Genomic DNA, 55,918 nt, shown 5'->3' with positions numbered 1-55,918 from the left:
CGCTATGCAGGCCGCAGGCCTGCCTTTCGGGCTACGGAACTACCGCCTCGCCGCCACTGGCCTACACCGGCGAAACACTGGCTGTAAGCCTCATTCCGCTCCGATGCTGGCCATTTCCTGATTTTCCCTCACCCCTCCAGAGCCCGAGAGCGCACCGGTAGGTTATCCGTCTCTCGATGCTCCGGAGCTCAACATGAAGGACCATTCCCCACTCCTGCGCGGCCTTGCCGTGCTCGTTCTCGCCATTCCCGGCTCTGCCTTCGGTGGGCAATGCAGCCCCGATAACGGCACGCACTCGTTCAACTTTGCGTTCAACCAAACCTTTTATTCGCCAGAAGAGAACAGGCCACAGATGCTGATGCCCAACGCCCATACCTGGGACCTGGGCCAGTATTACAAAGGAAGCTGTAAATGCAGCAAACCGAATAGCACCATCCCCGAGATCTTCTACACCGCCAAGAGCGACCTTGCCAAAGGCTATACAGCAGCGGTCAATGGGGTGGATATGCAGTTCTACAAGGTCAATCGCAATATCCAGGTGGCGGGCGAGGTGTTGATCGACGGCAAGGTGACCAAATACGTCCCTATCCCCTTCTCATCGGTCAGCAATGAGGGGACCTCATCGGGCACAGGATTTTCCTGTTCTTCGAGCGGGGTGATGAACGTCACCTTCGATACCGGAAAGAAAGGCCGCCTGCACCTGATGATCGACAAGCCCTTCATCGGCGAATCGGTCATTCCCAAGACCAAGCTGCTGGAGCTTCGGGGTACCGTCGAAGGTACGAGCCCCAGCGGTGCCACGCCGCTGGCCGACGTCTGGATGAGCGGCACCGTCGCCGTCCCCCAAAGCTGCGAACTCGCTCCCGGGCAGGTCACCACCATCGACTTCGGCAACCTCAACCCCTGGGAGCTGGCCGAGCCGGGCGAAACGCCGCAACGCACGGTCTCCCGGACCTTCAATATCCAGTGCAAGAACATCTCCGAGATGGTCGCCATCAACCTGGTCCTGGAAGGCAACCCCCACGGCGTGCAGACCAATGCCCTGGCGGTGAACGACCGCAGCGACCTGGCCATCATCCTGAAGAACAGCGGCCGCATCGTCCCGCCCCTGCGCGAATTCGCCAACCCGAAACCAGAGAACCTCATCCCCCTCGACTTCAACCAGGTGGAGCAGAAGACCCAGTTCGAACTGGAGGCCTATCCCATCAAGGCGGAAAAATACGTGGACCCCGGCGAGTTCAAGAGCCAGGTGACGCTGAAGTTCGAATTCGAGTGAGCCCGACCCGAGCCCGTTGAGATGCCACGACGTTGGGGTAGCCATTATCCACGGATGCACGGCCAATTATTCCCTTGACGGAATAGTTCTCTAAAGGAATATTTAGCATGAAGTGGCGCATCGAGTTCTGTGATGATTTTGCCTCTGAATTCGAGGCCATGACGGAAGCAGTTCAGGATGAGCTGCTGGCACAGCTCAAGGTGTTGGAGCGCTTCGGCCCGGAGTTGGGTCGCCCTCATGTGGACACGCTCAATGGCTCGAAACATTTCAATATGAAAGAGCTGCGCTTCAAAGCTGATGATGGAGTTTGGCGCGTAGCCTTCGCGTTTGACCCGGACAGGAAGGCGATTCTGCTGATAGGTGGCGATAAGTCCGGCACTAGCGAAAAGCGGTTTTATAAGGTTTTGATCAAGAGCGCAGATGCTCGTTTTGACCGGCATCTGGCCTCTTTGAAGCAGGGGGAAGGCAATGGCTAAGTCACTCGACCAGGTTATGGAAGCTCTCCCGACTGCGCGCCGAAAAAAAATCGAGCAGCGCGGTCAGGAGCTTATTGAGGAACACATGACCCTCCAAGCACTGCGCAAGGAGCTGAACCTCACTCAAGAGGCAATGGCTGATCTTCTGGACATGAAGCAGGCCAATGTTTCCAAGGTGGAAAAGCGTTCTGACATGCTTATTTCTACGCTGCGCAATTACGTTGAGGCCATGGGCGGAACGCTGGAACTGGTGGCAAGGCTCCCCGGTCGTCCCCCCGTGAAACTGGAAGGTCTCCGCGACTTGAATGCGGATTGAGAGTACCTGCGCAATTGCTTGGATCAGGGGCCCAACCTACGGGCCATCGCGCATACGCAACCGTAGGGTGGATGACGCTCTTTTCATCCACCTTCAGCGCCAAGGGAAATACCGTCTGGTGGACAGAAGAGCGCTGTCCACCCTACAGGGAGCGCCGTCGCGTCGGGCTACGAGTTGCTGATCGGGGCGGCATTCACTTGTAGGGGCGAATTCATTCGCCAAGCAGGCCGCAGGTCTGCCTTGCGGGCTTGAGGGGGGCAGCTGCGCTGCCCTTGGCGAATGAATTCGCCCCTACAGGAAAAGAACGTCCCCACTGCTCAGACGTGCAACGGACTTTGCTTGCGCTCCCCGCGCGGGGAGTGGCCGAAGAAGCGGCTGTAGCACTTGGAGAAGTGCGCCGGGGAGGCGAAGCCGCAGGCCAGGGCGATGTCGCGGACCTGGGATTCGCTGCGCAGCAGCAGGTCGCGGGCGCGGTTCAGGCGCAGTTCCAGGTAGTACTGGCTGGGCGTGCGCTCCAGGTACTTGTGGAACAGCCGCTCCAGCTGGCGCACCGACACTTCGTTGAGCTGCGCCAGTTCTTCCAGTTCCAGGGGTTCTTCCAGGTTGGCTTCCATGATCGCGACGATCTGGCTCAGCTTCGGCTGGGCGTGGCCGAGCTTCTGCCGCAAGGGCACGCGCTGCTGTTCGCGGGCGCCGCGCATGCGGTCGCAGAGCAGCAGCTCGGCGGCGCGGGTGGCGATTTCCACGCCGCCCGGTTCGCGGGCGATCAGCTGCAGGGTCATGTCCATGGACGCCGTGCCGCCGGAGCAGGTGTAACGGTCGCGGTCCAGCTCGAACAGCTGGTTGGAGATGACGATGCCGGGGAACTTGTCCTTCACCTGCTCGATGTCTTCCCAGTGCACGGTGCAGCGATAACCCTTGAGCAGCTCGGCGCTGGCCAGCAGGTGGCTGCCGGTGCAGATGCCGCCCAGCGCCACGTCGTGTTGGGCGAGCTTGCGCACCCAGTGCAGCAGGCGTCGGTCATAGCGCGCCGGAATGGGGTTGGAGCCGACCACGAACAGGGCATCCAGCGCCGGCGCGTCGTCGAGGGAATGGTCGGGCACCACGCGCATGCCGTTGCTGGCCTGTACCGGCTCATGGTCGGCGGCGATCAGCAGGGTGCGGAAGAGGGTGCGCTTGGCGGCCAGGTTGGCCATGCGCAGGGTCTCGATGGCCGAGGCGAAGCCGATGGTGGTGAAGTTGGGGATCAGCAGGAAGCCGAAGGTCTTGACCCCGGCGGGCCGGGATTGGCCCTGGATTTCGTCTACGGGCGGCGCCGCAAGGTTCGCAACAGCCATTGGGTTCTTCCTCCACTGCATCGACTGTCGTTTTTGGGTATAGGCCGGTGAGGCAGAAGTCGAAGTGCAGCTCTGTCTTCTTATTGTTTTCAGCGCGGCCAGGGGCCGGCGCCGGGGTTCAGCTTACACCCATTCGGCATGCCGATCAGCGCCATCGGCGGCGGCCAATCCGCATTCCCTGGCCGTTTTGGGCGGTATCCGGCCACCGCTGGAGGGAGTGCTGTCGGCCATTGGGAAGAATTAGCCATCCGCCCAGGTCAGTTTGGGCATTTACACGTCGCAAACAGGCAAACGGGGTGTCGGGCTATTTCGCACAATCGGCCGCAACAGGCTGGAACCGACCGGACTCGACCGGCCGGCAAAGGGCCCCCAAAACAACAGAGACGACAGCGGGTTGTCGCAGGAGATCATCGATGTTCAGCAAGCAAGATCAGATCCAGGGTTACGACGACGAACTGTTCAGCGCTATTCAGGAAGAAGAGCGTCGCCAGGAAGACCACATCGAGCTGATCGCCTCGGAAAACTACACCAGCCAGCGCGTCATGGAAGCCCAGGGCAGCGGCCTGACCAACAAGTACGCCGAAGGCTATCCGGGCAAGCGCTACTACGGCGGCTGCGAGCATGTGGACAAGGTCGAGCAGCTGGCCATCGATCGCGCCAAGCAGCTGTTCGGTGCCGACTACGCCAACGTCCAGCCGCACTCCGGCTCCCAGGCCAACAGCGCCGTCTACCTGGCCCTGCTGAACGCTGGTGACACCATCCTCGGCATGAGCCTGGCCCACGGTGGCCACCTGACCCACGGCGCCAAGGTGTCGTCCTCCGGCAAGCTGTACAACGCCGTGCAGTACGGCCTGGACACTGCCACCGGCCTGATCGACTACGACGAAGTCGAGCGCCTGGCCGTCGAGCACAAGCCGAAGATGATCGTCGCCGGCTTCTCCGCCTACTCCAAGACCCTGGACTTCCCGCGCTTCCGCGCCATCGCCGACAAGGTCGGTGCGTTGCTGTTCGTCGACATGGCTCACGTTGCTGGCCTGGTAGCCGCCGGCCTGTACCCGAACCCGCTGCCCTACGCCGACGTGGTCACCACCACCACCCACAAGACCCTGCGCGGTCCCCGTGGCGGCCTGATCCTGGCCAAGGCCAACGAAGAGATCGAGAAGAAGCTGAACTCCGCCGTATTCCCCGGCGCCCAGGGCGGCCCGCTGATGCACGTGATCGCCGCCAAGGCGGTGTGCTTCAAGGAAGCGCTGGAGCCCGGCTTCAAGGACTACCAGGCCCAGGTGATCAAGAACGCCCAGGGCATGGCCAAGGTCTTCATCGACCGCGGCTACGACGTGGTCTCCGGCGGCACCGACAACCACCTGTTCCTGGTCAGCCTGATCAAGCAGGGCAAGACCGGCAAAGAGGCGGATGCCGCCCTCGGCCGCGCCGGCATCACCGTGAACAAGAACGCCGTACCGAACGACCCGCAGTCGCCCTTCGTGACCTCCGGTGTGCGCATCGGCACCCCGGCCATCACCAGCCGCGGCTTCAAGGAAGAGCAGAGCATCGAACTGGCCGGCTGGATCTGCGACATCCTCGACCACCTCGGCGATGCCGACGTCGAGGCGCAGGTGGCCAAGCAGGTCGCCGGCCTCTGCGCCGACTTCCCCGTCTACCGCTAATCCAGGAGTCTGAGCATGCAACGTTATTCCGGCTTCGGTCTGTTCAAGCACTCCCTGAGCCACCACGAAAACTGGCAACGCATGTGGCGCAACCCGACGCCGAAGCCGGTTTATGACGTGATCATCGTCGGTGGTGGCGGCCACGGCCTGGCCACCGCCTACTACCTGGCCAAGGAATTCGGCGTGAAGAACGTCGCGGTGGTGGAGAAGGGCTGGCTGGGCGGCGGCAACACCGCGCGCAACACCACCATCGTCCGCTCCAACTACCTCTGGGACGAGGCGGCGCAGCTGTACGAGCACGCGATGAAACTGTGGGAAGGCCTGTCCCAGGACCTGAACTACAACGTGATGTTCTCCCAGCGTGGCGTCTACAACCTCTGCCACACCCTGCAGGACATGCGTGACTCGGCCCGCCGGGTCAACGCCAACCGCCTGAACGGCGTGGACGGCGAACTGCTGGACGCCAAGCAGGTGGCCGAGGAGATTCCCTTCCTCGACTGCAGCAAGAACACTCGCTATCCGATCATGGGTTCCACCGTACAGCGCCGTGGCGGCGTGGCCCGTCACGATGCCGTGGCCTGGGGCTACGCCCGTGCCGCCGATGCCCTGGGTGTGGACCTGTTGCAGAACACCGAAGTGCTCGGCTTCCGCAAGCAGGACGGCGCGGTGATAGGCGTCGAAACCAACCGCGGCTTCATCGGCGCCAAGCGCGTCGGCGTGGTCACCGCCGGTAACTCCGGGCACATGGCCAAGCAGGCCGGCTTCCGCCTGCCGCTGGAATCCCACCCGCTGCAGGCTCTGGTGTCCGAGCCGATCAAGCCGATCATCCACAGCGTGATCATGTCCAACGCCGTGCATGGCTACATCAGCCAGTCCGACAAGGGCGACCTGGTCATCGGCGCCGGCATCGACGGCTACAACGGCTACGGCCAGCGCGGCTCCTACGGGACCATCGAACACACCCTGCAGGCCATCGTGGAGATGTTCCCGATCCTCTCCCGTGTGCGCATGAACCGTCAGTGGGGCGGCATCGTGGATACCACCCCGGACGCCTGCCCGATCATCTCCAAGACCCCGGTGAAGAACCTCTTCTTCAACTGCGGCTGGGGCACCGGCGGCTTCAAGGCCACCCCGGGTTCGGGCCACGTCTTCGCGGCGAGCCTGGCGCGTGGCGAGATGCACCCGCTGGCCAAGCCCTTCTCCATCGACCGTTTCCATACCGGCGCACTGATCGACGAGCACGGGGCTGCTGCGGTAGCGCACTGATCAAGCTCCCTCTCCTTGGGGAGAGGGCTGGGGTGAGGGGACCGGCCACCGCGCCAAGGCCGACATCCCTCACCCCCGGCCCCTCTCCCAGAGGGAGAGGGGAGATAAAGAGATTCACCGGAGACCACCACCATGCTGCACATTTTCTGCCCCTACTGCGGGGAGCTGCGCTCCGAAGAGGAATTCCACGCCAAGGGCCAGGCGCACATCCCGCGCCCGCTGGACCCCAACGCCTGCACCGACGAGGAGTGGGGCGACTACATCTTCTTCCGCGACAACCCGCGCGGCATCCACCACGAGCTGTGGGTGCACTCCGCCGGCTGCCGCAAGTACTTCAACGCCACGCGCCATACCGTGAGCTACGAGATCCTCGAAACCTACAAGATCGGTGAGAAGCCCACTGTCACCGAGGCCAACGTCGGCGAGAAGAAAGCCGCGACCGCAGGAGTAACGGCATGAGCCAGGTCAACCGTCTTCCCAAGGGCGGCCGCGTCGATCGCAGCCAGCCGCTGACCTTCACCTTCAATGGCGAGAACTACCAGGGCTTCGCCGGCGACAGCCTGGCCGCCGCCCTGCTGGCCAACGGCGTCGATATCGTCGGCCGCAGCTTCAAGTACTCCCGCCCGCGCGGCATCGTCGCTGCCGGTGCTGAAGAGCCCAACGCCGTGCTGCAACTCGGTTCCACCGAGAACGCCCAGGTGCCCAACGTGCGCGCCACCCAGCAGGCCCTGTATGCAGGCTTGGTGGCCAACAGCACCAACGGCTGGCCGAGCGTGAACAACGATGTCATGGGTATCCTCGGCAAGGTCGGCGGCAAGATGATGCCGCCCGGGTTCTACTACAAGACCTTCATGTACCCGCAGAACCTCTGGCTGACCTACGAGAAGTACATCCGCAAGGCTGCCGGCCTCGGTCGCTCGCCCCTGGAAGTCGACCCGGACATCTACGATCACCTGAACCAGCACTGCGACGTGCTGGTGGTCGGTGCCGGCCCGGCCGGCCTCGCCGCCGCCCTGGCCGCCGGCCGCAGCGGTGCCCGCGTGATCCTCGCCGATGAACAGGAAGAGTTCGGCGGCAGCCTGCTCGATACCCGCGAGACCCTGGATGGCAAGCCTGCCGCCGAGTGGGTGGCCAAGGCCATCGCCGAGCTGGAGAAAATGCCGGAAGTGACCCTGCTGCCGCGCGCCACGGTGAACGGCTATCACGACCACAACTTCCTCACCATCCACCAGCGCCTGACCGACCACCTCGGTGAGGTCGCCCCCCGTGGCCAGGCCCGTCACCGCGTGCACCGCGTCCGCGCCAAGCGCGTGGTGCTGGCGGCCGGCGCCCACGAGCGTCCGCTGGTGTACTCGAACAACGACGTGCCGGGCAACATGCTCGCCGGCGCCGTCTCCACCTACGTGCGCCGCTATGGCGTGGCCCCGGGCCGCCAGCTGGTGCTGTCCACCAACAACGACTACGCCTACCGCGTGGTGCTGGACTGGCTGGATGCCGGTCAGCAGGTGGTGGCCGTGGCCGATGCCCGCAGCAACCCGCGCGGCGCCTGGGTGGAAGAAGCCCGCGCCCGTGGTGTGCGCATCCTCACCGGCAGCGCCGTGGTCGAGGCCCGTGGCAGCAAGCGCGTCAGCGGTGCACGCATCTGTGCCATCGACCTGAAGAGCCACAAGGTCACCAGCCCGGGCGAAGTGGTCGATTGCGACCTGATCGTCAGCTCCGGCGGCTACAGCCCGGTGGTGCACCTGGCTTCCCACCTGGGCGGCAAGCCGATCTGGCGCGAGGACATCCTCGCCTTCGTGCCCGGCGAGGGCTTCCAGAAGCGCCATTGCGCCGGTGCCGTGAATGGCGTGTTCGGCCTCGGCGATGCCCTGGCCGACGGTTACGAGGCCGGCGCCAAGTCCGCCTCCGAAGCCGGCTTCAAGGCCGTCGAAGGCACCCTGCCGAAGGCCGAGAAGCGCAAGGAAGAAGCGACCGTGGCGCTGTTCCAGGTGCCCCACGACAAATCCACCTCCCGCGCACCCAAGCAGTTCGTCGACCTGCAGAACGACGTCACCTCTGCCGGTATCGAACTGGCCACCCGCGAGGGCTTCGAATCGGTCGAGCACGTCAAGCGCTATACCGCGCTGGGCTTCGGCACCGACCAGGGCAAGCTGGGCAACATCAACGGCCTGGCCATCGCCGCCCGTTCGATGGGCATCAGCGTCGCCGAAATGGGCACCACCATGTTCCGCCCGAACTACACCCCGGTGACCTTCGGCGCCGTGGCGGGCCGTCACTGCGGCAACCTGTTCGAGCCCAAGCGCTACACCGCCATGCACCGCTGGCACCTGGAGCAGGGCGCGGAGTTCGAGGACGTCGGCCAGTGGAAGCGCCCCTGGTACTTCCCCAAGCGCGGCGAAGACCTGCATGCCGCCGTGGCCCGCGAATGCAAGGCCGTGCGTGACAGCGTAGGCATCCTCGATGCCTCCACCCTGGGCAAGATCGATATCCAGGGTCCGGACGCCCGCGAGTTCCTCAACCGCGTCTACACCAACGCCTGGACCAAGCTGGATGTGGGCAAGGCCCGCTACGGCCTGATGTGCAAGGAAGACGGCATGGTCTTCGACGACGGCGTGACCGCCTGCATCGGCGAGAACCATTTCGTCATGACCACCACCACCGGCGGCGCCGCCCGCGTGATGGAGTGGCTGGAGATCTACCACCAGACCGAATGGCCGGAGCTGAAGGTGTATTTCACCTCGGTCACCGACCACTGGGCCACCATGACCCTGTCCGGCCCCAACAGCCGCAAGCTGCTGGCCGAGGTCACCGATATCGACCTGGACAAGGACGCGTTCCCCTTCATGAGCTGGAAGGAAGGCCAGGTGGGCGGCGTGCCGGCGCGGGTGTTCCGCATCTCCTTCACCGGTGAGCTGTCGTACGAAGTGAACGTGCAGGCCGACTACGCCCTGGGCGTGTGGGAGAAGATCGTCGAGGCCGGCAAGAAGTACAACCTGACCCCCTACGGCACCGAGACCATGCACGTACTGCGGGCCGAGAAGGGCTTCATCATCGTCGGTCAGGACACCGACGGCTCGGTGACCCCGGACGACCTGAACATGGGCTGGTGCGTCGGCCGCAGCAAGGCCTTCTCCTGGATCGGCTGGCGCGGCATGAACCGCGAGGACTGCCAACGCGAAGACCGCAAGCAGCTGGTGGGCCTCAAGCCCATCGACCCGAACCAGGTGCTGCCGGAAGGTGCCCAGCTGGTGTTCGATCCGAAACAGTCCATCCCGATGAAGATGGTCGGCCACGTCACCTCCAGCTACATGAGCGCGAGCCTGGGCTATTCCTTCGCCATGGCCGTGGTCAAGGGCGGCCTCAAGCGCATGGGCGAGCGCGTCTTCGCGCCGCTCGCCGATGGCAGCGTGATCGAAGCCGAAATCTGCAGCTCTGTGTTCTATGACCCGAAAGGGGACCGCCAGAATGTCTAACGTGAACGTCTACAAGCAGCGCCCCGACTCCGCCCACGCCGAATCGCCGCTGTTCCACGCCGGCCTCGACGAGCTGGCGCGCAAGGGCAAGAGCAGCGCAGGGGTCACCCTGCGCGAGAAGAAGCTCCTCGGCCACCTGGTGATCCGTGGCGACGCCAAGAACCCGGCTTTCGCCGGCGGCGTGCACAGCGCCCTCGGCCTGGAGCTGCCAGTGGCCCTGACCCTGGTGGCCAATGGCGACACTTCGCTGCAGTGGCTGGGTCCGGACGAGTGGCTGCTGATCGTGCCGAGCGGCCAGGAGTTCGAGATCGAGCAGCGCCTGCGCAAGGCGCTGGACGGGCAGTTCATCTCCGTGGTCAACGTCAGTGGCGGCCAGACCCTTGTCGAACTGACCGGGCCGAAGGTCCGCGAGGTGCTGATGAAGTCCACGTCCTATGACGTGCACCCGAGCAACTTCCCGGTCGGCAAGGCGGTGGGCACCAACTTCGCCAAGTCCCAGCTGGTGATCCGCCACACCGGCGAAGACACCTTCGAACTGCTGGTGCGCCGCAGCTTCGCCGATTACATCTGGCTCTGGCTGCAGGATGCCAGCGCGGAGTACGGGTTGGCGGTCAAAGCCTGATCGGATGCACGGAAAGCCCCCTCTCCCTCTGGGGCAAGCAGGCACGCTGTTGGAAGCACCGCTTCCTGTGCCTGCGAGCGACCAAACGCGAAGCGTTTGGGCCGGGACGCGGAGCGGGGTTGGGGTGAGGGAAGCCCCGCAGCACTCGGACCTGCCCTCACCCCTAGCCCCTCTCCCGGAGGGAGAGGGGAACTAAACATCGGAGTCCGCATATGAGCCGCACCCCCGATACCTGGATTCTCGCCGCCCAATGCCCGAGCGTGCTCGGCACCGTGGATGCGGTGACGCGCTTTCTCTTCGAGCAGCGCTGCTACGTCACCGAGCACCATTCGTTCGATGACCGGCTCTCTTCGCGCTTCTTCATCCGTGTCGAGTTCCGCCAGCCGGACGATTTCGACGAGCAGGCCTTTCGCGCCGGCCTCGACGAGCGCCTGGCGCCCTTCGACATGCAGGTCGAGCTGACCCCGCCCGGCTACCGCGCCAAGGTGGTGCTGATGGTGTCCAAGGCCGACCACTGCCTGAACGACCTGCTCTACCGCCAGCGTATCGGCCAGCTGGAAATGGACGTGGTGGCGGTGGTCTCCAACCACCCGGACCTGGAACCCCTGGCCCGCTGGCACGGGATTCCCTATCACCACTTCCCCCTCGATCCCAACGACAAGCCGGCGCAGGAGCGCAAGGTGCTCAAGGTGATCGAGGAGTCCGGCGCCGAACTGGTGGTGCTCGCCCGCTACATGCAGGTGCTCTCGCCCGAGTTGTGCAAGAAGCTCGACGGCTGGGCGATCAACATCCACCACTCCCTGCTGCCCGGCTTCAAGGGCGCCAAGCCCTACCACCAGGCCTACCAGAAGGGGGTCAAGCTGGTGGGCGCCACGGCTCACTACATCAACAACGACCTGGACGAGGGCCCGATCATCGCCCAGGGCGTGGAGTCGGTGGACCACGCCCACTACCCCGAAGACCTGATCGCCAAGGGCCGCGACATCGAGTGCCTGACCCTGGCCAAGGCCGTCGGCTACCACATCGAACGGCGCGTGTTCCTCAACGCCAACCGTACCGTCGTGCTCAACGCATAAGGCTTTTTCCCCCTCTCCCTTCAGGGAGAGGGCCGGGGAGAGGGTGCCCCTTCTTCCGGTAGCAGTTCGTAGGGTGCGCCGTGCGCACCTTGGGAACCCATTGGTGCGCACGGCGCACCCTACTTTCACGGAACCCGTCCTGCCAGGTAATACCGGCGGTTTCCGATAACAGATGCAAGCTCCAGTACAAGGCCGCGCGGCCGTGGGTCGCGCCTTTGTGTTCACAACAACAACGGAGAATTACGCATGTCTGGTAATCGTGGTGTCGTTTATCTCGGATCGGGCAAGGTCGAAGTGCAGAAGATCGACTACCCGAAGATGCAGGACCCCCGCGGCAAGAAGATCGAACACGGGGTCATCCTGAAAGTCGTCTCCACCAACATCTGCGGTTCGGACCAGCACATGGTGCGCGGCCGTACCACCGCCCAGGTCGGCCTGGTGCTCGGTCACGAGATCACCGGCGAGGTGATCGAGAAGGGCAGTGACGTGGAGAACCTGAAGATCGGCGACCTGGTTTCCGTACCCTTCAACGTGGCCTGCGGCCGTTGCCGCTCCTGCAAGGAGCAGCACACCGGCGTGTGCCTGACCGTCAACCCGGCCCGTGCCGGCGGCGCCTACGGCTACGTCGACATGGGCGACTGGACCGGTGGCCAGGCCGAGTACGTGCTGGTGCCCTATGCCGACTTCAACCTGCTCAAGCTGCCGGACCGCGACAAGGCCATGGAGAAGATCCGTGACCTGACCTGCCTCTCCGACATCCTGCCCACCGGCTACCACGGCGCGGTCACCGCTGGCGTCGGCCCGGGCAGCACCGTCTATGTTGCTGGCGCCGGCCCCGTAGGCCTCGCTGCAGCGGCTTCTGCCCGCCTGCTGGGCGCCGCGGTGGTGATCGTCGGTGACGTCAACCCGGTGCGCCTGGCCCATGCCAAGGCGGTGGGCTTCGAGATCGCCGACCTGTCCAAGGACACCCCGCTGCACGAGCAGATTGCCGACCTGCTGGGTGAACCGGAAGTGGATTGCGCCGTCGACGCCGTAGGCTTCGAGGCGCGTGGCCATGGCCATTCCGGTGCCCAGCACGAGGCCCCGGCCACCGTGCTCAACTCGCTGATGCAGGTCACCCGCGTGGCCGGCAAGATCGGTATCCCCGGCCTCTACGTCACCGAAGACCCGGGCGCGGTGGATGCCGCCGCCAAGATTGGCAGCCTGAGCATCCGCTTCGGCCTCGGCTGGGCGAAATCCCACAGCTTCCACACCGGCCAGACCCCGGTGATGAAGTACAACCGCGCGCTGATGCAGGCGATCATGTGGGACCGTATCAACATCGCCGAAGTGGTGGGCGTGCAGGTCATCAGCCTGGACGACGCGCCGCGCGGTTACGGTGAGTTCGATGCCGGCGTGCCGAAGAAATTCGTCATCGACCCGCACAAGACCTTCAGCGCCGCCTGACCCAACCCCGACGCCGTGGGTGTGCCAGCCGCGGCGTCTGTCCCTCAAGGGGCCCTTCGGGGCCCCTTTTTTTATTCGAGGGTAGAAATGGAATCCTTGTAGGGGCGAATTCATTCGCCAAGGACAGCGCAGCAGTCCCATCACTTCCCCAAAGGGCAGACCTTCGGCCTGCTTGGCGAATGAATTCGCCCCTACAGGTGATTTCGCTCCCGGCGGTCATTCCTCCTCCAGCTCCACGAACCGCTCGAGGCTCACCACCTCCAGTTTGATCTTGCCGACGAAGGCGGAGAACGCCAGGGCTGCGGCCAGGCGGCGCAGGTCGGAGGCCCAGGGCGGGATATAGCGGGGTTGCTCCAGCCAGCCGGACTCGAACAGCGGCGCCAGGCGCACCACATCGCCCGCGCTCATGCGCCCGGCGAAAAGCTGGCGCAGCAGTTCCGGCCGGTTGTCGCGCACCGCCACCCGCAACAGGGTGTGCACGCCGAGCATGCCGATCACGTAGCAGGCGTCCTTGGTGAAGGCGCCGCCGCCGCGCACGTCGGTGCCGCGGAACACCCGCTGGGTCGAGCGGAAGGATTCCTCCTCCGACTGTCCGGCCTCCAGGAACCCCTTGAACACCTCGATGAAGTCGGCGCCATCCAGTGCCTGCTGCACGGCCACCACCCGCAGGGCTACGCGGCGCAGGCGCTGGATATCGATGCTGCCGGTGAGCAGCTCGGCGAGCATGGCGATGCCTTCCTGGGTCAGGGTGGTGCGCGGCGCGCCCAGGGCCAGGCTGGTCAGGCGCGGCTGGGCGCGGCCGTTGAGGGCGGTGCCGACGTGGACGAAGGCTTCGTGCTGCAGCAGCTGGGCCTTGTCCAGCTCGGAGAAGCGCGCCGAGGCCCGCAGGCGGATGCGCGTGGCGCCGGCGATGGCCTTGGAGGCGAGGTCCGGGTCCAGCACCACGCTCACCTGGCCGGGGCCGAAGAAGGCGTCCACTTCGGTACGCATCCAGGCGGCGAAGTCCTCGGCGGGGATGTCCGCTTCGGTGGCGGGGATCTGCCGGCTGTCGAGCAGGGCGTCGGTGGTCTCGAGGAAGAAGCGCGCCGCGTCCAGGGGCGTCATCTTCTGCCGTTCGTAGTAGTGGTCCGGGCGCTGGTAGAGGCGTGCGGAATAGTCGGTGAAGGCCGGCGTGCCGATGGCGCCGAGCATGCGCCCGGCACAGGCATAGCTGCGCGCAGTGGCGGCGAGGAAGGCACCGGCGGGGTGGCCGCTGTCGCACTGGTTGGCCAGGGTTTCCAGGGCTTCGATCTCTGTATCGTGGTCACGGGGTTTCAGCGACACATCCGGCAGTTTCGGATGACCGGCGTGCCAGTCGGCGAGGAAGCGTTCCTCGATGCCGTCGGGCCAGGCAATGGCATCGAGCACACGGATCTTGCGCGCCAGGTGGGGGAGGGCGGCGTCGAGTTCGGCAAGGTGGTTTTCGGTCATGGTGCGGGACCAGGAGGGTGGTCTTTTCAGGCTAGTTGATGGCACGCGCCTGCAGGTCCGGTATGTCATATCGTGACCAGCCGACAGGATGTCGGGAACACGGCCACCCTCCGCGTAGTCATATTGCCGAGCCTCCGCTCACCTGCCGGTACGCAGTGTCCCGGCACGGATCTTTCCTCGAGGTCGACCTATGCACACTCCCCGAAGCCTGACCCTGGCCGTCCTGCTCAGCCTGGCCGCCAGCCCGGTGTTCGCCGTCACCCTGGGCGATGTCGTCGCCGCCGCTGCCGCGAGCGGTGCGGGCAGCCAGGAGGAAAAGGCGCCGGGTATCGCGCCGGCGGAGTCGGCTGCGATGCTTGAGCAGTTGGGCGGCCAGTTGCAGATCACCCCGGAGCAGGCCCTGGGCGGCGCCGCGGCGCTCTTCGGCCTGGCGCGCAACAACCTGCCGGCTGACCAGTTCGCCCAACTGGACCAGGCGGTGCCGGGCGTCGGCATGCTTACCGACCCCAATACCCAGAGCCTCTTGAGCAGCATCGGCGGCCTGCTCGGCCAGCAGCCGGGCAATGGTCTGGGCGGTGGTCTGGGCAGTGGCCTGGGCAATCAGGCCGGCATATTGGCGGGGCAGCAGATGAACAGCATGGCGGATGTCAGCCAGGCTTTCGGCACCATGGGCATGGATAGCGGCCTGATCGGCCGGTTCGCCCCGCTGATCCTGTCCTTCCTCGGCCAGCAGGGCCTGGCCAATTCGCTGCTGCAAAGCCTGAGCAGCCTTTGGCAGTGGACCGTGCCGCCGGTGACCCCGGGGTTGCAGCAGTCGCCGATACAGCAGTCGCCCGTGCAGAAGGTTCCGCTGCAACAGGCACCGGTGAGCGGCCTTTCGACCTGAGCCGCGGCGGGGTGGGCCTTGGGCCTACCCCGCCTGTTCCGCGCTCAGCGCGCTGATGCGCGCATCTTTCTCGTGCCAGAGCCGGCTGACCCAGGCCTGGACGTACTGGCGGAATTCCGGGTCGTTCTCGTAATCGCCCTGCCAGAGCGCCGGGTCCAGCTCGAGGGTCCGGATGTCCATGATGACCTGCGACACCTGGCCGCTCAGCAGCGCCCAGAAGCCGGGCACGCCATTGCCCGGGTAGACCAGGGTGACGTCCAGCACGGCATCCAGTTGTTCGCCCAGGGTCGCCAGCACGAAGGCCACGCCGCCGGACTTGGGCTTGAGCAGGTGCCGGTAGGGTGATTTCTGATTGGCGTGCTTGGCGGGGGTGAAGCGGGTGCCTTCGAGGTAGTTCACCACGGTCACCGGCATGCGCTTGAACTTCTCGCAGGCGGCGCGGGTGATCTCCAGGTCCTTGCCTTTCATCTCCGGATGCTCTTCCAGGAAGGCCTTGCTGTAGCGCTTCATGAAGGGATAGTCGAGGGCCCAGAAGGCCAGTCCGAGCAAGGGTACCCAGATCAGCTCCTTCTTCAGGAAGAACTTGAAGTAGGGCGCCTTGCGATTGAAGGCCTGGACCAGCGCCGGAATGTCGACCCAGGACTGGTGGTTGCTGATCACCAGGTAGGACGTGTCCGTGCGCAGGCCTTCGCCGCCGCGGATGTCCCACTGGGTGGGGGTGAAGGCGGCGAAGACGCGCTTGCAGTTCTCTGCCCAGGCTTCGGCAATCCACATCACGCCTCGGGAGCAGGCATCCTTCAGGTGCTGGCCAGGCAGGATGAACTTGAGCAGGGCGATGGCCAGCATGGGACCGATCAGGATCAGGGTGTTCAGCAAGAGCAGCAGAGTGGTGGCGATTCCGGTCAACAGTGCCCGCATGGCTCCTTGGCTCCTCGTCCGCCTGGATGTGCGCCATGATACGCAGTCGTCGATGACGCGACGAGCGGTTCTCCCGCCGCCGGGCCTTGCCCGTTCCCGGGGGGCGGGTATGCTTCTGGGCTCCCGCTGCCTCGCCGATGGCGAACCTTTTACCCATCCGCTCAGTCCCAGAACCGTATCCCCCAACCAGGAGCCACTGCGTTGAAATCCCTGATCGCTCTGCTTGCCCTGGTGGCGCTGCCCGCCCTCGCCGCCCAGGAACCCACTCTCTATGGCCGCTACGAATACGTGCGCCTGCCGGAGATCGGCCAGACCTTCAAGGCCAAGATGGATACCGGCGCCCTCACCGCCTCGCTCTCGGCCAAGGACATCGAGCGCTTCAAGCGCGATGGCGAGGACTGGGTGCGCTTCCGCCTGGCCACCAAGAATGCCGACGACACGGTGTTCGAGCACCGCCTGTCGCGCATCAGCAAGATCAAGAACCGCGCCGACGAACTGGGCGAGGAAGACGAAGCGCCCTCCGCCGAACTTTCCAAGCGCCCGGTGGTGGATATGGAAATGTGCCTGGGTGGCGTCAAGCGCACCGTGGAGGTCAACCTCACTGACCGTTCGAGCTTCAACTACCCACTGCTGATCGGCGCCAAGGCCCTGCGCGAGTTCAAGGCCGCCGTCTACCCCGGCCGCAAGTTCACCGCCGGCCAGCCCCAGTGCTGATTGACTGGCTGAAAACCTTGCGGCACCTTGCCCGTCACTTCCATGCGCCGGGACGCCCATGCCGCACATCCTCATCGTCGAAGATGAAGCCGCCATCGCCGACACCCTGATCTACGCCTTGCAGGCCGACGGCAACGCCACCACCTGGCTGAGCCTCGGCGGCCCGGCGCTGGAGCTGTTGCGCCAGCAGCCGGTGGACCTGGTGATCCTCGACGTCGGCCTGCCGGACACCAGCGGCTTCGAGCTGTGCAAGGCGCTGCGGCGCTTTTCCGAGGTGCCGGTGCTCTTTCTCACTGCGCGCAACGCCGAGATCGACCGGGTCGTCGGCCTGGAAATCGGCGCCGACGACTATGTGGTGAAGCCCTTCAGCCCACGCGAAGTGGCCGCGCGGGTGCGCGCCATCCTCAAACGCACCGCGCCCCGCGAGCCGGCCTCCGCACCCGCCGCCAACGGGCCCTTCCAGGTGGACGGCGAGCGGGTGCGCATCCACTACCACGGCCAGCCGTTGGGCCTGACCCGCCATGAGTTCCGCCTGCTCCAGGCGCTGCTGGCGCAGCCCGAGCGGGTATTCAGCCGCGAGCAGTTGCTGGACGCCCTGGGCGTGGCCAGCGAGGCGGGCTACGAGCGCAATATCGACAGCCACATCAAGAGCCTGCGCGCCAAGCTGCGCCAGGTGGCGCCGGCCGCCGAACCCATCCAGACCCATCGCGGCCTGGGCTACAGCTATTCGCCGGACCACGCCTGATGCCGCTGGGCATTCGCCTCTTCCTGGTCTACTTCCTCTTCGTCGGCCTCGCCGGCTGGTTCGTGCTCAGCACGGTGATGGACGAGATCCGTCCCGGCGTGCGCCAGTCCACCGAGGAGACCCTGGTGGACACCGCCAACCTGCTGGCGGAAATCCTCCGTGACGAGGTGCGCGCCGGCACCCTCGACCAGGGTCGCCTGCCCGAACTGCTGCGCGCCTACGGCCAGCGCCAGCCGGAAGCGGATATCTGGGGCGTGCGCAAGAACCGGGTCAACCACCGCATCTACGTCACCGACGACAAGGGCATCGTGCTGCTGGACTCCAGCGGCGCAGCGGTGGGCCAGGACTATTCGCGCTGGAACGATGTCTACCTCACCCTGCGTGGCCAGTACGGCGCGCGCTCCAGCCGGGAAGACCCGAGCGACCCGGATTCCTCGGTCATGTACGTGGCCGCGCCCATCCGCGACGGCGGACGGATCATCGGCGTCGTATCGGTGGCCAAGCCCAACGCCTCGCTGCAGCCCTACATCGAGCGTTCGCAGACGCGTCTGACCTGGCTCGGCGCCGGGCTGATCGGCCTCGGCCTGCTGGTGGGCGGGCTGCTGTCCTGGTGGCTCAGCCGCTCCCTGCGCCGCCTGCGCGACTACGCCCAGGCGGTGAGTGAAGGCCAGCGCGCCGAATTGCCGGGCATGAGCGGCGGCGAGCTGAGCCACCTGGCTGCCGCTGTGGAGCGCATGCGTACCCAGTTGGAAGGCAAGGCTTACGTCGAACGCTATGTGCACACACTCACCCACGAACTGAAGAGCCCGCTGGCGGCCATCCGTGGCGCCGCCGAGTTGCTGGAGGGGGAAATGCCGGCCGAGCAGCGGCAACGCTTTGTGGCCAATATCGGCAACGAAGGCGCGCGCCTGCAGCAGCTGATCGAGCGGTTGCTCAACCTGGCCCGGGTGGAGCAGCGCCAGGGCCTGGAGGAGCGGGTCCCTGTGGGCCTGCATGATCTCGCCGAGGAACTGCTGCAGGCCCAGGCGGCGCGCATCCAGGCGGCCGGACTCAGGGTGGAGAACCTCGTTGCACCAGGATTGTGCGCCTTGGGCGAGCGCTTCCTGCTCAGCCAGGCCCTGGCCAACCTGTTGGACAACGCCCTGGACTTCACCCCGACCGGCGGCCTGCTGCGGTTGGAGGCCGAACGGCGCGGCTCCTGGCTTGAATTGCGCCTGTTCAACCAGGGCGAGCCCATCCCCGAGTTCGCCCTGCCGCGCCTCACCGAACGCTTCTATTCCCTGCCGCGCCCCACAACGGGGCGCAAGAGCACGGGCCTTGGTCTCAATTTCGTGCAGGAAGTGGCGGGGCTCCATGGCGGCGAACTCGAGGTTCGCAACCGCGACGACGGCGTTCAGGCCTGTCTGCGACTGCCTGCCGTCGCGGATTGATATGCGGCCGCCGCCCGGCGACGCCGGCCGCTTCCACCATCGGCTATAAATTGACCAAGGCGATCCCCTTACTTTTGGCGGGCATCGCCATTGTGTATTCAGGTTTTGGCTTGATTCTTGATGCGGCCCTGATGCAGAGCGCCGAGCTTCGACTACAAGAAACACAGGCCCTTCAGGAGCTGCCGGATGAAAACAGTCGCCGAGATTCTCAAAGCCAAGTCCCATACCCGGATCTTCAGTGTCGACCCCACGACCACTGTGCTGGAAGCCGCCCTGCTGATGGCCGACAAGGACATCGGCGCGCTGGTGGTGATACAGGGTGGCGAACTGGTGGGCATAGTCACCGAGCGCGACTTCGTGCGCCGGGTCGCCGCCCTGGAGCGTTCGGCCTATGCCACCACCATCGAAGAGGTGATGACCTCCAACCTCTTCGTGGTGACCCTGCGCGACAGCAACCAGTACTGCATGCAGCTGATGACCGAGAAGAACCTGCGCCACCTGCCGGTGCTGGACGACGGCAAGCTGGTGGGCCTGCTGTCCATCCGCGACCTGGTGCGGGACATCACCGCCGAGCAGGAAAGCCTGATCAATCACCTGGAGCAGTACATTCGTGGGGCGTAGGCCGCGGCAGAGCCGCTTCTCTCTGTGGGGGCGAATTCATTCGCTAAGCAGGACGTAGTCCTGCCATCGGCCTTGCAGGGGCAACTGCGTTGCCCTTAGCGAATGAATTCGCCCCCACAGTAAGCGTCGCGAAGCGCACCTATGACTCCACCCAATCCCCACACAAACTCCACGATTCCCCCATAACCCCACCTCACCCGCTCCCCAGACTCTCCCCATCCCAACACAAGGAGAGTCGCCATGACCCGCACCCTGGGTTTCAAGCTGGGCATCATCGCCCTGCTGATGCTGTTGTTGATGATTCCGTTGATGCTGATCGAGGGCCTGATCGGCGAGCGCCAGCTGGCGCGCGATGGCGTGCTGGCCAACATCGCCCAGAGCTCCAGCTACAGCCAGCGGATAACCGGGCCGATCCTGGTGGTGCCCTACAAGCGCACGGTGCGCGAATGGAAGACCTATGAGCAGACCGGCCAGCGCCACCTCGAAGAGCGCGAGGTGAGCAGCCGGCTGTACTTCCTGCCCGAGCGTTTCAGCCTGGTCGGCAGCGTGGACACCGAGCTGCGCGCCCGGGGTATCTACAAGGCGCGGCTGTACAAGAGCGACAGCCAGATCAGCGGGCTGATCCTGGTGCCGGCCAATTACGGGATCAGCGAGGACCTTGCGGATTACCGCTTCGAACAGCCCTTCCTGGCGGTGGGCATCAGCGATATCCGCGGTATCGGCAATGCCTTGAAGCTGCGCCTGAACGGCCAGTCCCTGGACTTCCAGCCCGGCAGCGGCGACCGCCTGCTGAACGGCGGGGTGCACGTGCCCCTGGCACCCTTGCAGGCCGCGGTGCCGCAGAGCCTGGACTTCGCCTTCGACCTCAAGCTGCAAGGCACCTCCAGCCTCAGCATCACCCCGGTGGGCCGTGATTCGCGGGTGGAGCTGAGTTCTCCCTGGCCGCATCCGAGCTTCATCGGCGAGTTCCTGCCCAGCGAACGCAGCATCAGCGCCCAGGGCTTCAACGCGATCTGGCAGACCAGCTTCTTCGCCACCAACCTGCAGGAGGCGCTGGCCGACTGCGTGCGGCTGGGCCAGTGCAATGCCTTCAACTCGCGGGATTTCGGGGTGAGCTTCGTCGACCCGGTGGACCAGTACCTGAAGGCTGACCGCGCGATCAAATACGCCCTGCTGTTCATCGCCCTGACCTTCGCCGGCTTCTTCCTGGTGGAAGTGCTCAAGCGCCTGGCGGTGCACCCGGTGCAGTACGGCCTGGTGGGCCTGGCCCTGGCGTTCTTCTACCTGTTGCTGCTGTCGCTCTCCGAGCATCTGGAGTTCGTCCTGGCCTACGCCATCTCGGCGACGGCCTGCGTGGGACTGGTGGGTTTCTACCTCGGCCACGTGCTGCACAGCTGGGTGCGTGGCGGCGGCTTCACCCTGGGTCTCGCGGCGCTATACGGGATGCTCTACGGCCTGCTCAGCGCCGAGGATTACGCCCTGCTGATGGGATCCTTGCTGGTGTTCGGCCTGCTCGCCTGCGTGATGGTGCTGACCCGCAAGCTGGATTGGTACGGCGTTGGCCGCAACCTGCCGGCCAGTGGCAACTGAGAAGGCGAGCGGGAGGTGCGCAATGAGACTGATAGGGTTGCGTGACGATCAGGCGTGCGGTGCGGCGCTGGCGGCGAAGCTGGACAGGCTGTTCAGCGCCTGCCTGCCCCGCCCACGCAGTGGCTCGGGCTCAGTGCGCCGGAGCCGTGGCCTGCAGCGAGGGCCGCTGGCTGGCCGCTGAGTACCAGGCGGCGAGTTTCGGGCAGTCGCGGCGCCAGTTCAGGTCGGGCATGCGGAAGTCCAGGTAGCCCAGGGCGCAGGCGGCGCTGATGGCGGCCACGTCGAAGCGTTCGCCCAGTTCGTCGGCGGCCTCTTCGAAGGATTCCAGGGCGCGGTCGATCTTGCTGCACTGCCCCATCACCCAGTCGTCCCAGCGTTTGTCTTCCGGGCGCAGGAAGGTTTCGTAGCGCACCAGGATGGCGGCATCCAGCACCGCATCGGCCAGGGAAGCCAGGGTCAGGCGACGCCAGCGCGCCGCGCCGTCGCGGGGAATCAGCGGCTCGCCGCCGTGCTGGTGGTCGAAGTAGTCGAGAATCACCCGGCTGTCGTGCAGCACGCTGCCATCGTCCAGGCGCAGTGCCGGGATCTTGCCCGCGGGGTTATTGTCGTTCAGCTCGGCGCTGGGGTTCACCGGGGTCAGGGTGATGCCATGCAGGCTCACCGAGTCGAGCTGGCCGGTCTCGTGCAGCAGCACCATGACCTTGCGGACGTAGGGCGAGGTAGGAGAGAAGAAGAGGGTCAGGCTGGCGCTCATGCGGGGTCCTCGGCAGCTGCAGCGGTCTATTGGGGCAGTTATACCGCATTGGATTGCCTCCGGGCAGGCGGGTGCGGGCCTGGGTCCTCGCGTCGCGACATCCTTGTAGGGGCGATTTCAATCGCCAAGCAGGCCGAAGGTCTGCCCATCGACCCCATGGGGCAGCTCCGCTGCCCTCAGCGAATGAATTCGCCCCCACAGGAAAAGCAGGCCGAGGCGATGGGTCAATAGCGGATCATCACCAGTCGGTCCTGCGCCGACTCGGCGCCCCAGACCTCGCCCGTGCGCCCGGACAGCTGGGTCACCTGGGCGTTCGGCCGGTCGCTGGGGAAGCTGGCGAAGAGCCGGCTGAAGGGGTTGAAGCGCATGATGGCGTTGGTGCGGAAGTCGCTCAGCCAGACCCGTTCCTGTTCGTCGACATAGAGGGCATGGGCGTCGGCGTTGCCGCCAGGGATCTTCCAACTGCTCCAGGTCTCGCCCAGCGGGTCGTAGCGACTGAGGCTGCCGCTGCCGGCCTCGCTGACCCAGAGGGTGCCGCGCGAGTCGCTCCAGATCAGGCGCGGACCGGAGCTGGCATCCGGCACATCCACTACCTTGACGTGGCCAGTGGTGGGGTCGATGCAGGCGATGTGAAGGGCGTTCTGGTTGGCGTACCAGACCTCGCCGCTGGGCGTCACCGTGATGCCAGTGGGGCCGGGGCCGCCTGGCGCTGGCCAGACTTCGACCGTGCCGTTGGCCGGCTTGAAACGGCCGAAGACACCGCGCTGGCCGGTGAACCAGAGGTCGCCGTTGCGATCCAGTGCGATGCCTTCGAGGTCGGTTCCGGCAGCGTTGCCCTTGAGGACGTGGACGCGTACCGAGAGGTCCTCCGGATTGACCCGGACCAGGGCATCGAGGCCACGGTCGCTCACCCAGGCGCTGCCGTCCTGGTCCACCACCAGCGCGCGCGGCGAGGAGCCGACGCCCAGGGGCACCAGCTGGATCTGGCCGGTGATGGGGTCGAGCAGGCCGACGGCGCCCTGGCGCTGGGCCGTGAACCAGACGCGCCCGTCAGTGGCCGGCGCTACGTCCTGCGGCCCGGTGCCCACGGGGACGGGGTAGTAGGTGACATCTGCCGCTGAAGCGGTCCCGCAGAGCAGGACCGCGAGCAGGGCGAAGGCGAATGGGCGGATCATGACGGCGGCCTCCGTGTCTTGAGTAGTACCTCAATCGACGCCTGGGGCCGCCAGGGGTTCGGGTGAATGTGCCGAGTGGCACCGTTCGAAAGGGGGCCGCCTGGGGCGGGGAATCGCCAACGGGGCCTAGGGTGGACATCGCTTTTCATGTCCACCATTCGCGGCCCGGCCAGACGCCGATGGTGGACCGGTGAAGCGTGGTCCACCCTACGAAAGCGGCCGACGCTAGTCCTTCGGCACGACGCGCACGAACCAGTCGCTGTAGCGCTCGATCCGTACCGGCAGGCTCGGTGGCAGCGCGGCGAGGGCGCGGTCGCTGTCGTGCAGGGGGAAGCTGCCGCTGATGTGCAGGTCGGCGATGGACGAATCCACGCCCAGGTAGCCGGCGCGGTATTCGCCGATGCGCGCAACCAGGTCGGCCAGGCGCACGTTGTCTACCACCAGCATGCCGCGGCTCCAGGCATCCGCCGCGAGGGGCGCAGCCAGGCTGGGCTCCAGGGCGTAGTCGTGCATCAGCACCTGCTGGCCTTCGCGAATGATGCGCTCGCCCTCGGCTCGCGCCGGACGCGCGGCGACCGCCGAGCGCAGCACGATCAGGCGCGTGCCGCCGGCTTCGCGGCGCACCAGGAAGCGGGTGCCCAACGGGCGCAGGTCGCCGTCCTCGGTGGCGACCACGAAGGGCCGCGGGTCGCCGTGGCCGGTCTCCACCAGGATTTCCCCGCTGCGCAGGACGAGCCGGCGTTGGTCGGCACTGAAGTCGATATCCAGGGCGCTGCGGCTGTTCAGGCGCACCCGGGTTCGGTCGGCCAGTTGCAGTTCGCGCTGTTCGCCGCTGGCGGTCATTTCGTCGGCCAGCCAGTCGCCAAGCGGGCGCTGCTGGCTGAGCAGGCCGAGGCCCAGGCCGGTCAGCAGGACCATGCCGAGCAGGCCGCGGCTGGCACGGTGCAGTCGCCTGCGCGCCTGGCTGTCGGCACGCAGCAGGGCGCGGCGGGCTGCGCTCGGGGCGGCGGCTCCGAGCTGGGCGTCGAGGCCGCTCAACTGGGCCCAGGCACGGGCGTGTTCGGGGTGCGCAGCGTGCCAGCGGCTGAAGGCGTTGCGCTCCTGGTCGCCGGCCTCGCCCGAATCCAGGCAGAGTTGCCAGCCGATGGCTTCGTCCAGCACCTGTGCGGAAACCGGGCCGCCTTTCATGTCGGCGCTCCATAGAGGGCGATGTAGCACTGGCGCAGGCCCTGGGCGAGGTATTGGCGCACGCGCGGCACGGAGACCCCGAGGCGCTCGGCGATCTCGGCGTGGGTCATGCCGTCGAGTCGGTTGTAGAGGAAGGCGCTGCGCGCCTTGCTGGAAAGCTTGCCGAGCAGGCGGTCGATCTCGCGCAGGGCTTCCAGGGCCAGGGCCTGGTCTTCCGGGCTGGGCTGCACGTTTTCCGGCACCAGCGCGAGTTCGTCGAGGTAGGCCCGTTCCAGGGCGCTACGGCGGAAGTGGTCGATCATCAGTCCGCGGGCGATGGTGGCGAGCAGGGCGCGGGGTTCGCGCAGGCGCAGCTGCTCGGGCTTGCCCAGCAGGCGCATGAAGGTGTCCTGGCCGAGGTCCTCGGCGCGTTGCGGGCAGCTCAGGTTCTTGCGCAGCCAGCCGAGCAACCAGGCGCGATGGTCGCGATAGAGCAGTTCCACCAGGTGGTGGTTTGTGGAATCCCCAGCAGGCACCGTATCCCCCCGCACAGCTAAAGCGGAATCAAAACGAGAATAATTCGCGAATGATGTCAGAGACTGGCCAATAGCCGCAATTGCAGGCTGTCGGATGCCGCTGTGAGCCTGAACGCGTACCTGGCGAGTCAGGTTCAGAGGGCGGGGGCGTGCTGGCGGCGTTGCCAGCGGGCCAGGGCGGATGCCAGTGCGGCGGGGCTTTCCAATCCCTGGCGGCGGGCTCGGCTGAACAGGATCAGGGCGATCTCGGCGGTGACCAGGGCGTCGGCGCTGGCGTTGTGGCGCTGCTGCACCTGCAGGCCGAAGTGCTCGATCCAGTCGTCCAGACCGCCGTTACGGATACCGGCCTCTGGGCAGAGCATGGGCGCCAGCTCGGCGATGTCGAGGAAAGTGTGGCGCAGGCGGTGGTCGAGGTCGTGCTTGAGGGCGCGGCCGAGCATGCGCTGGTCGAAGGTGGCGTGGAAGGCCAGCAGCGGGCTGTCGCCGAGGAACTCCATGAAGCCCAGCAGGGCTTCCGCCGGCTCCACACCAGCGGCCAGTTCGCTCGGGGCTATGCCGTGGATCAGCACGCTGGCGCTGAGCTTGCCGGTGTCGCGCTGCAGGGTGCATTCGAACTGGCTGCCGAGGTCGATGGCGGCATCGAAGATACTCACCGCGCCGATGGACAGCACCAGGTCGCGGCTCATGTTCAGGCCACTGGTTTCCAGGTCGAGGACCACGAAGCGCTGCTCGCGCAGGGGACGCTCATCCAGGGGTTGGGGATCGGGCAGGCGGTCGCGGCGGTCGGCGAGGTCCGGGTCTATGGGCGTGCGGCGGGTGAACCAGGGGAAAGCGTTCATAGTTGATAGCGTAGCGCCAGGCTGGATTGCAGGCGCTGGGCCTGGCGGAAGGACTCGCGCAGGATGCGCCGGTCCAGGTGGTTGAGGGTATCCGGGTCGAGCCGGTTGGAGTAGGGCAGGCCCTGGCGCGCCTGGTGCTGGTGCTGCTGCATTCGGGTCAGCTGGATGAAATGGTAGGCCTCTTCATAGGCGGCGCCGTCCTGGGCATCCACCACCTCGCGTTCCACCAGCTGGCGCACGCGTTCCAGGGTGTTGCAGGCGCTGATGCCATGGGCCAGGGCGAGAAGCCTGGCGCCGTCGACGAAGGGGGTCAGCCCCTGGATCTTCAGGTCGAGGGTGTCCTTCTCGGCACCCTTGCGAGCCACCACGAAGTCGCGGAAGCGGCCCACCGGCGGGCGCTGGCGCAGGGCGTTGTCGGCCAGCATGCGCTGGAACAGGCTGTTGTCCGCCACCAGGACCAGCAACTCCCGCTGCAGCGCTTCGCAGCCCTCAAGGGGGCCCCAGACGGCGCGCAGGTCGAAGTAGATGCTCGAACCCAGCAGGCTCTCCGGGGTGGCCTCGCGGACGAAGCCGGCGAACCGGCGGCTCCACTCGCTGCGCGACAGGCAGAGCTGCGGGTTGCCGGCCATGATGCCGCCCTTGCACAGCTCGAAGCCGCACTGCGCCAGCGCCTGGTTGATGCGCTCGGCCAGCGGCAGCAGGCGCCCACGGGTGAGCGCAGCCTCAGCGGCGTCCGCTGCCTCGAAGAGGATGCCGTTGTCCTGGTCGGTGTGCAGGGTCTGCTCGCAGCGCCCTTCGCTGCCGAAGCAGAGCCAGGTGAAGGGAATGCCCGGATCGCCCATTTCCTCGATGGTCAGTTCGATCACCCGGCACACCGTGTGGTCGTTGAGCAGCGTGATGATGCGGGTGATCTGGGTCGAGCTGGCACCGTGGGCGAGCATGTTGTCTACCAGGCGCTGGATCTCGCCGCGCAGGGCGGCCAGGGTCTCGACCCGGCCGGCATGGCGGATGGTGCGCGCCAGGTGCACCAGGTCGACCCGCTGCAGGGAGAACAGGTCGCGCTCGGAAACCACCCCGGAGAGGCGCTCGCCGTTGACCACGCAAACGTGGGCGATGTGCCGCTCGGTCATGGCCAGGGCGGCGTCGAAGGCACTGGCCTCGGGCGGCAGGTGGAAGGGCGTCTGGGTCATGACGTCGGCGATGGGCCTGGCCAGGTCCGCGCTGGAGTCGGCGATCACCCGGCGCAGGTCACGCAGGGTGAAGATTCCCAGCGGTCGCTGTCTGGAGTCGACTATCACGATGCTGCCCACCTGCTGCTCGTGCATCAGCCGTACGGCGTCGCGCAGGGGCAGTTCCGGCAGGCAGGCGATGGGCTGGCGCACCGCCAGCTCGCTCAGGCGGGTATCCAGGGAGTACTGGGCGCCGAGGGTTTCCACCGCGCGCAGCTGTACCTGCTGGTTGACCTGGTCGAGCAGGCTGCTGACCCCGCGCAGGGCGAAGTCGCGGAAGGGGTTGGAAAGGGCAAACAGCTTGACGAAGGCGGCTTTGCCCAACAGCAGGCAGAAGGTGTCCTCGCCGGCCAGGTGCTCGGTGCGGGTGGCGCGCTCGCCGAGCAGGGCCGCCAGGGGAAAGCACTCGCCGCTGGCTATCTCGAAGGTGGTTTCGGTACCGCGCCGGGCCGAGTGCGGCCGTTCGCCGACCACGCGGCCCTGCTTGACGATGTAGAAGTGCTCCACCGGCCCGTCCAGGGGCTTGATGATGGAGTCGCCGGCGGCATAGAAGCGCAGCAGGCAGTGCTCGACGAGGAAGGCCAGGTGGGCGCTTTCCATCTGGTTGAAGGGTGGGTATTTCTGCAGGAACTCCATGGTGCCGTGGATGTTCTGCATCACCGCCTGCTTGCCGGCCTGGGCAAAGGCGTCTGCCTTGTTCATGGACCTGCCTGCCTTGTTCTTGTTAGTGGACCAATGCTGCTCGCGACCGGGCGCGACACAAATTGGACGTAAGTCTAACCACGAACACCGCCGGATAAGAGCGAAAGGCTACCGTTCGGCGGCTAATGCGTTCTGCACGGGAACTTGCGTGCATTTTGCGCATCCGACCAGCGAGCCCCGTGCTAAAGCTAAAAAGTGCGGGTAGTGGGCCTGCTAGGGAAGGTCCAATCGAGGACGACCCCATGAGTTACGGTGACCTGCTGAGTGAGGCTGAGCTGCAAGCGCTTGAGGAAATCATGCGCGTACCCAGCGCGCCGCCCAGCGTACTGCTGGTGGACGACGACGAGGTCGGGCGCGATGCCCTGGCCGACGAACTGGTTGCCCAGGGCATTCCCTGCATCACTGCCGACAACGGCGAGCAGGCCCTGGCGCTGCTGGCTGCGCGGCCCTCCATCGGCCTGATGATCACCGAGCTGCACATGCAAAGCGGCAGCGGCCTGGAACTGGTGCGCCAGATTCGCCAGTCGGCGCGGCCGAGCCTGCCGGTCATCATCGTTGCCGGCAACGCCGACGTGCAGGACGCCATCGAGGCGATGCACATGAAGGTGGTGGACTTCCTCCTCAAACCTGTGGACATGAGCCGCCTGACCAACCTCGTAGGCAATGAGCTGGGCACGCCGCCCCAGCCCAAGGCGCCACCTCCGCCACCTCGGGTGCGCCCCAGGCCGGAGAAGCCGAAAGCCAAAGCGAAAGTTATCGCGCTGAAAAGCGCCTGAAGAAACCGCCAGGGAAAGGCGGTTTTTTTATGCCTGCGCGACGATCAGGTCACTGACTACCCGGTCATTCATGGCCCCTATTCGTGTTCGAAGTGCATTGCTTCTGGCTGGTTTGTGATCAATATAGTTAGACCGGTCTATATAATCAGATCGGCTTGACCACTTTCGCCAACAGAAGGAATCCAGCCATGGCACATGATCAGCAGATGCAGGCAAGGCTAGAAGCCGTGATAAGCGTCACCCCGTTCGCGCGACTGATGGGCGCCCAGGTCAGTTCGATAGGGGGCGGTACCGTCGAGTTCGAGATCGACGTAAAGCCTGAACTGATGCACCAGCATCACGGCTACGTGCATGGTGCTGTCGTCGGTTTCATGGCCGACAGTGCCTGCGCCTGGGCGGCGGCCTCGGTGGCGGGCGATGTGGTGACTTCCGAATACAAGCTGAACCTGCTGGCTCCAGCGGTGGGGGAGCGGCTGCTGGCGAAAGGACGGGTGGTGAAGTCCTCGGGGCGGTTGCTGGTTGTTCTGGCGGAAGTCTTCGCCCGGCTGGGTGGGAAGGAAACCCTGGTGGCCATGGCATTGGCCACGGTGGCGAAGGTTGGCGGCGAGGGTGGTCGCTGATGGACGACATACTTCCTCGCGGCTATGCGCCGCTGTTTCGCAGCAGTCCCTTTCTGGATCTGCTCGGACCGTTGTACTACTGGCAGGATGATCAGGAGGGGATGGTCATTGCCTTGCGGGTCGAGCAGAAACACTGCAACCAGCGCGGCACAGCCCATGGCGGATTGCTCTGCAGTCTCGCGGACGTTGCCCTTGGTTATTCCACCGCCTACTCCCGAGAACCGCCGCTGGCCATGGCGACGGTCAACCTCAATCTGGACTTCTGCGGTGCGGCCCGTCTGGGGGATCTTCTCGAAGTGCGCACGCACATCCAGAAGATCGGCCAACGCCTGGCCTTCGCCAGCGCGTCTATCGACACTGGAGAGCAGCCGGTAGCCCGCGCCAGCGCCGTGTTTCATATTCCCTGAGGCTTGGGGCATCCTTGGCGCGCGCCGGCCAGCCGGCGCGCTGTTCCCGTATGGAGAGAAGCCTTGCCGAAGAAATCCAACGCCGCTGACCGAGTAATACGTGCCACCGCTTCGTTGCTGGCAAGCCGAGGCTATTTCGGCACCGGCCTGGGCGACATCATTGCCCGTTCGGAAACACCCAAAGGTTCGCTCTACCATTACTTTCCGGACGGCAAATCGGCGATCGTCAGTGCCGCCATCGATTTCGTCGCCGACGAGGTGTTGCAGCACCTCGAGCATGCCGGCGAGAAGGCGCCCCATGCGCGCAATGCCCTGCTTCGTTTTACCGCGACCTTGCGCGGCTGGCTGGAGGCTTCGGCTTTCGCCGAGTCCTGCCCGATTTTCGCCACGACCCTGAGCATTGACGACGAGCTGCAACAGGTCCACCTGCGCTGCCGCAGGGCCTTGCAGGAGTGGCAGGGGAGTTTCGAACGGTCACTTTGCGCCGATGGCCTGGACACCGCCTCGGCGCGCAGCCGGGCCTGGCTGATCATCGCGGCGCTGGAAGGAGCATTGGGAGTAGCCAGGGCGCAGCAGTCGCTGGAGGCTCTGGACCTGGTAGAGGGGGAGCTACTGGCCTTGTTGCCGCAGTAGCTTTACCTCGAGCTGGCCCCTTTCCACTAGGGGGATGGTGGGCTGAACCCCACCCTACCGGCGATTCGCACCGGCAAAGAAAAACCGCCCCGAAGGGCGGTTTTTCATGGGCAGGCCTCAGAGGCCGTTCTTCGCCTTGAACTCGCGGCGACGACGGTGCAGGACCGGCTCGGTGTAGCCATTGGGCTGCGCGGTGCCTTCCACCACCAGTTCCAGCGCGGCCTGGAAGGCCACGTTGTCGGCGAAGTTAGGCGCCATCGGGCGGTACAGCGAGTCGCTGGCGTTCTGCCGGTCGACCACGGCGGCCATGCGTTCCAGGCTCTCGACGATCTGTTCCTTGCTGACCACGCCATGGCGCAGCCAGTTGGCCAGCAGCTGGCTGGAGATACGCAGGGTGGCGCGGTCTTCCATCAGGCCGACATCGTTGATGTCCGGTACTTTGGAGCAGCCGACGCCCTGGTCGATCCAGCGCACTACATAGCCGAGGATGCCCTGGGCGTTGTTGTCCAGTTCGTTCTGAATCTCGTCAGCGCTCCAGTTGGTGTTCGACGCCAGCGGGATGGTCAGGATGTCGTCCACCGAAGCCGGGGCGCGCTTGGCCAGTTCGGCCTGACGGGCGAACACGTCGACCTTGTGGTAGTGCAGCGCGTGCAGGGTGGCGGCGGTCGGCGAGGGTACCCAGGCGGTGTTGGCGCCCGCCAGCGGGTGGCCGATCTTCTGCTCGAGCATCCCGGCCATCAGGTCCGGCATGGCCCACATGCCCTTGCCGATCTGCGCCTTGCCCTGCAGGCCGGTGGCCAGGCCGACGTCGACGTTGTTGTTCTCGTAGGCGCCGATCCACTTCTCGGTCTTCATGGCGCCCTTGCGCACCATGGCGCCAGCTTCCATGGAGGTGTGGATTTCGTCACCGGTGCGGTCGAGGAAGCCGGTGTTGATGAACACCACGCGCTCGGCGGCGGCCTTGATGCAAGCCTTGAGGTTGATGGTGGTACGGCGCTCCTCGTCCATGATGCCAACCTTCAGGGTGTTGCGCGGCAGGCCCAGCACATCTTCCACGCGGCCGAAGATTTCGGTGGCGAAGGCCACTTCTTCCGGACCGTGCATCTTCGGCTTGACGATGTACATCGAGCCGGTGCGGGTGTTCTTGCGGCTGGTGTTGCCCTTCAGGTTGTGCAGCGCGATCAGGCCGGTGAACAGGCCGTCCTGGATGCCTTCCGGTACTTCGTTGCCGGCGGCGTCGAGGATGGCCGGGTTGGTCATCAGGTGGCCGACGTTGCGCACGAACAGCAGGCTGCGGCCGTGCAGGGTCAGCTCGGCACCGTCGGCCTTGGTGTAGACGCGGTCCGGGTTCATGGTGCGGGTGAAGGTCTGGCCGCCCTTGCTGACAGCTTCAGCGAGGTCGCCCTTCATCAGGCCCAGCCAGTTGCGGTAGACCACGACCTTGTCGTCGGCATCGACCGCGGCGACCGAGTCTTCGCAGTCCATGATGGTGGTCAGCGCGGACTCCATCAGCACGTCCTTCACGCCGGCGGCGTCAGTCTGGCCGATGGGGCTGGTCGGGTCGATCTGGATTTCGAAGTGCAGGCCGTTGTTCTTCAGCAGCACGGCGGCAGGCTTGGCGGCCTCGCCCTGGAAGGCGATGAACTGGGCGGCTTGCTTCAGGCCGACCTCACTGCCGTTCTTCAGGGTCACGGCGAGCTGGCCGTTCTTGACCACGTAGGCGGCCGCGTCGACGTGGGAAGCACCTTCCAGCGGCGCGGCTTCGTCGAGGAAGGCGCGGGCGAAGGCGATCACCTTGTCACCGCGAACCTTGTTGTAGCCCTTGCCTTTCTCGGCGCCACCTTCTTCGCTGATGGCATCGGTGCCGTAGAGGGCGTCGTAGAGCGAACCCCAGCGGGCGTTGGCGGCGTTCAGGGCGAAGCGCGCGTTCATCACCGGTACGACCAGCTGCGGGCCGGCCATGCGGGCGATTTCTTCGTCGACATTCTGGGTGGCGGCCTGGAAGTCGGCCGGTTCCGGCAGCAGGTAGCCGATCTCCTGGAGGAACGCCTTGTAGGCCACGGCGTCATGGGCCTGGCCGGCGCGCGCCTGGTGCCAGGCGTCGATCTTGGCCTGCAATTCATCGCGTTTGGCGAGGAGGGCTTTGTTCTTCGGAGCCAGGTCATTGATGACGGCTTCCACACCGGCCCAGAACGTATCGGCGGCAATGCCGGTTCCGGGGATGGCTTCGTTGTTCACGAAGTCGAACAGGACTCTGGCGACCTGAAGGCCACCGACTTGAACGCGCTCAGTCATTGCTTGCCTCACTCTGCTCAATATCCGTTCGGACAGGGGTTCTCCCTTCTTGTAGTCCGAAGCGCGGCATACTACATGAAGCCGTCGCGAAAATCAGCGGGGTCGCGTCGTTATGCGACTAAAAGCTGGTTTACGGTCACGACGGCGGGCAGAATGTTCTCAAAAAACTGGCGTATTGTTCCAGCTAAATCTGAAAAATGTACACGATTTATTTTTCAGATGAACTGCGACAGGCCGTCGCACATCGTTTGATGGCCTTTTCGCGCAGCTTTCAGGGCATTTCCTATACTCCGTCGAGCCTCGCCCGGAGCCACACCATGCCCGTTCGCCCTGCCACCCGCAGAGACCTCGACGACTTCGCCAGCCTGTTTGCCGGCTACCTGGACTTCTACGAGGTGCCCAGACCGCTGCCGGAGATTCGCGCCTTTCTCGAAGAGCGCATGCAGCATGGCGATTCGACCCTGCTGATCGCCCGTGATGGTGCGGGGAGCGCTCAGGGCTTCGTGCAGCTGTATCCCTTTCATTCATCGCTGGCGATGGCGCCGGCCTGGTTGTTGAGCGATCTTTATGTAGTGCCCGCAGCCCGGCGTCAGGGGGTGGGCGAAGACCTGATGAACGCCGCTCGCGCCCACGCTGAAACTACCGGCGCCTGCGGCATCCAGCTGGAAACCGCGAAGACCAACCTCGCCGGCCAGGCGCTCTATGAGCGGCTTGGCTATGTGCGGGACGAGGTCTTCTTCACCTACTGGCTGAGCCTGGCCTGAGGCCAGGCGCCGGTTGCCACTATGAGGAGTCGAGCGTGGATCATCTGGTATTAACGGTCATAGCGCCTGATCAGCCCGGGCTGGTCGAGCGCATCGCCCAGTGCATCGCCGCCCATGGCGGCAACTGGCTGGAAAGCCGCATGTCACGCATGGCCGGGCAGTTCGCCGGAATCTTGCGAGTAGCGGTGCCGGCCGAGGGCTACGATGAGCTGGTGGAGGGGCTGCAGGGCCTGAGCTCCCATGGCATCCGCGTGATGCTGGCACAGAGCGGCATCGAGCCGGCCTGTACCTGGAAGCCGATCCTGCTGGACCTGGTGGGCAACGACAGGCCGGGGATTGTCCGCGACATCACCCGGCTGCTGACGGAACTGGGGGTCAACCTGGAAAGCCTGGTCACCGAGGTGGCGCCAGCGCCCATGAGCAGCGAGCCGCTGTTCCACGCCGAGGCGGTGCTGGCGGTGCCGCTGACCCTGTCACTGGACGTGCTGCAGGCCAAGCTGGAGACCCTGGCCGATGACCTGATGGTGGAGTTGAACCTGCATCAGGAGAAGTGAGGCGTCATTGCATGGCCCCCGACGGTGGAAATCCGCCACGCGGATTTCCACCCTACGCCGGGTTCCGGCCCTTGTAGGGTGGATCGCGCTTCATCGATCCACCGCTGGGGCGGGGCTCAGGCGTTGCGCCGCAGGGTGAGCCAGGCGTCGACGCTGTAGATGGCCAGGCCCGCCCAGATGAAGGAGAAAGCCACCAGCTTGCTCGGGTCGAAGTGCTCGTCGAACAGGAAGATCGCCTGCAGCATCACCAGGGTTGGCGCCAGGTACTGGAGGAAGCCCAGGGTGGTATAGGGCAGGTGGCGCGCCGCGGCGTTGAAACACACCAGAGGTACCAGGGTGATGGGGCCGGCGGCGACCAGCCAGAGGGCTTCCGGCGTGCTCCAGAACGCGGCCTGACTGGAGGCTGCATTCGGGCTGAGCAGCAACCAGCCGATGGCCAGGGGCAGCAGCAGCCAGGTTTCCACCACCAGGCCGGGCAGGGCCTTCACCGGTGCCTGCTTGCGGATCAGTCCGTAGAAACCGAAGGTCAGCGCCAGGGTCAGGGACACCCAGGGCAGCGCGCCCACCTGCCAGATCTGCTGCGCCACGCCGATGGCCGCCAGCAGTACCGCGATCCATTGCAGGCGCCGCAGGCGTTCGCCGAGGATCAGCATCCCCAGCAGCACGTTGACCAGCGGGTTGATGTAGTAGCCGAGGCTCGCCTCCAGCATGCGGCCGTTGTTCACCGCCCAGACGTAGACCAGCCAGTTGCCGGCGATCAGCATGCCGCTGGCGGCGAGCACGCCGAAGCGCTTGGGGTTGTCGCGCAACTCGCGCAGCCAGCCGGGGTGTTTCCAGACCAGCAGCAGGAGCGCGCCGAACAGGGCGGACCAGAGGGCGCGATGGACGATTATCTCCAGCGCGGGAACGCTCTGGATGGCTTTGAAATAGAGCGGAAAGAGTCCCCAGATGATGTAGGCGGTGAGCCCCAGGATGTACCCGCGGCGCGGGTCGGCGGTGGCCATGGAATGTCCTTGCTTAGGCAGCTAACGAGTAGTGCGACATTCTAGTGGGCGGTGGCGGAGCTTGTCTGTGCGCTCAGGTTTTTTCCGCAAGGCTGCGCAAGCGAAACGCGTAAGGCTGGCTTTACGCCTGCTTGCGAGGGCGCCTTCCACTCTTTTGTGGGGGCGATTTCAATCGCTGAGCGGACCGCAGGTTCGCCCGGGGTGGTTATTGGGGCTGCTGCGCAGCCCTTAGCGAATGAATTCGCCCCCACAAGGGAACGCGGAGAGAATCCGACCGCTCAGAACAGCTTCAACGGCGCTTCGTCCAGCGCCGACAGCTGTTCGCGCAGGGTCAGGATCTGGTCGCCCCAATAGCGTTCGCTGCCGAACCAGGAGAAGTGCATCGGGAAGGCCGGGTCGTCCCAGCGGCGGGCGATCCAGGCGCTGTGGTGCATCAGGCGCAGGGTGCGCAGGCCTTCGATCAGCGGCAGTTCGCGTGGGTCGAAGTCATGGAACTCCTGGTAACCGTCCATCAGCTCGGCGAGTTGGCCGAGGCGTTCCTGGCGCTCGCCGGCCAGCATCATCCACAGGTCCTGCACCGCCGGGCCCATGCGGCAGTCGTCCAGGTCCACCATGTGGAAGACCTCGTCGCGGCACAGCAGGTTGCCGGGGTGGCAATCGCCGTGCAGGCGGATCGGCTGGTAGCGCACCTCGGCGAACAACTTGTCCAGGCGCTTGAGCAGGTCGCGGGCCACCGACTCGTAGGCCGGCAGCAGGCTTCGCGGAATGAAATTGCCTTCCAGCAGGGTGGCCAGGGATTGGTGGCCGAAGTTGTCCACCGCCAGGGTTTCGCGATGCTCGAAGGGGCGTGTGGCGCCCACCGCGTGCAGGCGGCCGAGCAACTGGCCGAGACGGTAGAGCTGGTCCAGGTTGCCCGGCTCCGGCGCGCGACCGCCGCGGCGGGGGAAGAGGGCGAAGCGGAAGCCGGCGTGTTCGAACAGGCTTTCGCCTTCGCGCACCAGCGGCGCCACCACCGGCACCTCGCATTCGGCCAGTTCGGCGCTGAAGCCGTGCTCTTCACGTATGGCCGCGTCGCTCCAGCGCTGGGGCCGGTAGAACTTGGCGATCAGCGGCTCGGCGTCCTCGATGCCCACCTGGTAGACGCGGTTCTCGTAGCTGTTGAGGGCGAGTATCCGTGCATCGCTGAGGTAGCCGATACCTTCCACGGCATCCAGTACCAGGTCGGGGGTGAGGTCATCGAAGGGGTGAGACATGGGCGGCTCCGGCAGTAAGGCGCCCAGTCTATCGCCATTGGCCGCGCAGCGTGTGCTCGGCTGGGCTCAGAGCGCGGTACCCAGCAGTATCTGGCCGGCGGCGAATTGTGCGCGTACCGGGTCGCCGGCCTTCAGGCCGAGCTGCGCCAGGCGCTCGGGCTCGACCAGGGCGCAGAGCGTCTGGCCGCTGGCCAGGCTGATGCGCACTTCGCTAGGGCCATCGGCGGCGGCGAGGATTTCCTCGATTCGGCCTTGCAGTTGGTTCAGCGTGTCGTCCGCCGGTTCCGCGAGAGACTGCAGGCGTAGCCAGCCGGCCTTGATCAGGGCCACCACGCCGCGGCCCGGGGCCAGTTCGAGTTTCTCGGTGCTGTCGTGGGTGATCTGCGCGTGCAGGCGTGCGCCGCCGGCCAGCTCGATGCTCACCAGGTCGTTGCGGCCCTTGGCTTCGATGCCAAGTACGCGGCCGCTCAGTTGGTTGCGGGCGCTGGTGCGCAGCATCAGGCGGCCGAGCAGCTCCAGGTCCTGTTCGCTCTCGGCGCTTTGCAGCAGGCGCGCCTGCAGGCTTTCCAGGCGCTTGTAGAGCGCCAGCAGGCGTTCGCCCTCGGTGGTCAACCGCGCGCCGCCACCGCCCTTGCCACCCACCGAGCGCTCCACCAGGGGGCGTTCGGCGAGGTTGTTCAGTTCGTCGATGGCGTCCCAGGCGGCCTTGTAGCTGAGGCCCGCGGCCTTGGCCGCGCGGGTGATGGAGCCTTGCACGGCGATCTGTTCCAGCAGCGCCAGGCGCTGCGGGCGGCGGGTGAGTTGTTGGGTGAGGGCGCTGGACAGGCTCATGGGCTGGCGGGTCCGTCAGGGTGTCTGGCGCGCAGGCTGCGCCCGCCTGTCCGGCACGTCAAGCCTTCAGCTGTCGCCGGGACTGGGCGTGCGCGCCAGGCAGTAGACGTCCACCCGCGCCGCGCCGGCGCGCTTCAGCAAGCGGGCGAGGAAGTGGGCGGTGGTGCCGGTGGTGAGTACATCGTCCACCAGGGCCAGGTGCAGGCCGCGCACCTCGGCCCGTTCATCCAGGGCGAAGGCGCGGCGCAGGTTGCGGCGCCGGGCAGCGGCATCCAGGCCCTGCTGGGACGGGCCGTCCTCGACCCGCTGCAACCAGTCGGCCTGCAACGGGATCTGCAGTTCATCGCGCAGCCAGCGCGCCAGCATCTGCGCCTGGTTGAAACCGCGCAGGCGCAGCCGCGGTGCGGCCAGGGGCACCGGCAGCAGCGCGTGGGGGCGTGGCAGGCCTTCACTGAAGGCATGGTCGAGGTGGCGGGCGAGCAGTTCCCCAAGCAGGCGGCCGAGGGGCCAGCGGCCCTGGTGCTTGAAGCGGGTGATCAGGCTGTCCACGGGGAAGGCGTAGCGCCAGGGTGCCTCGACCTTTGCAAAGGGCGGAGGCCGTTTCAGGCAGGCGCCACAGGGCAGGCCATGGGTCTGCAGGGGCAGGGCGCAAATGGCGCAGCAGCCGCCGAGCCAGGGCAGTTCGGCCTCGCAGCCGGTGCAGATGGGCAGGTCGCTGCCGGGGCCATGGCAGAGCAGGCAGGTGGATGTGTGGCGAAGCCAGGCCGGCCGCAGCCGCGCGAGCAATGGATGCATGGTCCCCTCCCTGGGACGCGGTTCAGGCGATCAGCCAGCTCATCACCACCAGGCCGAGGAAGGTCAGGACCAGGCCACCGATGATGGAGCGGCGGATGAAGGCGCGGATGCCGGCGTAGAGCAACAGCAGGCTGATGATCAGCAGGATCAGGCTGAAGAAGGACACGTCCATGCCGATGGCCCGTGCCAAGCCGTTGAGGAAGTCGTCGATGGCTTGGCCGATGCCGCCCAGCACGCCGGACAGCAGGTCGACTATGAAGCGGATGACAGTGCCGATGATCCGGCCGAGCCACTCGAAAAATCCTTCTGTGCGCATCGCGGGATGGTGCTCCTTTAGCGTCGAACTGGTGATTTGAACTCTCCCGTCGTGACGGGTTCAGCGCCGCGAACTGCTCAGTTGCGGGGCCAGGAAAGAGTGCCGGAAATATTCGCGGAAGGCTTTCATCGGTTCGCTGAATTCCAGGTCGCGGCGCCAGGCCAGCCCCACGCTCATCGGCGGGACGGGGTCGGTCAGCGACAGGGTTTCGATGCGCCGGCCCTCCAGCGACCAGGGCCGGTACACCAGGTCGGAGAGGATGGCCACGCCCGTGCCGTTGGCCACCATGCTGCGCACGGCCTCCACCGAACTGGTGCGCAGGATCACCTTGGGTTGCAGGCGGCTGGCTTCCCAGTACCGGAGGGCGGTCTGGTCGGCCTCGTCCACGGTCAGCAGGATGAAGGGTTCGCGGGCGACATCCTCCAGGCCCACCGAGGGTCGTTCGCTGAGTGGATGGCGGTTGGGCAGCCAGAGCCGCCGTTCCGAACTGAACAGGGTCTCGGCGGCGATGTCCGGATGCTGCAGGTTGGCGGTCAGCACCACGGCCATGTCCAGCGTGCCGTCCAGCAGGCTGCGTTCGATGCTGTCGCGCTCCTGTTCGTACAGGTTCAGCTGGATGCCCGGATACCACTGCGCCAGACGCTGCAGGTGGTAGGGCAGGAAGTAGCCCATCACCGTGTAGCTGGCCGCCACGCTCAGGCTGCCCTCGATGCTGGTGTCCGGCAGCGGGCTCTTCAGTGCGTCCTCGACACTGCGCAGGATGGAGTAGGCGTGGTTGAGGAAGTGCCGGCCACTGTCGGTCAGGGTCATGCCCTGGGGCGAGCGGATGAACAGGCTGACGCCGAGCAGGCCCTCCAGTTCCTGGATGGCGCTGGTGACCGCCGACTGGGAAATGCTCAGGTGGATGGCCGCCTGGGAGATCTGTCCGACCTCGGCGGTGGCGACGAAATAACGGACCTGGCGCAGGGTGAATGCCATGGTAGAGACCTGCCTGGGGGTATCGATTTTTCAGAACTCAGTCTATCGAATAATAAATCTTCCCAATACCTGGGGTGCCTTTTAACGTCGGCCCATAGACATCCGATAACAAGAGGCAACACGCGATGACCGAGGTCGACCTCAATTCCGACATGGGCGAAGGATTTGGCCCATGGACCATTGGCGATGGCGTCGACGAAGCGATCATGCCGCTGATCAGTACCGCCAACATCGCCACCGGCTTCCATGCCGGCGATCCCAACACCATGCTGCGCACCGTAGAACTGGCCCAGCGCCACGGCGTGGCCATCGGCGCCCATCCGGGCTTCCGCGACCTGGTGGGCTTTGGCCGCCGGCACATCAATGCGCCGGCCCAGGAGCTGGTCAACGACATGCTCTACCAGCTCGGTGCGCTGCGCGAGTTCGCCCGCCTGCAGGGCCTGACCTTGCAGCACATCAAGCCCCACGGCGCGCTCTACATGCACCTGGCCCGTGACGAAGGTGCGGCGCGCCTGTTCATCGAAACCCTGCGCCGCCTTGACCCCGAGCTGCTGCTGTTCTGCATGGACGGCTCGGCCACCTGCCGCATCGCCCGGGAGCTGGGCCAGCCGGTGGTGCGCGAGTTCTACGCCGACCGCGACTACGACGCCTCCGGCTCCATTGTGTTCATCCGCCGGGTCACCGCGCTGGACCCGGAACAGGTGGCCGACAAGGTCCTGCGGGCCTGCCAGGAGGGCGTGGTGCGCACGGTGGATGGCCAGGACATCCCGATCGCCTTCGAGTCGGTGTGCATCCACAGCGACACCCCCGGGGCCCTGGCCCTGGTCCAGCGCACCCGCGCCCGCCTCGACGCGGCGGGCATTGCCGTCAGAGCGCCGCGCTGATCTCCCTTTCTCACGCCTGCCAAGACAAGTACTACAAGAGGAAAAGACATGGCTGAATTTCAGGTGTTTTCACCGCTCCCCGGCACCTTCTATCGCAAGCCGAGCCCCGAGGCCGACAACTATGCCAACGAGGGTGACACCGTGGCCGCCAATGCCGTGATCGGCCTGGTGGAGGTAATGAAGCAGTTCTCCGAACTGACCGCCGACCAGGGTGGCCGCGTGCTGGCGTTCCACGTCGAGGACGGCGACCCGGTCGAGCCGGGGCAATTGCTGGCCGTCATCGAAACCGACGCGTGAGGGCAGGGCGATGAGCAACTCCATCCACAAACTGCTGGTGGCCAACCGCGGCGAGATCGCCGTGCGCATCATCCGCGCGGCCCAGGCCCTGGGCATTCCCACCGTGGCGGCGTGCAGCAAGGCGGATGCCGAATCGCTGCCGGCGCGCCTGGCCGACGAGGTGCGGATCATCGGTCCGGCCCGCGCCGACAAGAGCTACCTGAACGCCGAGGCCCTGTTGCAGGCGGCGCGGGACAGCGGCGCCAACGCCATCCACCCGGGCTATGGCTTCCTCTCCGAGAACGCGGCCTTCGCCCAGGCAGTGGTCGAGGCGGGGCTGATCTTCGTCGGCCCGGATGCCGACACCATCCGCCGCATGGGCGACAAGGCCGAAGCACGGCGTACCGCCCAGGCCGCCGGCGTGCCGGTGGTGCCGGGCTCCCCGGGCGAACTGGACGACCTCGCCGCCGCCCTGGCCTGCGCAGAGACGGTGGGCTACCCGCTGCTGATCAAGGCTTCGGCCGGCGGTGGCGGGCGCGGTATCCGCATCGCCCATGATGCCGCCGAGCTGTCCCGCGAGTTTCCGCTGGCCCAGCGCGAAGCCCAGGCTGCCTTCGGCTCGGGCGCGGTGTACCTGGAGCGCTTCATCCGCCAGGCGCGGCACATCGAGGTGCAGATCCTCGGTGATGGCCAGCACGCGGTGCACCTGTTCGAGCGCGAGTGCTCGCTGCAGCGTCGCCGGCAGAAGGTCTTCGAAGAGGCGCCATCGCCCGCCCTCAGCGCCGAGCAGCGCCAGGCCCTGTGCGAAAGCGCCGTGCGCCTGGCCCGCGACATCGGTTACTGCGGGGCCGGCACCCTGGAATACCTGTTCGATTCCCACAGCGGCGAGTTCTTCTTCATCGAGATGAACACCCGCATCCAGGTCGAGCACCCGATCAGCGAGATGATCACCGGCATCGACCTGGTGCAGTGGATGCTGCGCATCGCCGGTGGCGAGCCGCTGTCGTTGCGCCAGGAGGACATCCGCATCCAGGGCGCGGCGCTGGAGATGCGCATCAACGCCGAAGACCCGGCGCGCAATTTCTTCCCCAGCCCCGGCCTGGTGGAAGCGCTGGTCTGGCCGCAGGGCGAGGGCATCCGCGTGGAAAGCCACCTGTTCGAGGGCTATCGCGTGCCGGCCTACTACGACTCGCTGCTGGCCAAGCTGGTGGTGCATGGCGGCGACCGCGCCGAGGCCTTCGCCCGTGCCGAAGCGGCGCTGGACGCCACCCGCCTGACGGGCATGGCGACCACTCTCCCGCTGCACCGCCTGCTGCTCGCCGACCCCGCCGTGCGCGATGGCCAGTTCGATACCGGCACCCTGGAACCCTGGCTCGCCGAACGGGCCGCTCTGCTGGCGCCCGCCGCCCCGGAGGCTTGAGATGAACGCAGCACCTGTGCGCTACAGCTTTGGCGGCGACGAGCACCTGTTCGCCGAAGTCTCCGAATCCATGTCGCTGGAAGCCTTCTTCCGCGGCATGGCGATCACCCGCGCCGTCGAGCAGCAGGCGCTGCCCGGCGTGCTCGACATCTGCCTGGCCAACGCCTCCTTCCAGATCCGCTTCAACCCCGACCAGATCGCCCCTGAGGCGCTGCTGGAAAAGGTCCGCGAACTGGAAGCCCAGGCCACGGCCGAGCGCAGCATCCAGACGCGGATCATCGAGATCCCGGTGCTCTACAACGATCCCTGGACCCATGAAACGCTGATGCGCTTCCGCGACCGCCACCAGGACCCGTCCTCCACCGACCTGGAGTACGCGGCCAAGGTCAACGGCTTCGCCGATGTGCAGGCGTTCATCGAGGCCCACAGTGGCTCGCCCTGGTTCGTCTCCATGGTCGGCTTCGTCGCCGGGCTGCCCTTCATGTACCAGATGGTCGAGCGCGAGCAGCAGTTGCAGGTGCCCAAGTACCTGCGCCCGCGCACCGACACGCCGAAGCTGACCCTCGGCCACGGCGGCTGCTTCGGCTGCATCTACTCGGTGCGCGGCGCCGGCGGCTACCAGATGTTCGGCGTCACCCCGGCGCCCATCTACGACCCGCAACAGAGCCTGGGCTACCTGAAGGACTCCATGGTGTTCTTCCGCTCCGGCGACATCGTCCAGTTCAAGCCGATCGACCGCGTCGCCTACGACCAGGCGGTGGCCGAGGTCGAGGCCGGGACCTTCCAGTTGCGCATCCGCCCGGTCAGCTTCGACCTGGATGCCTTCATCGAGGATCCGCAAGGCTGCAAGCAGCGTCTGCAGGAGGTGCTCCATGTCGATTAAGGTGCTCAAACCCGGCCTCGCCACCTCGGTGCAGGACGCCGGCCGCGAAGGCCATTACCACCAGGGCATCCCGCCCTCGGGCGCGCTCGACCAGTACGCCCTGCGTGCGGCCAACCTGCTGGTGGGCAACCCGGCGACCGCCGCGCTGCTCGAATGCACGCTCCTCGGCCCGCAGTTGGAGTTCCAGCGCGACGCCCTGGTGGCGGTCTGCGGCGCGCGCATGACGCCGCGCCTGGATGGCGCCGAGATGCCGCAAGACGCCGTCTTCCGCGTCCGTGCCGGCCAGGTGCTGGGCTTCGACTACATCAAGGCCGGGGCCCGCGGTTACGTCGCCATCGACGGCGGCATCGACGTGCCGGAAGTGCTCGGTAGTCGCTCCACCTATGGCCTGGGCGCCATCGGCGGCTTCCACGGCCGGCGCCTGGCCGCCGGCGACGAGCTGCCACTGGGACAACCCGCCGCGCAGGATCGCGAAGGCCTGGCCCTGCCGCGCTCGCTGCATATCGAACTGGGCGGGGAGGTGACCCTGCGCGTGGTGCCGGGCCTCTACCACCATCGCCTCACCGCTCGCGCGGCGGAGCAGTTCTTCGCCGATACCTGGACCGTGGGCTCGGAAGCCGATCGCACCGGCTACCGCTTCAAGGGCGGCACGCCGCTGGAGTTCGAGCCGCGCGAACAGCCCTTCGGCGCCGGCTCCGATCCGTCGAACATCGTCGACGCCTGCTACCCCATCGGCTCGATCCAGGTGCCCGGCGGTCTGGAACCCATCGTCCTGCACCGGGACGCGGTGTCCGGCGGCGGCTACGCGATGATCGGCACGGTGATCAGCCCTGACCTCAACCTGATCGCGCAGATGCAGCCGAACCAGCGCGCGCGTTTCGTCGCCATCACCCTGGAGGAGGGCCTGGCCGCCCGCCGCCAGTACAACCAGCAACTCGAACGCCTCAACCGCTTCTTTCTTGCCTGAATAACAACAGACGCGTCGGCACGACCGGTGGCTCCCTGTGCGCAGGGGGTCGCCGCGGTCCCCTGCTGCCGCAGATCCCGGATTTCATCTTGCGGAGAAACCAAGATGGCAAGCCTGTCGACACAAGAACAAGACATCGACCTTTCCACCCAACCCGTCCCGCTCGACGCCCGCATGGGCAAGCTCTCGCTGACCATGGCCTGGTGGGCCGTGTGCAGCGCCATGTTCTACATAGTGGTGGGCGCCTCGCTGGCGCTGGCCTATGGCGCGCGCAACGCGATCATCGGCATGCTGCTCTCGGTGGTCTGCTACGGCGTGATCAATGCGGTGATCAGCCGCTTCGCCGTGCGCAGCGGCCTTTCCGTAGCGCTGTTTTCTCGCGTGCTGTTCGGCCGCCTCGGCGCCTCCCTGGCGACCCTGATCTTCTTCTCCACGGCGATCTACTACGCGGTCTTCGAGGGCTCGGTGATCGCCGTGGCGTTCAACCATCTCTACCCCTCGATTTCCTACCCCGTGGCGGCCCTGCTGGTGGTGCTGTACAGCGTGCCGCTGATCTTCGGCAGCGTGCAGAACTGGCTGGACAAGTTCAACGGCGTGCTGCTGCCCTTCTACCTGTTCGGCCTGCTCGCTGCCGTGGCGCTGTCCATAGGCGAATACGGCTACCAGCCGCAGTGGCTGGACTTCGGCCCGGCCGCGCCTTCGGCCAGCGGCTGGTGGGATTGCTTCACCGCCTACATGGGTGTGTGGGTGCTGATGATGTTCACCTTCGACTACGCCCGTTTCGGCAAGCCGGAAGATGCCCGCTACCACGGCCGCTGGAATTTCGGCATGCCTTTCTACCTGGTGACCTTCCTGCTCAACGGCATGGCCGGCATCTACCTCGCCGCGAGCATTCCGCGCCAGGGCGAGTTGAGCGAAGTGACGGTGGTGCTGGCCATCCTCCAGCTCATGGGCATCTGGGGCCTGCTGTTCGTATGGGTCACCCAGACGCGGATCAATACCGCGAATTACTACCTGGCGACGGTGAACATGCAGGCCTTCTTCGGCGACCTGCTGCGCCTGCGTCATTCGCGCCTGGTCTGGGCGCTGGTGGTGGGAGCGGTGGTCTATGGGCTGATGCTGGCGGATGTCTTCGCCTGGCTGCTCAAGGCCCTGGCCTGGCAGGGCGTGTTCGTGGTGGCCTGGGTCGGCGTGGCGCTGGCGCACATCCTCGGCAAGGGCGCGGCCCAGGTGACCGACTCGCCCAACCTGAATGCCGGCGGACTGGTCGCCTGGTTCTGCGGCGTGCTGCTCGGCTTCGCGCTGATGCAGGCCGGTGGCGTACTGCAGTCGTTCTCGGCGCCGTTGACCTTCCTGGTTTCGGCGAGCGTGTATGGCGCCGCGCTACGGTTGCGCCGGGCGGGAGAGTCCGTCCTGGCCAAAGGACTTGCCGATCAATAGACGGGCCATGCGTTGACTGATCAATAAATGATCAGATGTCGACCTGTGTCGCGAACATGGTTGACAGCGTCACAGCTCCACTTATGATGCCTAAGCCTGAATTCCCGGACTCCACGTCCGGGTATCCCTGACAAGAGGCGCCACACAAGCGTCGAAGGAAACCTCCATGAGTGCAACCGCATCCATCGCTACCCGTCACGACTGGTCCCTCGCCGAGGTGAAGGCACTGTTCGAGCAGCCGTTCAACGACTTGCTGTTCCAGGCCCAGACCGTTCATCGCGCGCACTTCGACCCGAACCGGGTACAGGTTTCCACCCTGCTGTCGATCAAGACCGGCGCCTGCCCGGAAGACTGCAAGTACTGCCCGCAGTCCGGCCACTACAACACCGGCCTGGACAAGGAAAAGCTGATGGAAGTGCAGAAGGTCCTGCAGGCCGCCGCCGAGGCCAAGGCCATTGGTTCGACCCGCTTCTGCATGGGCGCCGCCTGGAAGCATCCGTCGGCCAAGGACATGCCCTATGTCCTGGAAATGGTCAAAGGCGTGAAGAAACTCGGCCTTGAGACCTGCATGACCCTGGGCAAGCTGACCCAGGAGCAGACCCAGTCGCTGGCCGAGGCGGGCCTGGACTACTACAACCACAACCTGGATACCTCGCCGGAGTTCTACGGCAACATCATCACCACCCGCACCTACAGCGAGCGTCTGCAGACCCTGGCCTACGTGCGCGAGGCGGGGATGAAGATCTGCTCCGGCGGCATCCTCGGCATGGGCGAGTCGGTGGACGACCGCGCCGGCCTGCTGATCCAGCTGGCCAACCTGCCGGAGCACCCGGAGTCGGTGCCGATCAACATGCTGGTGAAAGTGAAGGGCACCCCGCTGGCGGAAGAGAAGGACGTCGATCCGTTCGACTTCATCCGCACCCTGGCGGTGGCGCGCATCATGATGCCGAAGTCCCACGTGCGCCTGTCCGCCGGCCGCGAGCAGATGAACGAGCAGATGCAGGCCCTGGCCTTCATGGCCGGCGCCAACTCGATCTTCTACGGCGAGAAGCTGCTGACCACCACCAACCCGCAGGCCGAGAAGGACATGCAGCTGTTCGCCCGCCTCGGCATCAAGCCGGAAGAGCGCGAAGAGCACGCCGACGAAGTGCACCAGGCCGCCATCGAGCAGGCCCTGGTGGAGCAGCGCGACTCGCAGCTGTTCTACGACGCCGCATCCGCCTGACACCGCGTCATCGACCCCTGTAGGAGCGAGCTTGCTCGCGAAGGGCGGCTCCTGCAGGTTCGCCAGCGAGCTGGCTCCTACGAAAAACCGAACCGCCCATGCCTTTTGATCTCGCCTCCCGCCTTGCCGCCCGCCATGCGGACAACCTCTACCGCCAGCGCCCGTTGCTGGAGAGCCCCCAGGGCCCGGAGGTGCTGGTCGACGGCCAGCCCATGCTGGCCTTCAGTTCCAATGACTATCTCGGCCTGGCCAACCATCCCGAGGTGATCGCTGCCCTGCGCCAGGGTGCCGAGCGCTGGGGCGCCGGTGGCGGCGCCTCTCATCTGGTCATAGGCCACAGCGGTCCGCACCATGAGCTGGAGCTGGCACTGGCCGAATTCACCGGCCGTCCTCGTGCGCTGCTGTTCTCCACCGGCTACATGGCCAACCTGGGAGCCGTCACCGCGCTGGTGGGCAAGGGCGATACGGTGCTGGAAGACCGCCTCAATCACGCTTCATTGCTGGATGCCGGTTTGCTTTCCGGGGCGCGCTTCTCCCGCTACCTGCACAACGATGCCGCCAGCCTGGCCGGCCGCCTGGAAAAGGCCGAAGGCAATACCCTGGTGGTCACCGACGGCGTGTTCAGCATGGACGGCAACCTCGCCGACCTGCCGGCGCTTTGCCAGGAGGCGCGGAAGAAGGGCGCCTGGGTGATGGTGGACGACGCCCACGGCTTCGGCCCCCTTGGCGCCACTGGCGGCGGCATTGTCGAGCACTTCGGCTTGGGCCAGGACGATGTGCAGGTGCTGGTCGGTACCCTGGGCAAGGCCTTCGGCACCGCGGGCGCCTTCGTCGCCGGCAGCGAGGAGCTGATCGAGACCCTGATCCAGTTCGCCCGGCCCTACATCTACACCACCAGCCAGCCGCCCGCCGTGGCCTGCGCCACCCTGAAGAGCCTGGAGCTATTGCAGCGCGAGAGCTGGCGCCGCGAACACTTGGACAAGCTGATCCGGCGTTTCCGTGAGGGCGCGGCGGAAATCGGCCTGACCCTGATGGACAGCCCGACGCCCATCCAGCCCATCCTCGTCGGCGACAGCGCCCGCGCGCTGAAGCTATCCGCCCTGCTGCGCGAGCGCGGCATCCTGGTTGGCGCCATCCGGCCGCCCACCGTGCCGGCCGGCAGTGCGCGCCTGCGCGTCACCTTCTCCGCCGCCCATAGCGAAGAGCAGCTTGAATCTTTGCTGAGCGCCCTGGCTGAATGCTGGGCAATCCTGGCGAAGGAGGAAGCCATCGATGCGTGAACACCTGATTCTGCTGCCGGGTTGGGCGATTGGCCCGGCCGCCCTCGAACCTCTTCGCGAAGCCTTGCAGGAACGCGCGCCGCACCTGGCGGTGGAGATCGAGCCGCTGCCAAACCTGGACCAGGCCGGTGCCTGGCTCGACGAACTGGATGCGCGCCTGCCCCGCGACAGCTGGCTGGCCGGCTGGTCCCTCGGTGGCATGCTGGCGGCGCAACTGGCCGCGCGCCGTGGCGACGCCTGCCGCGGGCTGATCGGCCTGTGCAGCAACCTGAGCTTCCGCGACCGCGACGACTGGCCCTGCGCCATGTCCCAGGAAGTCTTCGCCGCCTTTCACGAGGCCTGCCGGCTCGACCCCGGTCTGACCCTCAAACGCTTCACCATGCTGGTTGCCCAAGGCGCGCGGGATGCCCGCACCCTGGCGCGCCAGCTGCAGGTCACCCAGCTGCCGACCGAACCCAAGGTGCTGGACGCCGGCCTGCGCCTGCTGGACGTGCTGGATACCCGCGCGGCACTGCAAGGTTATGGCGGGCCGCAACTGCATCTTTTCTCCGGCCGCGATGCGCTGGTGCCGGCCACCGCCGCCAAGGCCCTGCTGGAGTGGCTGCCGGACGTCGAGGTGCAGGTCTTCGAGGAGGCCAGCCACGGCCTGCCGCTGGAGCGGCCGGAAGAGGTGGCGGCGGCCATCCTCGGCTTCATGCGCGAGGGTGACGATGTCTGATCCACGGATCGCCGTCGAAGCCGAGGGCCATTTGCCGGACAAGCGTCAGGTGGCGGCTTCCTTCTCCCGCGCGGCGGACAGCTATGACAGCGTCGCCGCCCTGCAGCGTGCGGTCGGCAACGAACTGCTGCGCCGCCTGCCGGATGGTTTCGCGCCGCAGCGCTGGCTCGATATGGGCTGCGGCACCGGGCATTTCTCCCGCGCCCTGGCCGGGCGCTTTCCCGCCGCCGAAGGGCTGGCGCTGGATATCGCCGAAGGCATGCTGCGCCACGCCCGCCCGTTGGGCGGCGCCAAGCGTTTCATCGCCGGCGATGCCGAGCACCTTCCGCTGGCCAGTGGTACCCAGCAGCTGATCTTCTCCAGCCTCGCGGTGCAGTGGTGCGCGGATTTCGCCGCCGTGCTCGGCGAGGCCCGCCGCGTGCTGCAGCCGGGCGGCATCTTCGCCTTCAGCAGCCTCTGTGTCGGTACCTTGCAGGAGCTGCGTGACAGCTGGCATGCGGTGGATGGCTTCGTCCACGTCAACCGCTTTCGCCGCCTGGAGGACTACCAGGACCTCTGCGCCGCCAGCGGCCTGCTGCCGCTGGACCTGGGCAGCCAGCCCCAGGTGCTGCATTACCCCGACCTGCGCAGCCTCACCCACGAACTCAAGGCCCTGGGTGCGCACAATCTCAATCCCGGACGGCCCGGCGGGCTCACTGGGCGCGCGCGCATCCTCGCGCTGGTGGAGGCTTACGAGCGCTTCCGCCAGCCCCAGGGGCTGCCCGCCACCTACCAGGTGGTGTACGGCGTGCTGAAGAAGGAAGACTGATATGGCGGCGGCGTACTTCGTCACCGGCACCGATACCGAAATCGGCAAGACCACCATCGCCGCCGGCCTGCTGCACGCCGCGCGGGCCGCTGGACTGTCCACCGCGGCAGCCAAGCCGGTGGCCTCCGGCTGCGAGCCGACGGCACAAGGCCTGCGCAACGGCGACGCCCTGGCACTGCTGGGCGAATGCTCGCTGCCGCTGGCTTATGAAGAGGTCAACCCGCTGGCCTTTGCCCCGGCCATCGCCCCGCACCTGGCGGCGCGGGAGGCTGGCGTTGAACTGGATGTTGAAGCCCTGGCCGCGCCGGTGCGCCGGGTGCTGGCCAGGGCTGCCGACTTCAGCCTGGTGGAAGGCGCCGGCGGCTGGCGCGTGCCCCTGGCCGGTTCGGCCAGCCTGTCCGACCTGCCCATCGCCCTCGGCCTGCCAGTGATTCTGGTGGTAGGCGTGCGCCTGGGCTGCATCAACCATGCGCTGCTGAGCGCCGAGGCTATCCTCCGCGATGGCCTGACCCTGGCGGGCTGGGTGGCCAATGTGGTCGATCCGGCCACCTCGCGCCTGGAGGAGAACCTGGCGACCCTGGCCGAACGCCTGCCGGCTCCCTGCCTTGGGCGCGTGCCGCGCCTGGCCGATGCGACGCCCGCTGCGGTGGCGGAGTATCTGGACCTGTCTCCGCTGTTGCGGATCACTGTGTAGGAGCGAGCTCGCTCGCGAAGCCTTTGCCGGGAACCGTTCGCGAGCAAGCTCGCTCCTACAGTTTGCAGCCGGATGATCCGGCTGCTTCAATCGCCCGCAACGCCCTTCCACCTCCGGTGTCCGCCATGGAAATCCAGGGTAATGCCTTCAGCGCCGGCCTTGGCGCCATCCAGTCCGGCCGGCGTCGCATCGACCAGGCCGTTGGCGATATCGCCGGCAGCAGCCTGCGCCGAGTCGAGCCGCCACAGGCGGAAGCCGCCGACCTGGCCACCCGCCTGGTCGCCCTGGAAGTCGGCAAGGTCGAGGCCCAGGCCGGCGCCAAGGTCATCGAAACCGCCGACGCCGCGCTCGGTACCTTGATCGACACCCGCGCCTGATCGCTTCCCGGGCCGCTTCGGCCCATTCCGAACCTCTCCCTCGTTCCTGCGTCCGTCCGGGCGCTGTCCCGCTGTTTCTTGATCTTTACTGTCTGACACAAGGCTGCTGCCTGCCAGGTGTGTGACCGGCCGGTCGGACAGGGCGCTTGACAAGGTTTTGGGGTAAACGTATGTTTCAAACGCCTGTTTGATTGCTACGGCAATCGCTAACCAGATGCAGCAAGCGACCGGCGCTCCGGTCAGCTGAACTAGGAACCCACCGCAGAGGTTTACCGCTATGCCTGATTACAAGGCCCCCTTGCGTGATATTCGTTTCGTCCGCGACGAACTGCTCGGCTACGAAGCGCACTATCAGAGCCTGCCTGGCTGCCAGGACGCCACCCCGGACATGGTCAACGCCATCCTCGAAGAGGGCGCCAAGTTCTGCGAGCAGGTAATCGCTCCGTTGAACCGTGTGGGTGACACCGAGGGCTGCACCTGGAGCGAGTCCGGCGTGAAGACCCCGACCGGCTTCAAGGAAGCCTACAAGCAGTTCGTCGAAGGTGGCTGGCCGAGCCTCGCCCACGACGTCGACCACGGCGGCCAGGGCTTGCCCGAGTCCCTCGGCCTGGCCATCAGCGAGATGGTCGGCGAGGCCAACTGGTCCTGGGGCATGTACCCCGGCCTGTCCCACGGCGCGATGAATACCCTGTCCGCTCACGGCACCGACGAGCAGAAGCACACCTACCTGACCAAGCTGGTTTCCGGCGAGTGGACCGGCACCATGTGCCTGACCGAGCCGCACTGCGGTACCGACCTGGGCATGCTGCGTACCAAGGCCGAGCCCCAGGCCGATGGTTCCTACAAAGTCTCCGGCACCAAGATATTCATCTCCGCCGGTGAACACGACATGGCCGACAACATCGTCCATATCGTCCTGGCCCGCCTGCCCGATGCGCCGGCTGGCACCAAAGGCATTTCCCTGTTCATCGTGCCGAAGTTCATGCCGACCGCCGACGGTTCCGCTGGCGAGCGCAACGCCGTTTCCTGCGGCTCCATCGAGCACAAGATGGGCATCCACGGAAACGCCACCTGCGTGATGAACTTCGACGGCGCCACCGGCTACCTCATCGGCCCGGCGAACAAGGGCCTGAACTGCATGTTCACCTTCATGAACACCGCTCGCCTGGGTACCGCGCTGCAAGGCCTGGCCCATGCCGAGATCGGTTTCCAGGGCGGCATCAAGTACGCCCGTGAGCGTCTGCAGATGCGCGCCCTGACCGGCCCGAAAGCTCCGGACAAGGCGGCCGACCCGATCATCGTGCATCCGGACGTGCGCCGCATGCTGCTGACCATGAAGGCCTTCGCCGAAGGCAACCGCGCCATGGTCTACTTCACCGCCAAGCAAGTGGACATCGTCAAGTACAGCCAGGACGAAGAGCAGAAGAAAGCCGCCGACGCGCTGCTGGCCTTCCTGACTCCGATCGCCAAGGCGTTCATGACCGAAGTCGGCTTCGAGTCGGCCAACCATGGCGTGCAGATCTATGGCGGCCACGGCTTCATCGCCGAGTGGGGCATGGAACAGAACGTCCGCGACAGCCGTATCTCCATGCTGTACGAAGGCACCACCGGCATCCAGGCACTGGACCTGCTGGGTCGCAAGATCCTCATGACCCAGGGCGAGGCGCTCAAGGGCTTCACCAAGATCGTGCACAAGTTCTGCCAGGCCAACGAAGGCAACGAAGCCGTCAAGGAATTCGTCGAGCCCCTGGCCAAGCTGAACAAGGAATGGGGCGACCTGACCATGAAGGTCGGCATGGCCGCCATGAAGGACCGCGAGGAAGTCGGCGCGGCTTCGGTGGATTACCTGATGTACTCCGGTTACGCCTGTCTGGCCTACTTCTGGGCCGACATCGCCCGCCTGGCCGCCGAGAAGCTGGCTGAAGGCACCGGCGACGCGGCTTTCTACAAGGCCAAGCTGCAGACCGCACGTTTCTACTTCAAGCGCATCCTGCCGCGTACCCGCGCACACGTGGAAACCATGCTGTCCGGCGCCAACAACCTGATGGACCTGGCCGAAGAAGACTTCGCCCTGGGTTACTAAGGCTCAAGCGCTGTAGAAAGAGCCCGCCATCCGGCGGGCTTTTTCGTTTCCCGCGCAAGCTGCGGGACGGGGTAGTTATGACGCTGCATTCAGCAGCGGCAGCGTTGTTGTGGGCAGGGCGGGCGCGCAGTAGGGTCGATGGTTCGAGTGCTGCCCTTCCAAGGAGAATCTGCCATGCCCGAATACAAGGCCCCCCTGCGCGACATCAGTTTCCTCACTGACGAAGTCTTCGACTACCCGGCCAGCTACGCGGCCCTGGGCGCCAGCGACGCCACCCCGGACATGGTCGCCGCCATCCTCGAGGAGGGCGCCAAGTTCTGCGAGCAGGTGCTGTCGCCGATCAACCGTTCCGGCGACGAAGAAGAGTGCCAGTGGCGCGACGGCGTGGTGACCACGCCCAAGGGCTTCAAGGAAGCCTTCGCCCAGTACGTCGAGGGCGGCTGGAACGGCCTGGCCGCCGACCCGGCATACGGTGGACAAGGCCTGCCGCTCTCCCTCGGGTTGATCATCAGCGAGATGGTCGCCTCGGCCAACCAGTCCTGGGCCATGTATCCCGGCCTGACCCACGGCGCCATGTCGGCGATCCACGCCCACGGCAGCGAAGAGCAGAAGCAGACCTACCTGACCCGCCTCACCGAAGGCCGCTGGACCGGCACCATGTGCCTGACCGAGCCCCATTGCGGCACCGACCTCGGCATCATCAAGACCCGCGCAGTGCCCCAGGCCGACGGCAGCTACGCGATCTCCGGCACCAAGATCTTCATCTCCGCCGGCGAGCACGACATGAGCGAGAACATCGTCCACCTGGTGCTGGCCAAGCTGCCCGACGCACCAGCCGGGACCAAGGGCATTTCCCTGTTCATCGTGCCCAAGTTCCTCCCGGCCGGTGATGGCGTGGGCGAGCGCAACGCGGTGAGCTGCGGCTCCATCGAACACAAGATGGGCATCAAGGCTTCAGCCACCTGCGTGATGAACTTCGACGGCGCCACGGGCTTCCTCATCGGCGAGGCCAACAAGGGCCTCAACTGCATGTTCACCATGATGAACCACGCGCGCCTGGGCACCGGTATGCAGGGGCTCTGCCTGGGTGAGGCCAGCTACCAGGGCGCTGTGCGCTACGCCAACGACCGCCTGCAGATGCGTGCCCTGACCGGGCCCAAGGCGCCGGACAAGGCCGCCGACCCGATCATCGTCCACCCCGACGTGCGCCGCATGCTGCTGACCATGAAGGCCTTCAATGAAGGCAACCGCGCCCTGGCCTACTTCACCGCCCAGCAACTGGATATCGCCCACCGCAGCGAGGACGCCGCAGCCCGTGAAGAGGCGGAAAACCTGCTGGCCTTCCTCACGCCGATTTGCAAGGCCTTCATGACCGAGTCCGGCCTCGAAGCCACCAACCTCGGCATGCAGGTTTTCGGCGGCCACGGCTACATTCGCGAGTGGGGCATGGAACAGCTGGTGCGCGACTGCCGCATCGCCCCCATCTACGAAGGCACCAACGGCATCCAGGCGCTGGACCTGCTCGGGCGCAAGGTGCTGGGCAGCCAGGGCAAGCTGCTGCGCGGTTTCACCAAACTGATCCACACGTTCTGCCTGGCCCAGGCCGAACACCCGCGCCTGAAAGCCCAGGCGGCCGAACTGGCGCGCCTCAACCAGCAATGGGGCGAGCTGACCCAGAAGGTCGGCATGGCCGCGATGAAGAACCCCGACGAAGTGGGCGCCGCTGCGCTGGATTACCTGATGTATTCCGGCTACATCACCCTGGCCTACTTCTGGTTGCGCATGGCCCTGGTCGCCGACGGCAAGCTGCAGGCGGGCGAGGGCAACAGCGCCTACTATCAGACCAAGCTGGTTACCTGCGACTTCTACTTCAAGCGCCTGCTGCCGCGCACCGAGGCCCATCGGGTGGCGGCGGAGTCGGGTAGCGACTGCCTGATGCAGCTGCCGGCGGAGCATTTCTCGCTCTAGGGCGGGGCATTCGCGAGTGAGGCCCGCCTTCGAGCGGGCCCTTTTGTTGCGTGACTATAATATGACAATCAGTCATACATCGACCCTATGTGTCGCAATAGTTGTTCATGTACACTGCCAGCCCTATCCGTGAAACCGGCCAACCCGGCCACCTGTAGAGTGTTTGCGAGGTTTGCACATGGCTGACTACAAAGCGCCCCTGCGCGATATGCGCTTCGTCCTCAATGAAGTCTTCGAGGTTGCCAAGCTCTGGGCAGAACTGCCGGCCCTGGCCGACGTGGTCGACGCCGATACCGCCGCCGCCATCCTCGAAGAAGCCGGCAAGGTCACCGGCGGCGTCATCGCCCCGCTGAACCGCAGCGGCGACGAAGAAGGCTGCCAGTGGAAGGACGGTACCGTGAGCACCCCGGCCGGTTTCCCCGAGGCCTACCAGACCTACGCCGAAGGCGGCTGGGTCGGCGTGGGCGGCGACCCCGTCTACGGCGGCATGGGCATGCCCAAGGTGATCTCCGCGCAGGTGGAGGAGATGGTCAACGCGGCCAACCTGTCCTTCGGCCTCTACCCGATGCTGACCGCCGGCGCCTGCCTGTCGCTCAACGCCCACGCCAGCGACGAGCTGAAGGAAAAGTACCTGCCGAACATGTACGCGGGTGTCTGGACCGGTTCCATGTGCCTGACCGAGCCCCATGCCGGCACCGACCTCGGCATCATCCGTACCAAGGCCGAACCCCAGGCTGACGGCAGCTACAAGATCAGCGGCACCAAGATCTTCATCACCGCCGGCGAGCACGACCTGACCGAGAACATCATCCACCTGGTGCTGGCCAAGCTGCCGGACGCCCCGGCGGGCCCGAAAGGCATTTCCCTGTTCCTGGTGCCCAAGGTGATGGTCAACGCGGATGGCTCGCTGGGCGAGCAGAACGCCGTCTCCTGCGGCTCGATCGAGCACAAGATGGGCATCAAGGCCTCGGCCACCTGCGTGATGAACTTCGACGGCGCCACCGGCTGGATCGTCGACGCGCCAAACAAGGGCCTGGCCGCCATGTTCACCATGATGAACTACGAGCGCCTGGGCGTCGGCATCCAGGGCCTGGCCTCCGGCGAGCGCTCCTACCAGAGCGCCGTGGAATACGCCCGCGAGCGTATCCAGAGCCGTGCGCCGAGCGGCCCGGTCGCCAAGGACAAGGCCGCCGACCCGATCATCGTGCACCCCGATGTACGCCGCATGCTGCTGACCATGAAAGCGGCCAACGAGGGCGGCCGCGCCTTCTCCAGCTACGTCGCCATGCAGCTGGACACCGCCAAGTTCAGCGAGGACGCCGTCGTGCGCAAGCGCGCCGAGGAACTGGTCGCCCTGCTGACCCCGGTGGCCAAGGCCTTCCTCACCGACCTCGGCCTGGAAACCACCATCCACGGCCAGCAGGTCTTCGGCGGCCACGGCTTCATCCGCGAGTGGGGCCAGGAGCAACTGGTGCGCGACGTGCGCATCACCCAGATCTACGAAGGCACCAACGGCATCCAGGCCCTCGACCTGATGGGCCGCAAGGTGGTGGGCAGCGGCGGCGCGTTCTACCAGCACTTCGCCGACGAGATCAAGGCCTTCGCCAACAGCGCTTCCGCCGATCTGGCCGAGTTCACCCAGCCGCTGAAAGCTGCCGTCGCCAACCTCGACGAGCTGACCGCCTGGGTCCTGGACCGTGCGAAGAACAACCCGAACGAAATCGGCGCCGCCTCCGTGGAATATCTCCACGTGTTCGGCTACACCGCCTACGCCTACATGTGGGCGCTGATGGCTCGCGCGGCCCTGGGCAAGGAAGGTCAGGACGAGTTCTACGCCAGCAAGCTCGGCACTGCGCGCTTCTACTTCGCCCGCCTGCTGCCGCGCATCCACTCCCTGACCGCCTCGGTCAAGGCCGGCAGCGAGTCGCTCTACCTGCT

At 66.0% G+C, this 55,918-nt stretch carries 52 protein-coding genes and 1 pseudogene; 37 read left to right on the top strand and 16 right to left on the bottom strand.

What is annotated here, in order from left to right; translation table 11 throughout:
* Positions 1-193 precede the first annotated feature (193 nt).
* The 3 genes from E8F11_RS13345 (at position 194) to E8F11_RS13335 (ending at position 2,068) form a co-directional block, all read left to right on the top strand.
* Complete coding sequence (locus tag E8F11_RS13345) at positions 194-1,276, top strand: fimbrial protein (protein WP_280289292.1); 1,083 nt, start codon at positions 194-196, stop codon at positions 1,274-1,276.
* Between the two features lie 107 nt (positions 1,277-1,383).
* On the top strand, positions 1,384-1,752 hold the full coding sequence (locus E8F11_RS13340; RefSeq protein ID WP_280289291.1) for a type II toxin-antitoxin system RelE/ParE family toxin: 369 nt from the start codon (positions 1,384-1,386) through the stop codon (positions 1,750-1,752).
* Positions 1,745-2,068 (top strand): XRE family transcriptional regulator, encoded by a 324-nt coding sequence (locus E8F11_RS13335; protein ID WP_280289290.1) that lies wholly within the window; start codon positions 1,745-1,747, stop codon positions 2,066-2,068. Before E8F11_RS13340 ends, E8F11_RS13335 begins: the two co-directional genes overlap by 8 nt.
* A gap of 317 nt (positions 2,069-2,385) precedes the next feature.
* Here E8F11_RS13335 and E8F11_RS13330 read toward each other — a convergent pair whose 3' ends face one another.
* Positions 2,386-3,405: a GlxA family transcriptional regulator gene (locus tag E8F11_RS13330; protein ID WP_280289289.1), complete on the bottom strand. Its 1,020-nt coding sequence runs from the start codon at positions 3,403-3,405 to the stop codon at positions 2,386-2,388.
* A 413-nt stretch (positions 3,406-3,818) separates the two neighbouring features.
* Here E8F11_RS13330 and glyA point away from each other — a divergent pair, with 413 nt between their 5' ends.
* From glyA to fdhA, 7 genes are all read left to right on the top strand, one after another.
* Positions 3,819-5,072: a serine hydroxymethyltransferase gene (glyA, locus tag E8F11_RS13325; RefSeq protein ID WP_280289288.1), complete on the top strand. Its 1,254-nt coding sequence runs from the start codon at positions 3,819-3,821 to the stop codon at positions 5,070-5,072.
* Between the two features lie 15 nt (positions 5,073-5,087).
* Positions 5,088-6,338: a sarcosine oxidase subunit beta gene (locus E8F11_RS13320; protein WP_280289287.1), complete on the top strand. Its 1,251-nt coding sequence runs from the start codon at positions 5,088-5,090 to the stop codon at positions 6,336-6,338.
* 132 nt (positions 6,339-6,470) lie between these two features.
* Complete coding sequence (locus tag E8F11_RS13315) at positions 6,471-6,797, top strand: sarcosine oxidase subunit delta (RefSeq protein ID WP_044871165.1); 327 nt, start codon at positions 6,471-6,473, stop codon at positions 6,795-6,797.
* Entirely contained in the window at positions 6,794-9,811 is a 3,018-nt protein-coding gene (locus E8F11_RS13310; protein WP_280289286.1) for a sarcosine oxidase subunit alpha, read from the top strand. The genes E8F11_RS13315 and E8F11_RS13310 overlap by 4 nt, the downstream gene beginning before the upstream one ends.
* Complete coding sequence (gene soxG / locus E8F11_RS13305; protein WP_280289285.1) at positions 9,804-10,433, top strand: sarcosine oxidase subunit gamma family protein; 630 nt, start codon at positions 9,804-9,806, stop codon at positions 10,431-10,433. The genes E8F11_RS13310 and soxG overlap by 8 nt, the downstream gene beginning before the upstream one ends.
* 212 nt (positions 10,434-10,645) lie before the next feature.
* Positions 10,646-11,509: a formyltetrahydrofolate deformylase gene (gene purU / locus E8F11_RS13300; RefSeq protein ID WP_280289284.1), complete on the top strand. Its 864-nt coding sequence runs from the start codon at positions 10,646-10,648 to the stop codon at positions 11,507-11,509.
* 246 nt (positions 11,510-11,755) lie between these two features.
* On the top strand, positions 11,756-12,955 hold the full coding sequence (gene fdhA, locus E8F11_RS13295) for a formaldehyde dehydrogenase, glutathione-independent (RefSeq protein ID WP_280289283.1): 1,200 nt from the start codon (positions 11,756-11,758) through the stop codon (positions 12,953-12,955).
* Between the two features lie 216 nt (positions 12,956-13,171).
* Here the strand turns inward: fdhA and E8F11_RS13290 are convergent, their stop codons facing one another.
* Entirely contained in the window at positions 13,172-14,425 is a 1,254-nt protein-coding gene (locus tag E8F11_RS13290; protein WP_280289282.1) for a flavohemoglobin expression-modulating QEGLA motif protein, read from the bottom strand.
* Between the two features lie 190 nt (positions 14,426-14,615).
* On the opposite strand from E8F11_RS13290, the gene E8F11_RS13285 reads away from it, so the two are divergent.
* Positions 14,616-15,311: a DUF2780 domain-containing protein gene (locus E8F11_RS13285; protein ID WP_280289281.1), complete on the top strand. Its 696-nt coding sequence runs from the start codon at positions 14,616-14,618 to the stop codon at positions 15,309-15,311.
* Positions 15,312-15,335: 24 nt separating this feature from the next.
* On the opposite strand, the gene E8F11_RS13280 is transcribed toward E8F11_RS13285, so the two are convergent.
* Positions 15,336-16,229 carry an acyltransferase gene (locus tag E8F11_RS13280; protein ID WP_280289280.1) on the bottom strand — a complete coding sequence of 298 codons (894 nt, stop codon included), beginning with the start codon at positions 16,227-16,229 and terminating at the stop codon, positions 15,336-15,338.
* 201 nt (positions 16,230-16,430) lie between these two features.
* Here E8F11_RS13280 and E8F11_RS13275 point away from each other — a divergent pair, with 201 nt between their 5' ends.
* From E8F11_RS13275 to creD, 5 genes are all read left to right on the top strand, one after another.
* Positions 16,431-16,943 carry an ATP-dependent zinc protease gene (locus E8F11_RS13275; RefSeq protein ID WP_280289279.1) on the top strand — a complete coding sequence of 171 codons (513 nt, stop codon included), beginning with the start codon at positions 16,431-16,433 and terminating at the stop codon, positions 16,941-16,943.
* 58 nt (positions 16,944-17,001) lie between these two features.
* Positions 17,002-17,688 carry a two-component system response regulator CreB gene (gene creB / locus E8F11_RS13270; protein WP_280289278.1) on the top strand — a complete coding sequence of 229 codons (687 nt, stop codon included), beginning with the start codon at positions 17,002-17,004 and terminating at the stop codon, positions 17,686-17,688.
* Positions 17,688-19,118: a two-component system sensor histidine kinase CreC gene (gene creC, locus E8F11_RS13265; protein ID WP_280289277.1), complete on the top strand. Its 1,431-nt coding sequence runs from the start codon at positions 17,688-17,690 to the stop codon at positions 19,116-19,118. Before creB ends, creC begins: the two co-directional genes overlap by 1 nt.
* A gap of 186 nt (positions 19,119-19,304) precedes the next feature.
* Complete coding sequence (locus E8F11_RS13260; protein WP_280289276.1) at positions 19,305-19,739, top strand: CBS domain-containing protein; 435 nt, start codon at positions 19,305-19,307, stop codon at positions 19,737-19,739.
* Between the two features lie 240 nt (positions 19,740-19,979).
* Positions 19,980-21,329 (top strand): cell envelope integrity protein CreD, encoded by a 1,350-nt coding sequence (creD, locus tag E8F11_RS13255; protein ID WP_280289275.1) that lies wholly within the window; start codon positions 19,980-19,982, stop codon positions 21,327-21,329.
* A 130-nt stretch (positions 21,330-21,459) separates the two neighbouring features.
* Here the strand turns inward: creD and E8F11_RS13250 are convergent, their stop codons facing one another.
* The 6 genes from E8F11_RS13250 to E8F11_RS13225 all read right to left on the bottom strand — a co-directional run bounded on the left by E8F11_RS13250 (position 21,460) and on the right by E8F11_RS13225 (position 27,731).
* On the bottom strand, positions 21,460-22,083 hold the full coding sequence (locus tag E8F11_RS13250; RefSeq protein WP_280289274.1) for a glutathione S-transferase family protein: 624 nt from the start codon (positions 22,081-22,083) through the stop codon (positions 21,460-21,462).
* A 224-nt stretch (positions 22,084-22,307) separates the two neighbouring features.
* Positions 22,308-23,258: a lyase gene (locus tag E8F11_RS13245; RefSeq protein ID WP_280289273.1), complete on the bottom strand. Its 951-nt coding sequence runs from the start codon at positions 23,256-23,258 to the stop codon at positions 22,308-22,310.
* A gap of 225 nt (positions 23,259-23,483) precedes the next feature.
* On the bottom strand, positions 23,484-24,446 hold the full coding sequence (locus E8F11_RS13240; protein WP_280289272.1) for a FecR family protein: 963 nt from the start codon (positions 24,444-24,446) through the stop codon (positions 23,484-23,486).
* Entirely contained in the window at positions 24,443-24,961 is a 519-nt protein-coding gene (locus E8F11_RS13235; RefSeq protein WP_280289271.1) for an RNA polymerase sigma factor, read from the bottom strand. Before E8F11_RS13235 ends, E8F11_RS13240 begins: the two co-directional genes overlap by 4 nt.
* A 134-nt stretch (positions 24,962-25,095) precedes the next feature.
* The gene (locus tag E8F11_RS13230) at positions 25,096-25,800 is read right to left on the bottom strand and encodes a 3'-5' exonuclease (protein WP_280289270.1); all 705 of its coding nucleotides are present in this window, start codon (positions 25,798-25,800) and stop codon (positions 25,096-25,098) included.
* Positions 25,797-27,731 carry a putative nucleotidyltransferase substrate binding domain-containing protein gene (locus tag E8F11_RS13225; protein WP_280289269.1) on the bottom strand — a complete coding sequence of 645 codons (1,935 nt, stop codon included), beginning with the start codon at positions 27,729-27,731 and terminating at the stop codon, positions 25,797-25,799. The genes E8F11_RS13230 and E8F11_RS13225 overlap by 4 nt, the downstream gene beginning before the upstream one ends.
* Positions 27,732-27,973: 242 nt before the next feature.
* On the opposite strand from E8F11_RS13225, the pseudogene E8F11_RS13220 reads away from it, so the two are divergent.
* The 4 genes and pseudogenes from E8F11_RS13220 to E8F11_RS13205 form a co-directional block, all read left to right on the top strand.
* Positions 27,974-28,414, top strand: a pseudogene (locus E8F11_RS13220) (response regulator); the annotation flags it as partial.
* A gap of 281 nt (positions 28,415-28,695) precedes the next feature.
* On the top strand, positions 28,696-29,127 hold the full coding sequence (locus E8F11_RS13215; RefSeq protein WP_280289268.1) for a PaaI family thioesterase: 432 nt from the start codon (positions 28,696-28,698) through the stop codon (positions 29,125-29,127).
* Positions 29,124-29,534: a PaaI family thioesterase gene (locus tag E8F11_RS13210; RefSeq protein ID WP_280289298.1), complete on the top strand. Its 411-nt coding sequence runs from the start codon at positions 29,124-29,126 to the stop codon at positions 29,532-29,534. The genes E8F11_RS13215 and E8F11_RS13210 overlap by 4 nt, the downstream gene beginning before the upstream one ends.
* 63 nt (positions 29,535-29,597) lie before the next feature.
* Positions 29,598-30,167: a TetR/AcrR family transcriptional regulator gene (locus E8F11_RS13205; protein WP_280289267.1), complete on the top strand. Its 570-nt coding sequence runs from the start codon at positions 29,598-29,600 to the stop codon at positions 30,165-30,167.
* Positions 30,168-30,284: 117 nt separating this feature from the next.
* Here the strand turns inward: E8F11_RS13205 and E8F11_RS13200 are convergent, their stop codons facing one another.
* On the bottom strand, positions 30,285-32,462 hold the full coding sequence (locus E8F11_RS13200; protein WP_280289266.1) for a malate synthase G: 2,178 nt from the start codon (positions 32,460-32,462) through the stop codon (positions 30,285-30,287).
* Between the two features lie 317 nt (positions 32,463-32,779).
* Here E8F11_RS13200 and E8F11_RS13195 point away from each other — a divergent pair, with 317 nt between their 5' ends.
* Together E8F11_RS13195 and E8F11_RS13190 are read left to right on the top strand one after the other, a co-directional pair.
* Complete coding sequence (locus E8F11_RS13195) at positions 32,780-33,226, top strand: GNAT family N-acetyltransferase (protein WP_280289265.1); 447 nt, start codon at positions 32,780-32,782, stop codon at positions 33,224-33,226.
* 35 nt (positions 33,227-33,261) lie between these two features.
* A complete protein-coding gene (locus E8F11_RS13190; protein WP_280289264.1) occupies positions 33,262-33,780 on the top strand; it encodes a glycine cleavage system protein R in 519 nt (172 codons plus the stop codon).
* A gap of 116 nt (positions 33,781-33,896) precedes the next feature.
* Here E8F11_RS13190 and rarD read toward each other — a convergent pair whose 3' ends face one another.
* From rarD to E8F11_RS13160, 6 genes are all read right to left on the bottom strand, one after another.
* The gene (gene rarD / locus E8F11_RS13185; RefSeq protein WP_280289263.1) at positions 33,897-34,784 is read right to left on the bottom strand and encodes an EamA family transporter RarD; all 888 of its coding nucleotides are present in this window, start codon (positions 34,782-34,784) and stop codon (positions 33,897-33,899) included.
* A 278-nt stretch (positions 34,785-35,062) separates the two neighbouring features.
* On the bottom strand, positions 35,063-36,037 hold the full coding sequence (locus tag E8F11_RS13180; protein WP_280289262.1) for a serine/threonine protein kinase: 975 nt from the start codon (positions 36,035-36,037) through the stop codon (positions 35,063-35,065).
* A 66-nt stretch (positions 36,038-36,103) separates the two neighbouring features.
* Positions 36,104-36,868, bottom strand: a complete 765-nt coding sequence (locus tag E8F11_RS13175) for a TOBE domain-containing protein (protein WP_280289261.1) — start codon at positions 36,866-36,868, stop codon at positions 36,104-36,106.
* A 66-nt stretch (positions 36,869-36,934) separates the two neighbouring features.
* On the bottom strand, positions 36,935-37,663 hold the full coding sequence (locus tag E8F11_RS13170; protein ID WP_280289260.1) for a ComF family protein: 729 nt from the start codon (positions 37,661-37,663) through the stop codon (positions 36,935-36,937).
* A gap of 22 nt (positions 37,664-37,685) precedes the next feature.
* Complete coding sequence (locus E8F11_RS13165) at positions 37,686-37,979, bottom strand: hypothetical protein (RefSeq protein ID WP_280289259.1); 294 nt, start codon at positions 37,977-37,979, stop codon at positions 37,686-37,688.
* Positions 37,980-38,039: 60 nt separating this feature from the next.
* On the bottom strand, positions 38,040-38,957 hold the full coding sequence (locus tag E8F11_RS13160; protein WP_280289258.1) for a LysR family transcriptional regulator: 918 nt from the start codon (positions 38,955-38,957) through the stop codon (positions 38,040-38,042).
* Positions 38,958-39,082: 125 nt separating this feature from the next.
* Between E8F11_RS13160 and E8F11_RS13155 the strand changes: the two genes are divergently transcribed.
* From E8F11_RS13155 to E8F11_RS13085, 15 genes are all read left to right on the top strand, one after another.
* Positions 39,083-39,841 carry a 5-oxoprolinase subunit PxpA gene (locus E8F11_RS13155; protein ID WP_280289257.1) on the top strand — a complete coding sequence of 253 codons (759 nt, stop codon included), beginning with the start codon at positions 39,083-39,085 and terminating at the stop codon, positions 39,839-39,841.
* A 48-nt stretch (positions 39,842-39,889) separates the two neighbouring features.
* Positions 39,890-40,138: an acetyl-CoA carboxylase gene (locus E8F11_RS13150; RefSeq protein ID WP_280289256.1), complete on the top strand. Its 249-nt coding sequence runs from the start codon at positions 39,890-39,892 to the stop codon at positions 40,136-40,138.
* A gap of 10 nt (positions 40,139-40,148) precedes the next feature.
* Positions 40,149-41,537 carry an acetyl-CoA carboxylase biotin carboxylase subunit gene (locus tag E8F11_RS13145; protein ID WP_280289255.1) on the top strand — a complete coding sequence of 463 codons (1,389 nt, stop codon included), beginning with the start codon at positions 40,149-40,151 and terminating at the stop codon, positions 41,535-41,537.
* Position 41,538: 1 nt separating this feature from the next.
* Positions 41,539-42,420: an allophanate hydrolase subunit 1 gene (locus E8F11_RS13140; protein ID WP_280289254.1), complete on the top strand. Its 882-nt coding sequence runs from the start codon at positions 41,539-41,541 to the stop codon at positions 42,418-42,420.
* Positions 42,410-43,387 (top strand): biotin-dependent carboxyltransferase family protein, encoded by a 978-nt coding sequence (locus E8F11_RS13135; protein WP_280289253.1) that lies wholly within the window; start codon positions 42,410-42,412, stop codon positions 43,385-43,387. The genes E8F11_RS13140 and E8F11_RS13135 overlap by 11 nt, the downstream gene beginning before the upstream one ends.
* 174 nt (positions 43,388-43,561) lie before the next feature.
* The gene (locus E8F11_RS13130; protein ID WP_280289297.1) at positions 43,562-44,827 is read left to right on the top strand and encodes an allantoin permease; all 1,266 of its coding nucleotides are present in this window, start codon (positions 43,562-43,564) and stop codon (positions 44,825-44,827) included.
* Positions 44,828-44,993: 166 nt separating this feature from the next.
* Positions 44,994-46,052 (top strand): biotin synthase BioB, encoded by a 1,059-nt coding sequence (gene bioB, locus E8F11_RS13125; RefSeq protein WP_280289252.1) that lies wholly within the window; start codon positions 44,994-44,996, stop codon positions 46,050-46,052.
* A 98-nt stretch (positions 46,053-46,150) separates the two neighbouring features.
* Entirely contained in the window at positions 46,151-47,332 is a 1,182-nt protein-coding gene (bioF, locus tag E8F11_RS13120; RefSeq protein WP_280289251.1) for an 8-amino-7-oxononanoate synthase, read from the top strand.
* Positions 47,325-48,050: an alpha/beta fold hydrolase gene (locus E8F11_RS13115; protein WP_280289250.1), complete on the top strand. Its 726-nt coding sequence runs from the start codon at positions 47,325-47,327 to the stop codon at positions 48,048-48,050. The genes bioF and E8F11_RS13115 overlap by 8 nt, the downstream gene beginning before the upstream one ends.
* Positions 48,043-48,858 (top strand): malonyl-ACP O-methyltransferase BioC, encoded by an 816-nt coding sequence (gene bioC / locus E8F11_RS13110; RefSeq protein ID WP_280289249.1) that lies wholly within the window; start codon positions 48,043-48,045, stop codon positions 48,856-48,858. The genes E8F11_RS13115 and bioC overlap by 8 nt, the downstream gene beginning before the upstream one ends.
* Position 48,859: 1 nt before the next feature.
* A complete protein-coding gene (bioD, locus tag E8F11_RS13105; protein ID WP_280289248.1) occupies positions 48,860-49,552 on the top strand; it encodes a dethiobiotin synthase in 693 nt (230 codons plus the stop codon).
* A 125-nt stretch (positions 49,553-49,677) separates the two neighbouring features.
* The gene (locus E8F11_RS13100) at positions 49,678-49,929 is read left to right on the top strand and encodes a hypothetical protein (RefSeq protein WP_280289247.1); all 252 of its coding nucleotides are present in this window, start codon (positions 49,678-49,680) and stop codon (positions 49,927-49,929) included.
* 277 nt (positions 49,930-50,206) lie between these two features.
* Entirely contained in the window at positions 50,207-52,012 is a 1,806-nt protein-coding gene (locus E8F11_RS13095; protein WP_280289246.1) for a phenylacyl-CoA dehydrogenase, read from the top strand.
* A gap of 174 nt (positions 52,013-52,186) precedes the next feature.
* A complete protein-coding gene (locus tag E8F11_RS13090) occupies positions 52,187-53,980 on the top strand; it encodes an acyl-CoA dehydrogenase C-terminal domain-containing protein (RefSeq protein WP_280289245.1) in 1,794 nt (597 codons plus the stop codon).
* Positions 53,981-54,158: 178 nt separating this feature from the next.
* On the top strand, positions 54,159-55,918 hold a 1,760-nt coding region (locus tag E8F11_RS13085; RefSeq protein WP_280289244.1), incomplete at its 3' end, for an acyl-CoA dehydrogenase C-terminal domain-containing protein.

Source organism: Pseudomonas sp. BN417, from assembly GCF_029871205.1.
GTDB lineage: Bacteria > Pseudomonadota > Gammaproteobacteria > Pseudomonadales > Pseudomonadaceae > Metapseudomonas.
The sequence above is the reverse complement of the archived record's forward strand: the minus strand, read 5'-3'. Positions and strand labels throughout refer to the sequence as shown.

Excerpts from the sequence above, each read along its gene's own strand:
- E8F11_RS13180 (WP_280289262.1), bottom strand. The coding sequence starts at position 36,037 with ATGTCTCACCCCTTCGATGACCTCACCCCCGACCTGGTACTGGATGCC.
- bioF (WP_280289251.1), top strand. The coding sequence starts at position 46,151 with ATGCCTTTTGATCTCGCCTCCCGCCTTGCCGCCCGCCATGCGGACAAC.
- glyA (WP_280289288.1), top strand. The coding sequence starts at position 3,819 with ATGTTCAGCAAGCAAGATCAGATCCAGGGTTACGACGACGAACTGTTC.
- E8F11_RS13170 (WP_280289260.1), bottom strand. The coding sequence starts at position 37,663 with ATGCATCCATTGCTCGCGCGGCTGCGGCCGGCCTGGCTTCGCCACACA.
- E8F11_RS13250 (WP_280289274.1), bottom strand. The coding sequence starts at position 22,083 with ATGAGCGCCAGCCTGACCCTCTTCTTCTCTCCTACCTCGCCCTACGTC.
- E8F11_RS13320 (WP_280289287.1), top strand. The coding sequence starts at position 5,088 with ATGCAACGTTATTCCGGCTTCGGTCTGTTCAAGCACTCCCTGAGCCAC.
- E8F11_RS13135 (WP_280289253.1), top strand. The coding sequence starts at position 42,410 with ATGTCGATTAAGGTGCTCAAACCCGGCCTCGCCACCTCGGTGCAGGAC.
- E8F11_RS13145 (WP_280289255.1), top strand. The coding sequence starts at position 40,149 with ATGAGCAACTCCATCCACAAACTGCTGGTGGCCAACCGCGGCGAGATC.
- E8F11_RS13315 (WP_044871165.1), top strand. The coding sequence starts at position 6,471 with ATGCTGCACATTTTCTGCCCCTACTGCGGGGAGCTGCGCTCCGAAGAG.
- E8F11_RS13290 (WP_280289282.1), bottom strand. The coding sequence starts at position 14,425 with ATGACCGAAAACCACCTTGCCGAACTCGACGCCGCCCTCCCCCACCTG.
- creC (WP_280289277.1), top strand. The coding sequence starts at position 17,688 with ATGCCGCTGGGCATTCGCCTCTTCCTGGTCTACTTCCTCTTCGTCGGC.
- E8F11_RS13280 (WP_280289280.1), bottom strand. The coding sequence starts at position 16,229 with ATGCGGGCACTGTTGACCGGAATCGCCACCACTCTGCTGCTCTTGCTG.
- E8F11_RS13245 (WP_280289273.1), bottom strand. The coding sequence starts at position 23,258 with ATGATCCGCCCATTCGCCTTCGCCCTGCTCGCGGTCCTGCTCTGCGGG.
- soxG (WP_280289285.1), top strand. The coding sequence starts at position 9,804 with ATGTCTAACGTGAACGTCTACAAGCAGCGCCCCGACTCCGCCCACGCC.
- bioD (WP_280289248.1), top strand. The coding sequence starts at position 48,860 with ATGGCGGCGGCGTACTTCGTCACCGGCACCGATACCGAAATCGGCAAG.
- bioC (WP_280289249.1), top strand. The coding sequence starts at position 48,043 with ATGTCTGATCCACGGATCGCCGTCGAAGCCGAGGGCCATTTGCCGGAC.
- E8F11_RS13240 (WP_280289272.1), bottom strand. The coding sequence starts at position 24,446 with ATGAAAGGCGGCCCGGTTTCCGCACAGGTGCTGGACGAAGCCATCGGC.
- E8F11_RS13310 (WP_280289286.1), top strand. The coding sequence starts at position 6,794 with ATGAGCCAGGTCAACCGTCTTCCCAAGGGCGGCCGCGTCGATCGCAGC.
- E8F11_RS13165 (WP_280289259.1), bottom strand. The coding sequence starts at position 37,979 with ATGCGCACAGAAGGATTTTTCGAGTGGCTCGGCCGGATCATCGGCACT.
- E8F11_RS13160 (WP_280289258.1), bottom strand. The coding sequence starts at position 38,957 with ATGGCATTCACCCTGCGCCAGGTCCGTTATTTCGTCGCCACCGCCGAG.
- E8F11_RS13285 (WP_280289281.1), top strand. The coding sequence starts at position 14,616 with ATGCACACTCCCCGAAGCCTGACCCTGGCCGTCCTGCTCAGCCTGGCC.
- creD (WP_280289275.1), top strand. The coding sequence starts at position 19,980 with ATGACCCGCACCCTGGGTTTCAAGCTGGGCATCATCGCCCTGCTGATG.
- E8F11_RS13330 (WP_280289289.1), bottom strand. The coding sequence starts at position 3,405 with ATGGCTGTTGCGAACCTTGCGGCGCCGCCCGTAGACGAAATCCAGGGC.
- rarD (WP_280289263.1), bottom strand. The coding sequence starts at position 34,784 with ATGGCCACCGCCGACCCGCGCCGCGGGTACATCCTGGGGCTCACCGCC.
- E8F11_RS13195 (WP_280289265.1), top strand. The coding sequence starts at position 32,780 with ATGCCCGTTCGCCCTGCCACCCGCAGAGACCTCGACGACTTCGCCAGC.
- E8F11_RS13175 (WP_280289261.1), bottom strand. The coding sequence starts at position 36,868 with ATGAGCCTGTCCAGCGCCCTCACCCAACAACTCACCCGCCGCCCGCAG.
- E8F11_RS13100 (WP_280289247.1), top strand. The coding sequence starts at position 49,678 with ATGGAAATCCAGGGTAATGCCTTCAGCGCCGGCCTTGGCGCCATCCAG.
- E8F11_RS13345 (WP_280289292.1), top strand. The coding sequence starts at position 194 with ATGAAGGACCATTCCCCACTCCTGCGCGGCCTTGCCGTGCTCGTTCTC.
- purU (WP_280289284.1), top strand. The coding sequence starts at position 10,646 with ATGAGCCGCACCCCCGATACCTGGATTCTCGCCGCCCAATGCCCGAGC.
- E8F11_RS13200 (WP_280289266.1), bottom strand. The coding sequence starts at position 32,462 with ATGACTGAGCGCGTTCAAGTCGGTGGCCTTCAGGTCGCCAGAGTCCTG.
- creB (WP_280289278.1), top strand. The coding sequence starts at position 17,002 with ATGCCGCACATCCTCATCGTCGAAGATGAAGCCGCCATCGCCGACACC.
- E8F11_RS13260 (WP_280289276.1), top strand. The coding sequence starts at position 19,305 with ATGAAAACAGTCGCCGAGATTCTCAAAGCCAAGTCCCATACCCGGATC.
- E8F11_RS13155 (WP_280289257.1), top strand. The coding sequence starts at position 39,083 with ATGACCGAGGTCGACCTCAATTCCGACATGGGCGAAGGATTTGGCCCA.
- E8F11_RS13215 (WP_280289268.1), top strand. The coding sequence starts at position 28,696 with ATGGCACATGATCAGCAGATGCAGGCAAGGCTAGAAGCCGTGATAAGC.
- E8F11_RS13140 (WP_280289254.1), top strand. The coding sequence starts at position 41,539 with ATGAACGCAGCACCTGTGCGCTACAGCTTTGGCGGCGACGAGCACCTG.
- E8F11_RS13225 (WP_280289269.1), bottom strand. The coding sequence starts at position 27,731 with ATGAACAAGGCAGACGCCTTTGCCCAGGCCGGCAAGCAGGCGGTGATG.
- E8F11_RS13150 (WP_280289256.1), top strand. The coding sequence starts at position 39,890 with ATGGCTGAATTTCAGGTGTTTTCACCGCTCCCCGGCACCTTCTATCGC.
- E8F11_RS13095 (WP_280289246.1), top strand. The coding sequence starts at position 50,207 with ATGCCTGATTACAAGGCCCCCTTGCGTGATATTCGTTTCGTCCGCGAC.
- E8F11_RS13230 (WP_280289270.1), bottom strand. The coding sequence starts at position 25,800 with ATGAACGCTTTCCCCTGGTTCACCCGCCGCACGCCCATAGACCCGGAC.
- bioB (WP_280289252.1), top strand. The coding sequence starts at position 44,994 with ATGAGTGCAACCGCATCCATCGCTACCCGTCACGACTGGTCCCTCGCC.
- E8F11_RS13090 (WP_280289245.1), top strand. The coding sequence starts at position 52,187 with ATGCCCGAATACAAGGCCCCCCTGCGCGACATCAGTTTCCTCACTGAC.
- E8F11_RS13115 (WP_280289250.1), top strand. The coding sequence starts at position 47,325 with ATGCGTGAACACCTGATTCTGCTGCCGGGTTGGGCGATTGGCCCGGCC.
- E8F11_RS13130 (WP_280289297.1), top strand. The coding sequence starts at position 43,562 with ATGGGCAAGCTCTCGCTGACCATGGCCTGGTGGGCCGTGTGCAGCGCC.
- fdhA (WP_280289283.1), top strand. The coding sequence starts at position 11,756 with ATGTCTGGTAATCGTGGTGTCGTTTATCTCGGATCGGGCAAGGTCGAA.
- E8F11_RS13335 (WP_280289290.1), top strand. The coding sequence starts at position 1,745 with ATGGCTAAGTCACTCGACCAGGTTATGGAAGCTCTCCCGACTGCGCGC.
- E8F11_RS13340 (WP_280289291.1), top strand. The coding sequence starts at position 1,384 with ATGAAGTGGCGCATCGAGTTCTGTGATGATTTTGCCTCTGAATTCGAG.